This is a genomic window from Pauljensenia sp. C0170B4 (assembly GCF_056590235.1).
The window spans coordinates 1-57,671 of record NZ_JBWPVS010000007.1 but is presented as its reverse complement, the minus strand read 5'-3'; the positions used below and the strand labels follow the sequence as shown (position 1 = coordinate 57,671).

General features: G+C 58.3%; 50 protein-coding genes and 2 pseudogenes (1 of these 52 running past the window's edge). 13 read left to right on the top strand and 39 right to left on the bottom strand.

What is annotated here, in order from left to right:
* A protein-coding gene (locus tag AC1EJ1_RS09310; protein WP_480295741.1) for a YlbL family protein crosses the window boundary here: on the bottom strand, positions 1-624 show its 5' end (the start). The gene continues 705 nt to the left of window position 1, outside the view; only the first 624 of its 1,329 coding nucleotides appear in the window; it begins with the start codon at positions 622-624; its stop codon lies off the left edge, out of view.
* Positions 625-750: 126 nt separating this feature from the next.
* Between AC1EJ1_RS09310 and AC1EJ1_RS09305 the strand changes: the two genes are divergently transcribed.
* Together AC1EJ1_RS09305 and AC1EJ1_RS09300 are read left to right on the top strand one after the other, a co-directional pair.
* Positions 751-2,331 carry a zinc-dependent metalloprotease gene (locus AC1EJ1_RS09305; protein WP_480295740.1) on the top strand — a complete coding sequence of 527 codons (1,581 nt, stop codon included), beginning with the start codon at positions 751-753 and terminating at the stop codon, positions 2,329-2,331.
* 131 nt (positions 2,332-2,462) lie between these two features.
* On the top strand, positions 2,463-3,416 hold the full coding sequence (locus AC1EJ1_RS09300; protein ID WP_480295739.1) for a hypothetical protein: 954 nt from the start codon (positions 2,463-2,465) through the stop codon (positions 3,414-3,416).
* A 90-nt stretch (positions 3,417-3,506) separates the two neighbouring features.
* Here the strand turns inward: AC1EJ1_RS09300 and AC1EJ1_RS09295 are convergent, their stop codons facing one another.
* Complete coding sequence (locus AC1EJ1_RS09295) at positions 3,507-5,726, bottom strand: ATP-dependent DNA helicase UvrD2 (RefSeq protein WP_480295738.1); 2,220 nt, start codon at positions 5,724-5,726, stop codon at positions 3,507-3,509.
* Positions 5,727-5,738: 12 nt separating this feature from the next.
* Entirely contained in the window at positions 5,739-6,788 is a 1,050-nt protein-coding gene (nudC, locus tag AC1EJ1_RS09290; protein WP_480295737.1) for an NAD(+) diphosphatase, read from the bottom strand.
* Positions 6,789-6,825: 37 nt separating this feature from the next.
* Between nudC and rph the strand changes: the two genes are divergently transcribed.
* The gene (rph, locus tag AC1EJ1_RS09285) at positions 6,826-7,608 is read left to right on the top strand and encodes a ribonuclease PH (protein ID WP_480295736.1); all 783 of its coding nucleotides are present in this window, start codon (positions 6,826-6,828) and stop codon (positions 7,606-7,608) included.
* A 1-nt stretch (position 7,609) separates the two neighbouring features.
* Positions 7,610-8,245 carry an RdgB/HAM1 family non-canonical purine NTP pyrophosphatase gene (gene rdgB, locus AC1EJ1_RS09280; RefSeq protein ID WP_070725657.1) on the top strand — a complete coding sequence of 212 codons (636 nt, stop codon included), beginning with the start codon at positions 7,610-7,612 and terminating at the stop codon, positions 8,243-8,245.
* A 59-nt stretch (positions 8,246-8,304) separates the two neighbouring features.
* Here the strand turns inward: rdgB and AC1EJ1_RS09275 are convergent, their stop codons facing one another.
* From AC1EJ1_RS09275 to clpS, 4 genes are read right to left on the bottom strand one after another with little or no spacing between them, the layout of a single operon-like run.
* Positions 8,305-9,081 carry an MBL fold metallo-hydrolase gene (locus AC1EJ1_RS09275; protein ID WP_058236230.1) on the bottom strand — a complete coding sequence of 259 codons (777 nt, stop codon included), beginning with the start codon at positions 9,079-9,081 and terminating at the stop codon, positions 8,305-8,307.
* A gap of 10 nt (positions 9,082-9,091) precedes the next feature.
* Entirely contained in the window at positions 9,092-10,006 is a 915-nt protein-coding gene (gene murI / locus AC1EJ1_RS09270) for a glutamate racemase (protein WP_058236058.1), read from the bottom strand.
* Positions 10,007-10,015: 9 nt separating this feature from the next.
* Complete coding sequence (locus AC1EJ1_RS09265; RefSeq protein WP_285016139.1) at positions 10,016-10,600, bottom strand: DUF2017 family protein; 585 nt, start codon at positions 10,598-10,600, stop codon at positions 10,016-10,018.
* Entirely contained in the window at positions 10,597-10,911 is a 315-nt protein-coding gene (gene clpS, locus AC1EJ1_RS09260) for an ATP-dependent Clp protease adapter ClpS (protein WP_227469160.1), read from the bottom strand. The genes AC1EJ1_RS09265 and clpS overlap by 4 nt, the downstream gene beginning before the upstream one ends.
* 175 nt (positions 10,912-11,086) lie before the next feature.
* On the opposite strand from clpS, the gene AC1EJ1_RS09255 reads away from it, so the two are divergent.
* Entirely contained in the window at positions 11,087-12,430 is a 1,344-nt protein-coding gene (locus AC1EJ1_RS09255) for a nicotinate phosphoribosyltransferase (protein WP_070725661.1), read from the top strand.
* A gap of 2 nt (positions 12,431-12,432) precedes the next feature.
* On the opposite strand, the gene AC1EJ1_RS09250 is transcribed toward AC1EJ1_RS09255, so the two are convergent.
* The 5 genes from AC1EJ1_RS09250 to AC1EJ1_RS09230 all read right to left on the bottom strand — a co-directional run bounded on the left by AC1EJ1_RS09250 (position 12,433) and on the right by AC1EJ1_RS09230 (position 17,527).
* Positions 12,433-12,819 carry a DMT family transporter gene (locus tag AC1EJ1_RS09250; RefSeq protein ID WP_480295735.1) on the bottom strand — a complete coding sequence of 129 codons (387 nt, stop codon included), beginning with the start codon at positions 12,817-12,819 and terminating at the stop codon, positions 12,433-12,435.
* Between the two features lie 74 nt (positions 12,820-12,893).
* A complete protein-coding gene (locus AC1EJ1_RS09245; protein ID WP_480295734.1) occupies positions 12,894-14,705 on the bottom strand; it encodes a DEAD/DEAH box helicase in 1,812 nt (603 codons plus the stop codon).
* Positions 14,702-15,082 carry a DUF3039 domain-containing protein gene (locus tag AC1EJ1_RS09240; RefSeq protein ID WP_082628455.1) on the bottom strand — a complete coding sequence of 127 codons (381 nt, stop codon included), beginning with the start codon at positions 15,080-15,082 and terminating at the stop codon, positions 14,702-14,704. Before AC1EJ1_RS09240 ends, AC1EJ1_RS09245 begins: the two co-directional genes overlap by 4 nt.
* A gap of 108 nt (positions 15,083-15,190) precedes the next feature.
* A complete protein-coding gene (gene nagB, locus AC1EJ1_RS09235) occupies positions 15,191-15,964 on the bottom strand; it encodes a glucosamine-6-phosphate deaminase (protein ID WP_058236061.1) in 774 nt (257 codons plus the stop codon).
* A gap of 135 nt (positions 15,965-16,099) precedes the next feature.
* Positions 16,100-17,527, bottom strand: coding sequence for a phosphoglucomutase/phosphomannomutase family protein (locus AC1EJ1_RS09230; protein ID WP_285016134.1), 1,428 nt, complete (start codon positions 17,525-17,527; stop codon positions 16,100-16,102).
* A gap of 261 nt (positions 17,528-17,788) precedes the next feature.
* Between AC1EJ1_RS09230 and AC1EJ1_RS09225 the strand changes: the two genes are divergently transcribed.
* Both AC1EJ1_RS09225 and AC1EJ1_RS09220 read left to right on the top strand, forming a co-directional pair.
* A complete protein-coding gene (locus AC1EJ1_RS09225) occupies positions 17,789-18,604 on the top strand; it encodes a nucleotidyltransferase family protein (protein ID WP_285016133.1) in 816 nt (271 codons plus the stop codon).
* Positions 18,601-19,824 carry a GHMP family kinase ATP-binding protein gene (locus AC1EJ1_RS09220; RefSeq protein WP_285016132.1) on the top strand — a complete coding sequence of 408 codons (1,224 nt, stop codon included), beginning with the start codon at positions 18,601-18,603 and terminating at the stop codon, positions 19,822-19,824. The genes AC1EJ1_RS09225 and AC1EJ1_RS09220 overlap by 4 nt, the downstream gene beginning before the upstream one ends.
* 107 nt (positions 19,825-19,931) lie before the next feature.
* Here AC1EJ1_RS09220 and AC1EJ1_RS09215 read toward each other — a convergent pair whose 3' ends face one another.
* From AC1EJ1_RS09215 to AC1EJ1_RS09200, 4 genes are all read right to left on the bottom strand, one after another.
* Positions 19,932-20,216: an HU family DNA-binding protein gene (locus AC1EJ1_RS09215; protein WP_070725665.1), complete on the bottom strand. Its 285-nt coding sequence runs from the start codon at positions 20,214-20,216 to the stop codon at positions 19,932-19,934.
* 247 nt (positions 20,217-20,463) lie between these two features.
* Entirely contained in the window at positions 20,464-21,972 is a 1,509-nt protein-coding gene (araA, locus tag AC1EJ1_RS09210; protein ID WP_285016131.1) for an L-arabinose isomerase, read from the bottom strand.
* Between the two features lie 64 nt (positions 21,973-22,036).
* Positions 22,037-22,756 carry an L-ribulose-5-phosphate 4-epimerase gene (locus AC1EJ1_RS09205; protein WP_070725670.1) on the bottom strand — a complete coding sequence of 240 codons (720 nt, stop codon included), beginning with the start codon at positions 22,754-22,756 and terminating at the stop codon, positions 22,037-22,039.
* A gap of 239 nt (positions 22,757-22,995) precedes the next feature.
* Positions 22,996-24,030 carry a LacI family DNA-binding transcriptional regulator gene (locus tag AC1EJ1_RS09200; RefSeq protein ID WP_227469163.1) on the bottom strand — a complete coding sequence of 345 codons (1,035 nt, stop codon included), beginning with the start codon at positions 24,028-24,030 and terminating at the stop codon, positions 22,996-22,998.
* A 267-nt stretch (positions 24,031-24,297) separates the two neighbouring features.
* Between AC1EJ1_RS09200 and AC1EJ1_RS09195 the strand changes: the two genes are divergently transcribed.
* The gene (locus AC1EJ1_RS09195) at positions 24,298-24,540 is read left to right on the top strand and encodes a CsbD family protein (protein ID WP_058236068.1); all 243 of its coding nucleotides are present in this window, start codon (positions 24,298-24,300) and stop codon (positions 24,538-24,540) included.
* A 196-nt stretch (positions 24,541-24,736) separates the two neighbouring features.
* Here AC1EJ1_RS09195 and AC1EJ1_RS09190 read toward each other — a convergent pair whose 3' ends face one another.
* The 8 genes from AC1EJ1_RS09190 to lepB form a co-directional block, all read right to left on the bottom strand.
* Positions 24,737-25,279 carry a YagU family protein gene (locus AC1EJ1_RS09190; RefSeq protein ID WP_070725672.1) on the bottom strand — a complete coding sequence of 181 codons (543 nt, stop codon included), beginning with the start codon at positions 25,277-25,279 and terminating at the stop codon, positions 24,737-24,739.
* Between the two features lie 265 nt (positions 25,280-25,544).
* Positions 25,545-26,549: an adenosine deaminase gene (gene add, locus AC1EJ1_RS09185; protein ID WP_285016130.1), complete on the bottom strand. Its 1,005-nt coding sequence runs from the start codon at positions 26,547-26,549 to the stop codon at positions 25,545-25,547.
* A gap of 139 nt (positions 26,550-26,688) precedes the next feature.
* Positions 26,689-27,336, bottom strand: coding sequence for a sortase (locus AC1EJ1_RS09180; protein ID WP_480295733.1), 648 nt, complete (start codon positions 27,334-27,336; stop codon positions 26,689-26,691).
* A gap of 65 nt (positions 27,337-27,401) precedes the next feature.
* On the bottom strand, positions 27,402-34,115 hold the full coding sequence (locus tag AC1EJ1_RS09175; protein WP_480295732.1) for a SpaA isopeptide-forming pilin-related protein: 6,714 nt from the start codon (positions 34,113-34,115) through the stop codon (positions 27,402-27,404).
* Positions 34,108-35,097, bottom strand: coding sequence for a Cna B-type domain-containing protein (locus tag AC1EJ1_RS09170; RefSeq protein WP_480295731.1), 990 nt, complete (start codon positions 35,095-35,097; stop codon positions 34,108-34,110). Before AC1EJ1_RS09170 ends, AC1EJ1_RS09175 begins: the two co-directional genes overlap by 8 nt.
* Positions 35,098-35,167: 70 nt before the next feature.
* Entirely contained in the window at positions 35,168-36,145 is a 978-nt protein-coding gene (locus tag AC1EJ1_RS09165) for a class C sortase (protein ID WP_480295730.1), read from the bottom strand.
* A gap of 17 nt (positions 36,146-36,162) precedes the next feature.
* Positions 36,163-37,794, bottom strand: coding sequence for a SpaH/EbpB family LPXTG-anchored major pilin (locus AC1EJ1_RS09160; RefSeq protein ID WP_480295729.1), 1,632 nt, complete (start codon positions 37,792-37,794; stop codon positions 36,163-36,165).
* A gap of 167 nt (positions 37,795-37,961) precedes the next feature.
* Positions 37,962-38,561: a signal peptidase I gene (gene lepB / locus AC1EJ1_RS09155; RefSeq protein WP_285016124.1), complete on the bottom strand. Its 600-nt coding sequence runs from the start codon at positions 38,559-38,561 to the stop codon at positions 37,962-37,964.
* 102 nt (positions 38,562-38,663) lie between these two features.
* Between lepB and AC1EJ1_RS09150 the strand changes: the two genes are divergently transcribed.
* Positions 38,664-39,710: a YeiH family protein gene (locus AC1EJ1_RS09150; RefSeq protein ID WP_058236072.1), complete on the top strand. Its 1,047-nt coding sequence runs from the start codon at positions 38,664-38,666 to the stop codon at positions 39,708-39,710.
* Between the two features lie 296 nt (positions 39,711-40,006).
* Here the strand turns inward: AC1EJ1_RS09150 and AC1EJ1_RS09145 are convergent, their stop codons facing one another.
* The 3 genes from AC1EJ1_RS09145 to AC1EJ1_RS09135 all read right to left on the bottom strand — a co-directional run bounded on the left by AC1EJ1_RS09145 (position 40,007) and on the right by AC1EJ1_RS09135 (position 43,060).
* Positions 40,007-40,636: a CadD family cadmium resistance transporter gene (locus AC1EJ1_RS09145; RefSeq protein ID WP_058236073.1), complete on the bottom strand. Its 630-nt coding sequence runs from the start codon at positions 40,634-40,636 to the stop codon at positions 40,007-40,009.
* Positions 40,637-40,739: 103 nt separating this feature from the next.
* Positions 40,740-41,546: a type IIL restriction-modification enzyme MmeI gene (locus tag AC1EJ1_RS09140; RefSeq protein ID WP_480295728.1), complete on the bottom strand. Its 807-nt coding sequence runs from the start codon at positions 41,544-41,546 to the stop codon at positions 40,740-40,742.
* Positions 41,543-43,060, bottom strand: a complete 1,518-nt coding sequence (locus AC1EJ1_RS09135; protein ID WP_480295727.1) for a type I restriction-modification system subunit M — start codon at positions 43,058-43,060, stop codon at positions 41,543-41,545. Before AC1EJ1_RS09135 ends, AC1EJ1_RS09140 begins: the two co-directional genes overlap by 4 nt.
* Before the next feature lie 233 nt (positions 43,061-43,293).
* Here AC1EJ1_RS09135 and AC1EJ1_RS09130 point away from each other — a divergent pair, with 233 nt between their 5' ends.
* Positions 43,294-43,482: a hypothetical protein gene (locus AC1EJ1_RS09130; protein WP_058236075.1), complete on the top strand. Its 189-nt coding sequence runs from the start codon at positions 43,294-43,296 to the stop codon at positions 43,480-43,482.
* A 54-nt stretch (positions 43,483-43,536) separates the two neighbouring features.
* Positions 43,537-43,932, top strand: a pseudogene (locus tag AC1EJ1_RS09125) (DUF2254 family protein).
* A 178-nt stretch (positions 43,933-44,110) separates the two neighbouring features.
* Here AC1EJ1_RS09125 and add (AC1EJ1_RS09120) read toward each other — a convergent pair.
* The 6 genes from add (AC1EJ1_RS09120) to AC1EJ1_RS09095 all read right to left on the bottom strand — a co-directional run bounded on the left by add (AC1EJ1_RS09120) (position 44,111) and on the right by AC1EJ1_RS09095 (position 49,638).
* Complete coding sequence (gene add / locus AC1EJ1_RS09120; RefSeq protein ID WP_058236076.1) at positions 44,111-45,109, bottom strand: adenosine deaminase; 999 nt, start codon at positions 45,107-45,109, stop codon at positions 44,111-44,113.
* A gap of 8 nt (positions 45,110-45,117) precedes the next feature.
* Entirely contained in the window at positions 45,118-46,878 is a 1,761-nt protein-coding gene (locus AC1EJ1_RS09115) for an adenine deaminase C-terminal domain-containing protein (RefSeq protein ID WP_058236077.1), read from the bottom strand.
* Between the two features lie 29 nt (positions 46,879-46,907).
* Positions 46,908-48,335 (bottom strand): purine-cytosine permease family protein, encoded by a 1,428-nt coding sequence (locus AC1EJ1_RS09110; protein WP_285016120.1) that lies wholly within the window; start codon positions 48,333-48,335, stop codon positions 46,908-46,910.
* Positions 48,336-48,471: 136 nt separating this feature from the next.
* Positions 48,472-48,780, bottom strand: coding sequence for a DUF4230 domain-containing protein (locus AC1EJ1_RS09105; RefSeq protein WP_480295726.1), 309 nt, complete (start codon positions 48,778-48,780; stop codon positions 48,472-48,474).
* A 75-nt stretch (positions 48,781-48,855) separates the two neighbouring features.
* The gene (locus tag AC1EJ1_RS09100) at positions 48,856-49,452 is read right to left on the bottom strand and encodes a type IIL restriction-modification enzyme MmeI (RefSeq protein WP_480295725.1); all 597 of its coding nucleotides are present in this window, start codon (positions 49,450-49,452) and stop codon (positions 48,856-48,858) included.
* Between the two features lie 12 nt (positions 49,453-49,464).
* Entirely contained in the window at positions 49,465-49,638 is a 174-nt protein-coding gene (locus AC1EJ1_RS09095; protein WP_157843490.1) for a hypothetical protein, read from the bottom strand.
* Positions 49,639-49,678: 40 nt separating this feature from the next.
* On the opposite strand from AC1EJ1_RS09095, the gene AC1EJ1_RS09090 reads away from it, so the two are divergent.
* Positions 49,679-50,482, top strand: a complete 804-nt coding sequence (locus tag AC1EJ1_RS09090; protein ID WP_058236081.1) for an MMPL family transporter — start codon at positions 49,679-49,681, stop codon at positions 50,480-50,482.
* Positions 50,398-51,624 (top strand): bacterial Ig-like domain-containing protein, encoded by a 1,227-nt coding sequence (locus AC1EJ1_RS09085; RefSeq protein ID WP_285016180.1) that lies wholly within the window; start codon positions 50,398-50,400, stop codon positions 51,622-51,624. The genes AC1EJ1_RS09090 and AC1EJ1_RS09085 overlap by 85 nt, the downstream gene beginning before the upstream one ends.
* Before the next feature lie 104 nt (positions 51,625-51,728).
* Here AC1EJ1_RS09085 and AC1EJ1_RS09080 read toward each other — a convergent pair whose 3' ends face one another.
* From AC1EJ1_RS09080 to AC1EJ1_RS09055, 6 genes and pseudogenes are all read right to left on the bottom strand, one after another.
* The gene (locus AC1EJ1_RS09080; protein WP_285016119.1) at positions 51,729-52,766 is read right to left on the bottom strand and encodes a nucleoside hydrolase; all 1,038 of its coding nucleotides are present in this window, start codon (positions 52,764-52,766) and stop codon (positions 51,729-51,731) included.
* 43 nt (positions 52,767-52,809) lie between these two features.
* Positions 52,810-53,811: a LacI family DNA-binding transcriptional regulator gene (locus AC1EJ1_RS09075; protein ID WP_285016118.1), complete on the bottom strand. Its 1,002-nt coding sequence runs from the start codon at positions 53,809-53,811 to the stop codon at positions 52,810-52,812.
* Between the two features lie 107 nt (positions 53,812-53,918).
* A complete protein-coding gene (locus AC1EJ1_RS09070; protein ID WP_285016117.1) occupies positions 53,919-55,280 on the bottom strand; it encodes an MFS transporter in 1,362 nt (453 codons plus the stop codon).
* 535 nt (positions 55,281-55,815) lie between these two features.
* Positions 55,816-56,286 (bottom strand): hypothetical protein, encoded by a 471-nt coding sequence (locus AC1EJ1_RS09065; RefSeq protein ID WP_480295724.1) that lies wholly within the window; start codon positions 56,284-56,286, stop codon positions 55,816-55,818.
* A gap of 2 nt (positions 56,287-56,288) precedes the next feature.
* Entirely contained in the window at positions 56,289-56,492 is a 204-nt protein-coding gene (locus tag AC1EJ1_RS09060; RefSeq protein ID WP_157886315.1) for a hypothetical protein, read from the bottom strand.
* A gap of 696 nt (positions 56,493-57,188) precedes the next feature.
* Positions 57,189-57,671: pseudogene (locus AC1EJ1_RS09055) on the bottom strand (hypothetical protein); the annotation flags it as partial.

Below are 57,671 nucleotides of genomic sequence, written 5' to 3'. Positions count from 1 at the left end.
AACCACGGACGCTGCTGATTCCGATGATTTCATCTGCATCTGAGCGGCTTCCTTGGCCTCTTCGCTGGTCACGTCCGGAGGGAAAACCTCCCGGTACGGAATGATTTCGTCGTGACCGGAGAACCATGCCCGAATCAGATCGAGCGTTGCCAGACTGTTTCCCGGTCCGCCGCGTTGAAGGACCGTGACCATACGTAACTGCCCGGTCTGGTCACCGTCGTCTTGTTCAGTTTCGTGCACGGGATCCAGTTCGACAGGTTTGCCCGTTTTCGGATCATTTCCACTGATCTGAATGGTAGGGGCGCCCTCGTGAGTTCCGAGAATGTTGACTGTGGGACCAGGGGCATTGACCACATAGGGCACCGGGATCAGGGTGATGAGGGCGCACACGATCGGAAAGACGATGCCCGGCACTATCCACCACAGGTTTCGCAGCAGACCGTGGGGTTTCTTGTCGGTCGCACCCGGCTGCCGGTTCTCGTCGTTTTCAGCATCTGCAGCTGTCACTTCACGCGCAGTGTTCGCCGTCTCGGCGCTGTCTTTCAGTGCTTCTTCGGGCCGGTTTCCTGTGTCGCCCGGTGTCGTCTCAAAGTCGGCAGATGAGTCATTGCGTTGAATGTGCACGATTCAATCGTGACATATTGTCGGGCGCCCGGCATCAATCGATACGTGGCTCCCCTGCTTTTCCGCTGACAGCGCACGCATCGCGCCCGTGTTCCGCTGGGGCATCTGAACGAGTAGGCTCAGGGCATGAGCGATGAAACTGACCGCCCGGATGACTCTGCCCCCGACCCGTTGGAAGAAATTTTGCGCCGCCTGCTTGGTGAAGATGCCGGCGAGGAGGCCGCACGCGCTATGCGCGAGCAGGGGTTTGACTCATCGAAGATGCCGTCTTTCATGAGTAATCCTGGCCAGCTGCAGGCGATGATGAGTCAGTTCAACGCGCTGATGAACACGACGTCAGGCCCAGTCAATTGGTCAGTTGCCTCCGATCTGGCACGTCAGAGTACTTTTGGTCAGTCACCCAGCGTGACGGCAACTGAAGCTGCGCAGGCACGTGAAGCGATGACGGTTGCCGACTTGTGGCTTGACCCGGTGACGTCTTTTACGCACCGCGGCGGCGACCGGCAGGCGTGGACGCGTGTCGACTGGATTGATCACACGCTCGACATGTGGAAACGCATGTGCGAACCGGTCGCGTCGAATGTGTCTCGCGCACTGGTCGAGGCCATGCAGGAACAGTTCGGTGATTCGCAGATGATGGCGCAGCTCCACATGCCCGGAATGCCCGAAGGTATTGGAGAACTGGCCGGGCGTACCAGTGAGATGATGCCGAAACTGGCGGCGATGGTCTTCGCCATGCAGATCGGTCAGGCACTGGGAGGCTTGGCCGGCGAAGCACTGAGTTCAACCGATGTGGGTATTCCATTGGCGGGCCTGGATCAGACCGCACTCGTCGTTGGCAATATTCACGAATTCACCAAGGATCTGGAAATGCCGCGTGAGGAAGTCCAGCAGTTCCTCGCCGTGCGCGAATGCGCTCACCAGCGTCTTTTCGCATCCGTTCCGTGGCTTGGTTCTGATCTTGTGCGCGCGGTGGAAAAGTACTCTGCTGAGATTGCGATCGACACGGACGCGATCGCTGACGCGGCTCGCAACATCGATCCGGCGGACCCGTCATCCTTTAGCACGTCGATGACTGATCAGATTTTTGCCACAGAGCCAACTGAGCGTCAGACCGAAGCACTCGAACGCCTGGAAACGCTGCTGGCTTTGGTCGAAGGCTGGGTGGAGGTGACCACTGCCCGCGCCGTCGCTCCGTATCTGCCTCATGCGGATCGCCTGCGTGAATTGATGCGTCGCCGGCGCGCAACGGGTGGTCCCGCCGAGCAGATGTTGGGGTCGCTGATCGGCCTGACCATGCGTCCGCGTCGCGCGCGCGGTGCAGCGAAGCTGTTCACTATCGTTGAGCAGGCTCAGGGCACCGAGGCGCGCGAAGCACTGTGGCACCATCCTGACATGATTCCGACCGCTCAGGATCTTGACGAGCCGACGGAGTTCCTGGATCGGCGTGCCCGCGAGCGCGAGGAATCGGCTGACATTGATGAAGCGTTGAGCGCCATGTTGGATGGCACGCTCGGTTGGGCGGAGGGCCTGAGCCCGAGTGACGATCCGGAGATGGATTCGTTGCGCGAAGCCGGTGTGATCCCCGACGATCAGCCTGATTCAGACGGCCAGGCGGATACCGGCGCATCCGACGAGGCCGACCGCCCTGACGACGCTGACACTTCTGACCCGACGGATCCTGACGACTCCGACTCACGCGACTAGCCGCCGCCCCGCAGTTATCCACAGATCTCGCACTGCTGCTGACTTCAGGCATGCATGGGCGTCACAATCTGGACTGGCACTACCGGTGACCGTCCCGACCATGAGGACACCATGACATGCGAGGAGGCAGTATGCGCATCACCCCAGGAACAGCGGTCCTTTGGCGCGACCCGACGACCGTTCAGATCGGTTCAGATCCATCCGAGTGCGTCGTGTTCACTCAGGTCACATCCGCACAACGCGAATGGCTCGTGCAGGCCGCATCCTCCTCACCTGAGGCCCCTCCTGTCCGCATGCTGCCGCACGTGCTTCCTCTTGTCTCCCGCTTGCGCGCGGCTCATCTCATTGACGAGGGGGAGGCATCCGCCATGCGTGAAGGGATCTGCATTGACGGACTGGATGCCCTGAGCGTGCGCCTCGTTGAACTGCTGATACGCAGCGGTTTTTCACGTTTTGAGTTTCGTGATCCGCGACCATCGATCGGGAGGTTCGCTGATCTGATGCCCGCCGACACGTTCGCAACGTGCCGCGCGTACGCTGCAGGCGAGATGATCCGAGCGCGTTTTCCACACGTGTTTGTCGGTTCCCTGTCGCGCAGTGATCTGACGGTGGTGTCTCGGCCCAGAAGTTTTGACCTGGCTGCGTGCGGGTTCTTACTGGCTGATGACCAGCAGCACCTGGTGATGACGCGCCATGAACGCTCCGTAGTCATCGGACCGTTGGTGATACCTGGGCACACCCCGTGCGCGCAGTGTGCGGCACTGGCGTTGGTTGATGCTGATGCGTCGTGGCCGCTGCTGGCCACGCAGATGGAACAGTGGCCAGTTGGCCCCTTGCCACCGGCATGTGAGTGTCAGGCAGCGTTGTGTGCGGCCACGGCCGTCGCCCGAACGTTGGGGTACTCGGTACTTGGTGAGTCCGAAATGTGCGGGCCAGATGCCTTAACCGCGCATGTTGATTCCGACGGGCAGGTGAGGCTCAGTGCGATCGCACCACATGAGCGCTGCGGGTGCGGGGCTTACGGCACACCCTTTGAAGACGCCGTTCCATCCCGCGAGCCGGTCGCTATCCGCGCCTATTCGTGAATCTGCTCTGGAGCCGCGCCCGGCAAGATACGTGGTGAAGTGCCAGATCGTGTGGTCGACCAGGATCCGCGCCCACTGTCGGTTTCTTGCTTATTTCGAGGCCCCGTCAGACTCCGCGTCGTCCAGACCGCGCAGAATAGCCAGAATCTGAGGACCATAGGCATCAAGTTTGACAGGACCCACGCCTCGGATGACTCCAAGCTGACGCAGCGTCTTGGGACGAGCCGACGCAATGTCACGCAGCGTGGAATCGACAAAGACGGTAAACGCTGGTTTCGACTGGGCGTGGGCCTGTTCAAGACGCCAGTGTTTAAGCGCTTCGAATGCTGCCACTGCCTGCGGCCCGAACTCGTGTTCAAGGGCTTCCATATCGTCAGCCTTGCGGCGTGGCTGAGATGATCGCGCACGTGAACGGGAGGCGCTGCGCGCGGATTCATCTTCCCTGGGCCAGATACCATCGAGCAACGATGTGCGTGACCTGTTCTTATGGCTGCGGCCAGTGCCACGGGAACGCGCCCACGACACTTCGAGGCGATCACGCGCACGCGTCAACCCGACATAGAGCAGGCGTCGTTCTTCTTCCCGTGCCTGCGCAGTAGCGGCCAGTGAGATCGGCAGCAACCCTTCGCTGGCACCGACCAGGAACACGTTGTCCCACTCCAGTCCTTTCGCTGCATGCAGCGTGGACAGCGTGACGCCATCGACTGTGGGGGCAGCTTGAGCAACAGAGCGTTCCCCCAACTCATCGACGAATTTGGGCAACGTCAGGTGTGCGCGTTCTTCAGCCAGGCTGATCAGAGCATTGAGGTTGTCCCACCGTTCACGTTCAGCACCGGCATTTTGTGGAGCATCCGGGCTCCACCCCACCAGGGCGAGCTGTTCTTTGACCGTATCAACCAGTCCGGTGTCGCCACCTGCGTCCACAGAATCAGGGGCGTGCGCCCTGTCTGCGCCGTCATCCGCACCGTCGGTGGTGTCCCCATCCTCGTGACGGCGCAGCGCGGTTGCCTCGCGCCGAAGCACCAGCATTGCGCGCTTGATTTCCTCACGTTCGAAGAAGCGCTTGCCGCCCTGGACAACGAATGACAATCCGGCCTGCGACAAGGCCGTTTCAAGAACTTCTGACTGCGAGTTCGTGCGGTACAGGATCGCACACGAATGCAAGGAGGCATCACGGGACTTGACCAGCGCTGCGATGCGCTGCGCAACACCGGCAGCTTCCTCCATGTCGTCGCTATACGTCCGAAACGCCACTGCCGCACCGGATGGTCGCTGCGACACCAGGCGGACGGCGCCGGCCATCGCTCCTGTCGAGGGACGGGCCCCTGAGCCGTCACCCGAAGCACCACTTGCTGCGGTGCCTGCACTGAGTCGCGACCTGCCAGCCCGTTCCATCACTCGGTTCGCTATCGACACAATCTGAGGGGTTGAGCGGTAATCACGGGTCAGTTCCACTACGCGCGTCCCCGGATGGCGCTGCGCAAACCTGGCCAAATAGGATGCGTCTGCCCCGGCAAAGGAATAGATCGTCTGAGCGACATCACCGACCACGCACACGTCATGGCGCTCCCCCAGCCACAAGTCCAGGAGGCGCTGCTGCAGCGCGGACACGTCCTGGTACTCATCGACCACAAAATTGCGGTATTGAGAGCGGATATGCCGGGCAATATCCTCACGTGTTTCCATCAGGCCGCACATCAAAATCAGCACGTCCTCAAAGTCGATGACGGCGCGATCCATTTTCGCTTCCTCGTAAGCGTCAAACAGGCGAGCGAACTCTGAGTGCTCCAGGCCTGCCGGGGGGATACGTCCCTGTCTGCGCGCCACTGGCGCATAGCGTTCGGCATCTACGATGGAGACTTTTGACCATTCAATTTCTGCCGCCAGGTCACGAACCGTGGTCTTGTCCGCCCTGATCCCACAGCGCGCGGCAGCTGACGCAACCAGTGATGCCTTGTGTTCGATCAAGTCCGGGCGCCTACCGCCAAACCCTGTTTCCCAAAAATACGTCAGTTGGCGCAGCGCAGCGGAATGGAAAGTGCGCGCCTGAGCCGCAGCCACGCCCAGATCCCGCAGTCGCTGACGCATCTCGGCTGCAGCGCGCTGTGTGAAAGTTACGGCCAGGACGCTCACCGGATCGTACGCGCCGGTGGCCGCACCGTATGCGATGCGGTACGTGATTGCGCGAGTTTTCCCTGTTCCTGCCCCCGCGAGGACAGCCATCGGGCCGCGTACCTGTTGGGCAACGCGCCGCTGATCCTCATCGAGGGCGTCCAGAAGCTGCTCCGCTTCCATCATGCTGTCTGTCATAGAGGCATTGTCTCAGTGGGCACGTGCATCTGCGGACCGTGTGCCCTGCTGCAGATGCAGGTACGGGCCACCAAACCACTGTTCGATCAGCCCGTGTGCAATCGCCGTCGGCCCTGATGCGATGATCCGACCATCGCGCAGACACTGAGCGAACTCGTCGCGCGAATAGAACGCGGCATTCGTTATTTCGGAACCATCGGGACGCACGTCCGGCTCACTGTCGTGCCCGCCCGTGACATGAGCGGTGAATCCCAGCATCAGCGAGCGCGGAAATGGCCACGGCTGCGCACCCTGATATCGAACCTGCCTCACATCCAGTCCGACTTCTTCACGCACTTCACGCGCCACTGCACGTTCGGGTGCCTCACCCGCTTCCATGAAGCCGGCGATCAACGAGTAGTACCCCGCCTTCCATCCTGAATTGTGTGCCAGGAGCAATCGCTCATCGTCATCAACGATGGCGACGATCACTGCCGGATCCTGACGCGGGTATTCGATGTGATCGCACTGACTGCATGTGACGGTCCAGCCGCAGCCTGTGGGCCGCACCGCTGCACCGCATCGGGCACAAAAGCTGGTGGCGGCGCGCCAGAACAGCAGGGCGCTTGCGGCGGTTGTCATGGCACTGTCATCGTCACTCAGCAGGTGCCCGACGCGGCGCACGCTGTGCCAACTCAGATCGCCAATGCCCTCTGATTGCCCACTCTCGCCGAGCGTTTCTTCAAGAGCATCTTCCTGTCCTGTGGGCAGTGCAATGGCGATGTAGGCAACCCCGTTGCCAGTGCGTCCGATCAGGGCAGCGTCGCCCTCGTCAATGGGGAAAGAGAAGAGGGACGCGCACGAGGCAGGCACGCTGAAGACGTGAAGTCCGTCACCTGATGGGATGAGTCCGACAGATCCTGTCGAATCGAGGAAGAAGAGACGAATATTGCTGACTTCCCCGTCGACAAGGCCGTGAAATGCGGCAGGACCGTCGTTCAGAATCTGCGAGATGGTGGATTTTTCGCGCATCGTCGTCATCGCGTCAAGTGCGCCGCGCGCCAGTGGAAGATCGAGTTCCATAATGACCACAGTAACGGTTCGCACTACCGTGGTCACTATGACACTTGAAAATAATGAAGAAACTCGCGCCGACGGGCGCGCACTCGACCAGCTTCGTTCCGTTCGCATGACCCGCGGATGGTCCGGGACCGGTGAAGGCTCCGTACTGATCGAATCAGGCAACACCCGCGTCCTGTGCGTGGCATCCCTGACTGCCGGCGTCCCGCGCTGGCGGAAGGACTCCGGCCTGGGCTGGGTGACCGGCGAATACGCGATGCTGCCGCGCGCAACGTCGGACCGCAGTCAGCGTGAATCTGTCAAAGGCAAGATTTCGGGGCGCACTCAGGAGATTTCCCGGCTCATCGGTCGCTCACTGCGCGCAGTGGTGGATATGGCAGCCCTCGGTGAGAACACGATCGTGCTGGATTGCGACGTGCTGCGCGCCGATGGTGGCACCCGCACCGCATCTGTGACCGGCGCATGGGTTGCGCTGGCCGATGCTGTCAGGTGGGGAACTGAAAACGGCCTCATTCATCCACAGGCGTCCGCTCCCGTGCTGTCCGACTCAGTCAGCGCCATTTCAGTGGGAATCATCGACGGCGTTCCCATGCTGGACCTGCCGTACGAGGAAGACGTGCGCGCCCAGACTGACATGAACGTCGTGCAAACCGGTTCCGGTAACTTCGTCGAAGTTCAGGGCACCGCTGAGCACGCCCTCTTTGACCGGGAGGAGCTCGGGCAGCTGCTCAACCTGGCCACCGCCGGCAATGCGACGCTGCATAACCTGCAGCAGCGCGCACTGGAAGCCGAGGTCGGCACAGCCGTCTCGTTGGAGGATTGAGATGAACGAGGGCGACGCGCTGGCCACACCAGTCCTGGCATTTGCCACGTCGAACGCGCATAAGGTCTCAGAGCTGCGCGCAATCCTGGATCCGTTCGTGCCGGGAGTTCACGACGGATACATCGTGACGCTGGCGCAGGCCGGCGCAGATGAACCTGTCGAAGACGGCATCACCTTTGAGGACAATGCGCTGATCAAGGCGCGTCACCTGTGTGAACTGACCGGCCTGCCCACTATCGCTGACGATTCAGGAATCACGGTGGACGTGCTGGGCGGGGCGCCCGGGATTTTCTCAGCGCGCTGGAGTGGACATCACGGTGATGACGCGGCGAATCTGGACTTGCTGCTCGCTCAGATTGCGGATGTGCCCGATCGGCATCGCGGTGCCGCATTCGTGTCAGCGGCAGTGCTCGTCACACCTGATGGGCAGACTTTTGTGGAACGCGGCGAGGTGCACGGCCACCTGCTGCGCGAACGCCACGGCAGCGGCGGATTCGGCTACGACCCGATTTTTGTTCCCGACGGCTTCGACTGCACAACCGCCCAGATGAGCCCCGAGGACAAGAATGCGATCAGTCACCGCGGCATTGCGTTTCGTGCGCTTGCCCCGCACGTGGCACGCGTACTGGCGTCCTAGATTCTGAAGAAACTGGCCTCAGCCGCAGGCTCACTGCCCACAGCCGCAGGCTGGTCGCCTCAGATTTCGAACACGTCACCAGCGCGGGCGATCTGCGCCTCCCCCTGCCAGGTCTGGCGCAGTTCACTCATCACCGTGTCGACCGGGGTCCACGGCTGAATGTGAGTGAGCACCACTCGCCTGACACCGGCCTGCGTGGCGACCTCGCCCGCACGTACACCCGACATGTGGATGCCGCGCGTCGTGTCAGCCTCGGTGAATCCGGCTTCGCTGAGCAGCAGGTCGACACCGCGCGCACCCTCAATAATCGTGTCGCACTGGTCGGTGTCGCCGGTAAAGAACATGGTGGCGCCGCCCTCGTCCTCAATGCGCACGCCGAAGGCTTCGACGGTATGTTGAGCGGTGCTGGGCGTGATGGTCAGGGGGCCCACGTTGAAGGGAACGCCCGGGCGCATCCGGTAGAACTCGAATTCATCGGTGTACGTCTCCGCCGGGTCACACCCGTCAATCTGGCGCACCCGTTCAGGCAGTTGTTCTGAACCTGCCAGCAGGAGTGTGCCGCAGCCTCGTCCCGGCCCCCACCTGCGGTGCACGTGCAGGGAAATCACGTCGCCCATGTGATCGGCGTGGCAGTGCGAAAAGATCACTGCGTCCAGGTCTGCCGGGTCAATGACGCGCCAGAGCTGCCCGAAGGCACCCGGCCCCATCTCCAATGCAATATTCCACGTTCGCGTCGTGCCGTCCTCACGTGTTTCCTGCGTCTGCAGCAGGTAGCAGGACGCAGGTGAGTGCGGGCCGGACATTGAACCGGTGCATCCGATGATGGTCAGCGTCATTGACATGTCATCACTCTTTCCGTGGTGTGTCGGGTGCGGCATCCGGAGGCGTTCCGTCTCGCGCAAGCCGTGCATCGGCGGTAGATGCAGGACCGTGAATGTTATGAGCCGAGCGCACTTCCGGTCCCAGGAATCGGCGCGCGAGGTGTTCGAACGTCTCAGGAGCTCCCGTTGTCAGGAATTCGTGGGCAGGCTCGGTGAGCACCGACTGCTCTGTGCTGGCCTGTTCGGGGATGGGAGCGGTCATGTCGCGCTCCACCAGCAGTTTGTACGTGTCGTTGGCCGTTGCTTCCGACGAAGTGACGAGGGCGACGTCCTCACCCATCGTCTGGCTGATGATGCCAGTCAACAGCGGGTAGTGCGTACACCCCAGGATGACGGTGTCGACGTCGGCGTCGATCAGTGGTGCCAGGTAGTCGCGTGCGACGGCCTCGAGCTCCGGCCCGGTGGTGATGCCTGCTTCGACGAATTCCACGAAGCGGGGGCATGCGGCTGAAAAGACGGATACGTCCGGAACTGCTGCGAGCGCCTGGTTGTAAGCCTGGGATTGGATGGTTGCGGAGGTGCCGATGATGCCGATTCGGCGGTTGTGGGTGGCACGGATCGCTGAGCGCGCGGCCGGTGTGATCACTTCGATGACCGGGATTCCCTGCTGCGCCGTGTAGCGTTCACGGGCATCTGACAGCGCTGCTGCGGTCGCCGTATTGCAAGCGATGACCAGTGCTTTCACGCCGCGTTCGACCAGTTCATCCAGGCAGGTCAACGCGAGCTGGCGGACCTGTGCGATTGGGCGCGGACCGTACGGCGTGTGGGCTGTGTCCCCCAGATAGACGATGCGTTCGTGAGGGAGCTTGTCCATGACGGCGCGGGCGACCGTCAAGCCGCCTAAACCTGAGTCAAAGATCCCTATCGGAGCACTGTCCATGTTTGGAGACTAATGCGACCAGGCCTCCGCGCGCACCGCTGTCAGTAGTGAATCCTGCCACCACGTGACCATCATGTACATTCCGGCACTCATCGTTGCCTCGCTGCGCGGCTGCTCCAGGTCACATGCGTGCGCAAGCTCAGCGACTTTATTCTCCGCTTCACGTGAGTCAATACCCAGTTCACCCGCCAGAGCCAGTCGCACGTCATTGAGGGCAGCGAGCCAGTCCCACACTTCCTGGTGGGTGACCATTATCACCACCGTGTCTGTGCCGATTGCAGACGAGAGTTCGGTGTGGATCCGCCGCAGTCGCGCCGCTTTTTCCGCACGCAGGAAGTCTTCGGTCAGGGCTCGCAGATTCGCCGCCTCCGGTGGGTCGTCGCTCATGGGAGGGAGCAGGCTCCCCAGTGCCGGGTCGTGTGGCTCGTCGCGCGTGGTTTCCACTTCGGTGGCGGCGAGCACGAAGGTGGACAGTTCGCCCGGCTCGTCGAGGACGACCAGTATTTCTTCAATGAGCTGGCGCAACAGGTGCAGAAACTGCGTCGACACGTTGCAGACGTATCCGGCTTCCTGCAGTGCGAACGCAGTGATCATGTGAGTTGCTCCAGCGTGGCGTGCAGGCCGTATCCGTGCATGGCCAGCACATCAGCTTCCATGCGTTCTCTGATTCCAGTTGACACGACGGCCCGGCCGAATGTGTGGATCTGCGCAGTCAGTTCGTCGGCAGCGTGACGCGAGTATCCGAAGTGTCGAATCAGCACTTCTACCACGTAGTCGTTCAGGTTCACCACGTCATCCCACACCACGGTTTGCCACTGTGCCAATGGGCATGACGAGGCATCCTCGCGCGGCTGATCAGGAACCGCACGGTCGTGAAACGACGTTGTCATAGACCTCCCGCTCATGCTCCTAAGCGTATGGCCCCGCAGGTTTAGCCGTGCCGTTTTGACGCAGTGCATTTTCGCGCGCGCCGCTTCTGGCCATTCACACTCATTTCATGGCGCTCCCACTAGCCTTTTGAGTGGCAAGCAGATTGCCGGCGAGTGGGTCTTTCCGGTGAGAAGAGAGTAGATTGAGGGTATGCCTGCTTCACCTTCAACTGCTCTGTTAACAGACATGTATGAGCTGACCATGCTGGACGCTGCGATGAAGCGCGGAACCGCGTCCCGCAAAGTGGTCTTCGAACTGTTCGGTCGTCGCCTGCCAGCAACCCGCCGTTTCGGTGTCGTTGCGGGCACCGGCCGCATCCTCGAGGCGCTGGAGCGTTTCGAATTCACCGACCAGCAAATCGACTGGCTCCACGATCAGAAAATCGTGTCCGACGACGCGCTGGATTATCTCAGAGACTTCCGTTTCGGCGGCACGATCGACGGCTACCAGGAAGGCGAATGCTATTTCGCCGGATCGCCACTGCTGACCGTGGAGGGCTCCTTCGCAGAATGTGTGCTGCTGGAAACGCTGCTGTTGTCGGTCCTCAACCATGACTGTGCGATCGCATCTGCGGCATCCCGCATGACGATCGCAGCTCACGGCCGTCCCTGCCTGGATATGGGTGCGCGCCGCACCCATGAACGCGCCGCCGTTTCAGCTGCCCGCTCCGCAGTGATCGGCGGATTTGCCGGCACCTCGGATCTGGAAGCAGGTATCCGCTACGGCATTCCGACTATCGGCACGTCCGCTCACGCGTTCACGCTGCTCCATGACAGCGAGCGCGAAGCTTTCGACGCGCAGATCGATCTGCTTGGCGCCTCGACCACGCTGCTGGTTGACACCTATGACATTCCGCAAGGGGTCGTCAACGCTGTTGAGGCTGCCCGCGCAGTGGGTCAGGAGCTCGGGTGCGTGCGCATCGATTCCGGTGACCTGGTGGCGCAGGCGTTCACGGTGCGCGGCCAGCTTGATTCACTGGGCGCCACATCCACGAAGATCACCGTCACGTCCGACCTCGACGAGTATGCGATAGCCGCCCTGGGCGCGGCACCCGTGGACTCCTACGGCGTGGGCACTCGCCTGGTGACCGGGTCCAAGGTTCCGACCGCGGCGCTGGTGTACAAGATGGTGGCTCGTGAAGATTCAGACGGCGTCATGCAGCCCGTTGCCAAGAAATCGCAGTCCAAGAGCACGGTCGGTGGCCGCAAGTACGCCGGCCGCCTCTACGACGAGGAAGGCTACGCCTACGAGGAACTCCTGGTCACGGCTTCGACACGGAAGGCTGCCGAAGAAGAGCTGACGAAGCAGAAGGCGCGCCCTCTGCAGATCCCGCTGGTTGTCGACGGTGAGATTCGCAGTGAACTGTGGAGCATCGATGCGCTCAAGCAGGCACGCGACCATCACTTGAAATCACGCAACGAGCTGCCTTACCAGGCGTGGCGACTGTCTGAAGGTGAAGCTGCAGTCTCCACGCGCTACGTGGAGCTGGACTGATCTCAGTTGTCGCTGGCGGCGGTGGACGTCACCCGTGCACCCTCTGATGGTGCGGCAGCAGCGACACCGTCGTCACCGGACACGAGCTTGAGGCCGATGACGCACGCGATGATTCCGCACAGTAACAGGATGCGGACCACGCGCACGGGTTCTGCACCGCTGAGCATTGCCCACAGCGCAGTCGTGCCTGCACCAATCCCGACCCACACCGCGTAGCCGGTGCCCACGGGGATTTCTTTGAGCGCCCACCCCAGGCCGCCCATCGAGATCGCTGCTCCGAGGATAAACACGATGATGGGCACCACCTTGGTGAACCCTTCAGACTTGGACAGCGCGATCGCCCACACTGCCTCAAAAACGCCGGAGAGAACAAGAACGAGCCAATGCATGATGCAGCCCCTTTCAATTGGGGCCGTCCCCACGTGATCACCGCATCCGGGTCGTCCCAAAGCGCTGGGCACCTTTATGCGCGCCCTACGAACCAGCCTCTCAAAAGAGCGATACGTGCGTCAATCTGCGCGGTGGTTGCCCGCGCGACCTCCGGTCCGCCGCAACGCTGACGCAGTTGCGAATGAATCAGTGCATGTGAATCGCCTGAGCGCCGCGACCACTGGCCGACCAGACGCGACAGCTCCTTGCGTTTCGCGGCGCGTGCCCGGTGATCCGAGATCCCTGCATTTGCGTCGCGCAGGTTCTTCGCATCGCTCTGACGGCGCTGGGTCTTGATCTGCTCCGCCTGCCTGGCTTTGAGCAGCGTCGTCACCTGGTCGGCATCGAGCAGACCGGGAATCCCCAGGTATTCCTGCTCCTCGATCGATCCGACCTCAGCGCCTGATCCCCACGACGATCCTTCGAACAAGACTGCGTCGAACTCGGCATCCCCGCCGAGTGCTTCGAACGTTCCGGTCAGTTCCGAACTCGCATTTTCCACCTTGTTGGCCTGTGCCATCAGCAGGTCTTCCGCACTGGTGTCCATCACGGTCGGGTCATCAGGGCCGTGATGCGGTTTGTCGAGGGCGTGGTCGCGTTCCACTTCCATCTGCCCTGCCAGATCCAGCAGCGGCACTACGGAAGGGATAAAGACGGTGGATGTTTCGCCTCGTCGTCTGGCTCGAACAAAACGGCCGACAGCCTGCGCGAAGAACAGCGAGGTCGAGGTGTTTGTGGCGTACACGCCGACTGACAGTCGCGGCACGTCTACCCCTTCAGACACCATGCGCACAGCAACCATCCATCGGTCAGTGGATTCGCGGAAGTGATCGATACGATCGGAGGCATCCGCATCATCGGAGAGCACGACAGTGGCCGGCTTTCCTGTGATGGCGCGCAGGCGCTGCGCGTAGGCGCGTGCCGCCGACTGGTCGGAGGCGATCACCAGTCCGCCAGCGTCGGGAATTGCGCGCCGCACCTGTGACAGGCGCTGATCGGCTGCCTGCAGGACAGCGGAGATCCACTCCCCTTTCGGATCCAGGGCGGTGCGCCATGCCTGCTTCATGATGTCCTTGGTGGAATGCTCCCCCAGTCGGGCGTGGTACTCATCGCCGGCGCTGGTGCGCCATGCCATGTCACCGGAATAGGACATGAACAGGACCGGTCGCACGACACCGTCATGCAGCGCATCTCCGTACCCGTAGGTGAAGTCGGCCTGTGAGCGGCGGATACCGTCACTCCCCTCGACGTATCGCACAAACGGGATGGGAGAGGAGTCCGAGCGGAAGGGGGTGCCGGTCAGGGACAGGCGCCTGGTTGCTTCCCCGAATGCGACCCCGATGCCGTCACCCCATGACAGCGCGTCGCCGGCGTGGTGGATTTCATCCAAGATCACCAGCGTGCGAAATGCACGGGTACGTGAGGAGTGGACGTGCGGGTTTGCAGCGACCTGAGCGTAGGTCACCGCCACGCCGTCGAAATGTGAGCCTGCACGTCCCTGGGAGTTTGAGAAAGCAGGATCAATGTGGATACCGACGCGCGCCGCCGCGTCGGCCCACTGGGTTTTCAGGTGTTCGGTCGGGCAGACCACGGTGATTTTCGAGACGACACCTGCGCCCATCAGTTCGACCGCTACGCGCAGCGCGAATGTCGTTTTTCCGGCTCCGGGTGTGGCGACAGCAAGGAAGTCCCGAGGTCGGGCGTTCAGGTACTGCTCGAGTGCGGCTGCCTGCCAGGCACGCAGACTTCCAGCGGTGCCCCACGCGGCGCGAGCCGGGAAAGCAGGTGGAAGTTGGGCCGCCGCGGAAACCGATGGTGAAGCGGAGGAATGTCCCTGGTCTTTCACTTGCCGGAACCGCCCCGCCCTCCGTTTGAAAATGGCCAGTTTCCGCCGTTCTTGCCCATTTGATCGCGCAGCTTCCTGCAGGTCGGGCACACCGGGTACTGTGAGGCCTCACGCGAGGGGATCCACACTTTCCCGCACAGTGCCACCACCGGCTGTCCGGTAATCAGCGAGGAGGATACGCGGTCCTTTCGCACAAAGTGTGCGAACCGATCGCCATCACCGGGGTCTTTTTCCTTCTCTTTGACCTCGGTGCGTTCCAACAGGCCGGTGCTGGTCGACGGACCTGCACCACCGCCGGCAGGACTGCCAGGATCTGCCGGGCTTACGGGTTCGCCTGGGTCTGTCACTGTTTCGGCCACTGCTTCGACGTCACACATACCTTCATTGTAAGTGGGACGGCTCAGGCCCTCGACCTGATTCGGGCCGAGAGCCTGAGTGTGAAAAGTCTCGCCGCCGCGATCATGGTACGGCAGCTGTGAAGCAGGTCAGTGGCGCGATGCCCATTCCGCTTCGTACAGTTCCACCATCTCCAACTGAGAGGCTGCCGCTTCGTCCAGCAGCACAGTCACTGCGGGGTGGAACTGGATAATGGTGGCAGGCCAGCGCGCTGACACGCCGCCTTCGATCAGTTCCTTCACAGCCTCGGCCTTGTTTTCACCTGTGGCGATCATGAGCAGCTGACGGGCCTCCATAATCGTTCCCAGTCCCTGCGTGATGCAGTGGGTGGGCACCTGCTCCAGGTCGCCGTCGAAGAAACGTGCGTTGTCCTGACGGGTCTGGCGTGACAGTGCGCCCGAGTGAGTGCGTGATGAGAGGGATCCGCCGGGCTCGTTGAATCCGATGTGTCCGTCTGATCCGATTCCCAGGATCTGCAGGTCAACGCCTCCTGCTTCGCGGATGCGTGCATCGTATGCTGCAGCGGCTTCATCCAGGGTGTTGCCGTCGCGTTCGTCAGGTACATTGAGGCCGCCTTTGGGCAGGTCGATGTGGTCGACGATGTTCTCGCATAGGAAACGCCAGTAGGACTGCGGGTGTTCGCGCGGAACTCCGACGTACTCATCGAGCTGGAAGAACTGTCCCTTGGCGAATGAAAGTGTGCCCGTCTGGTGACGCGCGACGAGTTCGCGGTACAGCGGCACGGGTGATGATCCTGTCGCAGTGCCCAGCACTGCGGTGGGCTTGTCTGCGTACAGTTTTTCGATCAGGTCTGCACCCAGGGATCCGATTTCTTCCTCGCTCGAGGCGACGTGGATCAGCATTCCAACTCCTTCGTAGTTGTGTGTCATTGACGAGGGCGACGCAACGCCCTGACGAATGGGTCACCCCTCATTGTAGAAGTTCGCCCACGTCCCGGCCTGTGCCAATGGGCCCGGGACCGTGACGTGGTTCGAATGTCACAGGTGGAGGAATTCACGCAGCTGCTCGCACGTGGCTTCGGCTTCTTCCCTGGTCGGCATCTCGCAGAAGATACGCAGCAGCGGCTCGGTGCCGGAGAAGCGAGCGATGATCCACCCCTGGTCGAAGTAGACCTTGCAGCCGTCCTTGTAGGACACTGACTCAACTGGCCTGGTGAATTCAGGCAGTTTCTTGTCTTCCATCAGTGTCTTGAGGATTTCGAGCTTGCGTTCGGGTGCGAATGCAAAGTCGGTTTCCGCCATGTAGTGCGGCGGGAACTGTCCGGTGATTTCGTGGTAGATCTGGCTCATGGGCTTGCCGATCACGGCGATCATCTCGACCAGCAGTGCGGCCGCATAGATGCCGTCCTTGCCGTGGATGTGTCCACGCACGGTGATGCCGCCGGAGGATTCACCACCCAGGATCGCATCTGTTTCCAGCATCTTCGAGGACACCCATTTGAATCCGACGGGCACCTCGTAGCAGGTCTCACCGAACTTTGCGGCCACTTCGTCCAGCAGTGAGGTTGTGGCGACGTTACGCACCACCGGACCTTTCCATTCCTTGTATTTGAGCAGGTAGTAGTACAGCAGGACGAGCAGCTGGTTCGGGTGCAGGAATTCACCCTGGTCATCGATTACGCCGATACGGTCGGCGTCGCCGTCGGTAGCCAGTCCCAGCGCACAGTTGTTGTCCAGCACGTACTGTGTCAGAGCGTCCAGCGTGGCTTTCGTCGGCGCCGGCATGCGTCCGCCGAACAGTGTGTCGTGGCGGTCATGGATCGTGTCCACTTCGCAGCGCGCGGTCATCAGAATCGTCTGCAGCGAGGTGCGCGAGACGCCATACATAGGGTCGAGGGCGATATGCAGGTTCGCTTCACGGATCGCCTGCATATCGATCTGTTCGCAAATCGAGTCGATATATCCATTGAAGGGGTTAATTTCAGTGATGGCGCCACTGTCCAGCCCAGCCTGGTAGGTGACCGAGGGGATCTGTTCTTCCCCTGCGCCTTCAATGGCTTCCATGCGGCGTTCGATGTCAGCGGTGACATCTTCGTTGGCATCCTTGCCGCCCTCGGTAAAGACCTTGATGCCGTTGTAGATGGCGGGGTTGTGGGAGGCGGTGATCGCCATGCCGTAGGGCAGTCCCAAGTTCTTGACCGTCCACATGATCATGGGTGTGGGGGCCTGCGTGATGCGGATGACTTGGCAGGTGATTCCTTCACCGGCAAAGACTTCGGCCGCCCACGAAGCTGCCAGATCCGACAGGAATCGCCTGTCGTAGCCGATGACCAGGCCTTTTTCTGCGTTGTTTTCGTCTTTAATGCGGCTTGCCAGCGCTGCACACAGGAGGCGAACGTTTTGGCGTGTGAACTCGTCGCCGATAATCGCGCGCCAGCCACCTGTACCGAAATGAATTCGTGACATCATGTCCTCTTGAATTGAACGGACAGACACTGCAGGGACGCCCTCGTCAATTCGATGGCCGCCCCGCGGTCGTTCCATCATTGTCAGTGAGTGACACATTTTACCCTCCTCGTCTTGACACTTCAATAAATCTTGCCCACCTTCGTTTTTCCACGCATCATTGCCGAGGCAGTCCTGCGCTACCTTCTGCGATCCCACTACACTGGAACCGGCACTTTGCTGGAAGGTTTGATCACGCCTCGACGTCCACAGGAGGATGACATGGCACAGGCACATCACAAAGCGGTTATTTTGGCGCGCGGCCTCGGTTCGCGCATGCGCAAGGATTCTGGGGACACGCAGCTGTCGGCTGAGCAAAAGCGCGCAGCTGATTCCGGTGTCAAAGCCATGATTTCGGTGGGGCGCCCTTTCCTCGACCACGTCATGAGCGCCCTGGCCGACGCCGGTTTCACTGATATTTGCCTGGTGATCGGCCCTGAGCACGACATAATTCGCGACTACTACGATTCGGTGGACAAACAGCGCATCACCGTCAGCTACGCGATCCAGGACAAACCGCTCGGCACGGCGAACGCGGTGCTCTCTGCTGAGGATTTCGCGGCCGGTGAGCCGATCCTGGTGCTCAACTCGGATAACTTCTATCCCGTTGATGCTCTGCTCCAGCTCGCACAGGTCGACGGGTCGGGTCTTGCCGGTTTCACGCGCGAGGCGATGGTGGAGCGTTCGAACATTGCGGCTGACCGTATTGCGGCTTTCGCGCTGGCCACGGCCGATGCGGACGGCAACCTCGATGAGCTGGTGGAAAAGCCCGATGCCGCCACGATTGAGCGCCTGGGTGAAGGTGCGTTGATTTCGATGAACTGCTGGAAGTGCTCGCCGGCAATCTTCGAGGCAGCCCGCACGATCAAGCCGTCTGCTCGCGGTGAGTATGAGATCACCGATGCTGTACGTCAAGCCATTGCCGATGGTGATTCTTACGCGGTGATCCGCTGTGATGAGGGCGTACTGGATATGTCGAATCGCGGCGATATCGCTTCGGTGGCGGCAGCACTGGAGAATCACGAGGTCCGCCTGTGACTTCCTGGTTTGTTCCCGGCCGACTGGAAGTGTTCGGCAAGCACACGGATTACGCCGGTGGCCATTCCATCGTCGCGGCAGTCGATCGCGGCATTCGCGTCACGTTGGACGAGGGGGACTCGCCAGACGGTGGCATTTCAGCTCAGACGACCGCACTGCCGGATCGCGTTGAGGTTGGTGCAGGTGCGGCGAGCACTCTTCCTGCCGGCCACTGGGGTCACTACGTTCAGGCGGTGGTGGATCGCCTGACACTCAATTTCGGCCAGCTCAAACCTGCGCACCTGAGCTTTGATTCCGATTTGCCGTTGGCCTCCGGAATGAGTTCGTCGTCTGCGCTGGTCGTGGCGTCGGCGCTGGCTTTGATTGATCACAACGATCTGCGTGAGCGTGAAGAGTGGAAGGCGAACATTCACTCGCGCGCCGATGAGGCCGGATACTACTCGTGCTGCGAGAACGGTTTATCGTTCGGGTCGTTGGAGGGTGTGCGTGGCGTGGGCACTTTCGGTGGCTCGCAGGATCACACCGCCATGATGTGTTGCCACGACGGTCGGCTCACTGAGTTTTCGTTTTGCCCGATCCAGGAGCACCGTTCGGTGACACTCGACGACACGTGGACGTTCGTCGTGGCGGTCAGCGGTGTCCTGGCGGAAAAGACGGGCAGTGCGCGCGATTCGTACAACGCACTGTCGGCTCGGATTGCGGCAATTGTGACGCAGTGGAACAAGGCGACCAGGCGCGCAGATGCCAGCCTGGCTGATGCGTTGGCGTCCTCCGGAGATGCGGTGGAGCAGATGCGCCGCATACTTGCTGACGAGCCGGACCTGCTCACGCGACTGGATGCGTTCATCCGTGAATCGACCGTTTTGGTGCCGCAGGCACTCGATGCGCTGGATGTTGGCGATATCGATGCGTTTGGTGCTGCCGCTGATGCGTCGCATCGCAATGCGGATGAGAATCTGGGCAATCAGGTTCCTCAGACGAATGATCTGCAGCGCCGTGCTCGCGAACTGGGTGCGCCGGCTGCGTCGGCGTTCGGTGCCGGCTTTGGCGGGTCGGTGTGGGCGCTCGTGGAGCGCAGTTCGGCTGATGAGTTTGCGAGCGCCTGGATTGAGGGGTATCGCCGTGCGTTTCCTGATGCCGGGGGCCGCGCGTCGGCTCTGCCGGTTCGGCCCGGAGTGCCTGCCCGCCGGGTGGATGGCCTCAACGACGCTTCTTTCTGACGACTGGCAGACGAGTGTGGGGCAAGTATCGCGTGCGATACCTGCCCCACATCGTATGAAGTGGCAACAGTGTTGCCGATCATGCCACCGTCAACGTGGCATCATCTTCACTTGTTCGAAACAGCCTTCTTCAGGGTCGAACCGGCCGAGATCTTCACGCCGTAGCCAGCGGGGATCTGGATTTCTTCACCCGTGCGGGGGTTGCGGCCGGTGCGGGCAGCGCGCTCAACGCGCTCCACTGACATGAGGCCGGTGACCTTGACCGGCTCACCCTTGGACAGTGAGTCGATCAGAACGTCCTGGAATGCTGACAGTGCGGCATCGGCTTGGACCTTGGTGAGGTTGGCGCGCTCAGCAATGGCGGCAACCAGTTCGGTACGGTTGACAGACATGTATATATCTCCTCTTGCAGTTCATTGGGGGTCACTGGACATGACCACTGAGAAAACCCTAAACAGTCCAACGGCCTTTTGTCAGGTTCAACACCACTTTTTGGCGATTTTCGTGGCGAATCTCAGTTTTTTGCGCCGCTTTTGGCTTTTAAACGGCGCAGCGGAGGCGTTTTGGCACCCTCAAGCACTCGTCCGGGCACCCTCGTCACTCGGCGTAAACCTGCAGAGGGTGCCCCGGCAGCGCGCTTTAGAGGCCTTCCGCCAGTCGGTAATAGACCTGATTCCAGCGCACGTGATCGGCGAAGCAACGTGCCGTCGTGTCCTCGTCGATGACAAGCAACTCCATTTGAGCCATAACAGCGAACATCTGCCACGTCTCGACGTCAATCTGCGTGGACATCGCCGTGTGGTGCGCTCCGCCGGCAGTGAGCCATGCTTCAACCGAAGTGTACAGGTCAGGCTTCGGCTTCCACATTGCCCGGGCAACCGGCAACTTCGGCATGTCATGCGGCGGCTCGATGACGTCAACAGCATTGGCAGTGAGGCGGAAGCGGTCACGCATATCGGCCAGTGACACCACGACTCCTGGCCGCGCATCAGCATTGAACACGAGGCGCACAGGGTCTTCACGATCCCCGATGCTGAGTGGGTGTATTTCGAGGCGCGGGCGCGACTGAGTCAACGACGGGCACACTTCCAGCATGTGCGCACCCAGGATCATTTCTTCGCCTTGGACAAGGTTATAGGTGTAGTCCTCCATCAAGGAGGCACCGCCCGGCAGACCTTCACCCATCACTTTGGCGATGCGCACAAGAACAGCTGTTTTCCAGTCGCCCTCGGCACCGAACCCATAGCCGTCTGTTGTCAGGCGTTGCACGGCCAGGCCGGGCAGCTGCCGAAGGGCTCCAAGGTCTTCGAAGTTCGTGGTAAATGCGCTGGCTCCGCGCGCTTCAAGGAATGAGCGCATCGCAATTTCCTGACGGGCGGCATACCGCAATGAGTCGTGGCGTTCACCGTCTTTCTTCAGTTCAGGTGCGATGTCATACAGTTCGTCGTACTCGTCAAGGAGGGTGTCGATGTCAGCGTCACTGACCGCTTCCACTGCTTCGACAAGATCGTTGACTCCCCACGTGTTCACGGATACTCCCAGTCGGCGCTCAGCCTCGGTCTTATCCCCTTCGGTCACCGCGACGTTGCGCATGTTGTCACCGAAGCGCACGACGCGCAGCTCGTGAGCGGCAACCCACCCTGCTGCGGCACGGATCCAGCGTGAGACTTTTCGAGCGACGTTCGGGTTGGATGCGTGGCCCACGACGGTGGTGCGTGCGACGCCCAGGCGCGCCAGGATGTAGCCGTATTCACGGTCTCCGTGAGCTGCCTGGTTGAGGTTCATGAAGTCCATGTCGATGCTGTCCCATGGGATCTCCACGTCGGCCTGGGTGGCCAGATGCAGCATTGGCTTCGTGAGGACTTCGAGGCCGCGAATCCACATTTTTGCCGGTGAGAACGTGTGCATCCACGTGATGACACCGAGCACTGAGTCATCACCGGAGGCGTCCAGCATGGCGCGACGAATCGAGTCGGAATCCTTGAGCACCGGCTTCCACACAATTGGTGCAGGCATCAGCCCGGATTCGTTCAGCAGCGTCACGACCTGTTGCGACTGGTCGGCTACCTGCTTGAGGGTGTCTTCTCCATAAAGGTCCTGGCTTCCGGTGAAGAACCAGACTTCGCGTGAGTCATAGAAACTCGTCATGAGTATTGTTCCTTAGTTTCATGATGTTGTGGTCAGTGCCTGCGCGTGTGGCTGGCCGACCTTGCTACTTGCTGTGTTGCCCATACACGTTTTGATAGCGCGCGTAGAGACTGTCGATTTTGTCCTGAGGGATTGCGATCGGCTCGCCCAGCTGTCTGGCAATGTGGACGGTTCGCGCCACTTCTTCAACCATCGCTGCGGCTTTGACTGCGGCCCGCCCATCTTTGCCGATCGTAAAGGGCCCGTGGTTCTGCATCAGCACTGCCGGGCTGCGAGAATCCTTCAAGGTATCCACAATTCCGCGCCCGATGGAGTCATCTCCGATCAATGCGAACGGGCCAACAGGAACGGGGCCGCCGAATTCGTCGCCCATCATGGTCAGCACGCACGGTATTTCTTCGCCGCGCGCTGCCCACGCGGTCGCGTAGGTGGAATGGGTATGCACGACGCCGCCCACTTCAGGCATGTGCCGGTAGACATAGGCGTGCGCCGCCGTGTCTGAGGAGGGTGAGCCCTCCCCCAGAATCAGGTTTCCTTCCAGGTCACACACCACCATCGCGTCAGCGTCCAGCTCGTCATAGGACACTCCCGACGGCTTGATGACGAGCAGGTCCTGGGAGCCATCTTCGGCTTCTCCTCTGATTCGCTGCGACACGTTCCCTGCCGTCCATACGATCAGCCCCCATTTGGGCAGTTCCGCATGAAGTTCAGCGACGAGGGCACGCGTCCTGGCTACACGGCTGGTCAGTTCAGCGCTCCACGTGTCCGGGTTTCGCACGTCCATTGAGTCCTCCACATCAGCATTCGTCTCGGTCGTAGTGTGAGCGCCGAGGGCGACTCGCCCACCTGATCATGCGTTGATCAGACATCGGCTTCGATGTCCTCCCCAGCACGCCACCACGCCGTTTCTGCTTTGTTTGATCCGGTGAGGTTAACGTTAACACACTGTGTCCAGGGATGGAACCTTTTTCACGCAATCAATTTTCCAGATGCCACGCGACGAAGTGCGCCTCGTTCCCCTCGTCAATGCGCAGAAAGAGGCGGGGCGGCGGTGGAGGCGCGCACGACCAACTCAGGAGTGAGCAGCGTGGGCGCATCTGGGGCCCGGCCTTCCAACGCGTGCATCATGACGGTGACGACCGCCTCTCCCAGCCCGCGAAAATCCTGACGCACCGTGGTCAGCGGTGGCATGAAGTAGCGTGCGCCCGGCTCATCATCGAACCCGACCACCGACACGTCGCCCGGCACCGTTATGCCCGCACTGGTGAACGCGTTGATCAGGCCCAGCGCAAGCGGGTCATTTGCCGCAAAAACAGCGGTGGGTAAGGTGCCGTTCGCGATCGCTGTGCCAACCTCGAATCCGACAGAGGCTTCCCACCCTCGCGTGGAATAGACACAGGGCGTTAGCCCGTGGCGAGCCATCACGTCACGATAAGCCTTTTCGCGCCCCTGGGCTTCGAACCAGTCGGACGGGCCTGCCAGGTGGGTGATCGCCGTGTGCCCGTGGCTGACCAGATGCTCAACCGCCAGGCGTGCCCCCTCATACTGGTCAACCGCAACCGGTACGACGCCCAGGGATTCTGCTGTGCTGGCCGACGTCACTGCCACCACGGGGACAGACACGCGGATCGTTCCCAGATCCTCCGCAATGTCTTCGATGGGAGCCAAAATAACGATGCCTTCAACTGCCAGGCCGAGCATGTGGTCGATCGCGTCGCCCAGCGTGTCAGGTGTACACGAATCAATCGGCGCCACGGCGAGGAAATAGCCGGCCCGGCTGGCGGCGAGCTCAATGGACACCAGCATGGACGTCGGGCCGTAGTGCGTTGATGTGGTGGTGATCAGGCCGAGGGTTCCGGAGCGGCGTGTCACGAGTGCGCGAGCCACAGAATTGCGGCGGTATCCCAACTGTTCAATGGCATCGAGAACCCGCTGACGTGTATCTGGTGCGACTTTTCCACTGGCATTGAGGACTCGGGAGACGGTCTGATGCGACACCCCTGCCGCTGCCGCCACATCCATCATCGAGGGAGGTCGAGCAGAGTGATGCGCTATCACAACCACAGTCCTTTCTGTGAACAGATGACGCGACGCAATGTGCATGAAATCAGGAACGCGCGAGGCACAATACCGGATGGTGCACGGTGCAGGTCGAGCGTTCCCGTATCAGTAGTGTCTCACGAAATGGCGCAGATGTGAGCGTTCATATCGCTATTTGACTTCGAAATTACGCGCATGGGAGAATCTGCCTCTTTTCTCTTGCGCACGAGGCCTGGTAATGAGAAAGTAAACGTGTACCAATTCACATAACAAAGGAGGTTCGCTATGTCAGATCTGGAGAACACTTTCGACAAGGCTGCCGGTAAGGTCAAGGAAACTGCTGGAGATGTCAGCGGCGACAAGGATCTCGAGGCTGAAGGCAAGGTTCAGAACGCCGAAGGCAAGGCCAAGGACGTTCTGGAAAACGCCTCCGAAAAGATCAAGGGAGCTGCCGAGGATGCCGCTGCTGGCGCTCGCGCTCTGGCCGATCGCGCAAAGGACGCACTTAGCGGCGACAAGGGCGAGTGAGTTCACTTCTCACTTTCCCAATAAGGTCGCGCCGGGTGGCCCATTGAGGTTCGACCGGGCGTGTGCCTGCTGAAAGTGTCGTGGGGCCTGCAGTCAGTAGACTGCGGGCCCCACGTTTATCAGGTCACGTGCCTGTCCGGAAGCACTGCCGCTGCCGGCGCAAGCCGCGCGAGCATCACCTCGCCCCTCGCGAGCGTTATTTTGCGGCAACGGTCTCCAGTTCAGGATCCGGCTGGTGCGTGATGCGGTTACGCAGATCGCGGCGCACGATTTCAATGGACCACATCCACACGATGTGCCCGAAGAACTCTGAGAAGTGCTCAGCGAAGGGCTGCTCCCACGGGGCGGGCACAATGCCGATGGCGGGCATCAAAATGACATGGAAAACGACGTACACGACGATGCCGAATGCTGCGCCCTGCCACAGAGTGACCTGCTTGCAGACCTCAGCGAGCAGGCAGTACAGCAGTGCGAAGAAGATCGCGAACGAGAAGTGAATGATGAAGGAGTAGATCGGAAGCTCGTTGCCGTTATAGATCACCGACGTGTGGGACATGTCGGGTGACATTCCGAGCATTTCGAGTGTGGATTGCGGAGGATTGGTTGCATTGCGTTCGGGTGTGCGCGGTGGGAACGGAACTTCCCAGCCGAATTTCACGATGGCGGAAAAGAGGCCGGCAATCAGTCCGACGAGCGCCGCAACCTTGTAGTTACGCTGCTCTGGTTTTGTGGTCAACATGTACCCTCACATTTAGGCTGTTTCCAGGCGCGAAGGTTCACTGCGATCCGGTGACCACTATGCAGCGAATGCTCAGTCGCCTCCAGCCTCGCTGCGAATCTTGCGGGGCACGTGATGTCACGTGCTCAGCGATTATTATTCACCCTCACCAGCCACAATGACAAAATCTGCCCGCGCTCGGTTCAGCTTGTGCCGTGTGCTGTGGTCCGCTCGCCCTCGTTCCTCATTGACGAGGGCGGCGCCACCACTCACGAGACACGAATGTTTACTGCAGTGCGGCGTTGATCTGTGCGCGCAGCTTTTCTTTAAGACTGGGCGCAGCCCACGAAATGTCTACTGCGTTGAGGCTGAGCTGGGCGAGGAACGCGTGGTCGACCTCGGACTCGTCAGCCAGGAGCTGGAAGTTTTCCGCAATGTAGCCGCCGAAGTAGGCGGGATCATCTGAGTTGACAGTGACCTTGACGCCCCTGTCGGCCAGTTCCTTGATCAGCGGGACTTTGGAGCCGTCGGATACCCACGTATTCGACACAGGGCAGCATGTCAGGCCGATGTTGCTGTCCACCAGATACTGCACGAGTTCCGGGTCTTCGATAACGTTCGTTCCGTGATCGATGCGGTCAACCTTGATGGTGTCGATAAGCTGGCGGATGTGGTCAATGGAGTGGGCGATATCCACGTCGGCGTGCATGGTGAGCAGGAAGCCTTCGCGACGCGCGCGGGCGAACACCTCGGTGAACTTGTCTGGCGCATTTCCCGTTTCATCTGAGTCCAGCCCCACGCCGATGATCCAGTCCTTGTATGGCAGGGCTTCGAGCAGTGTTGCCATCGCGTATTCGGCCTGGAAGTCGCGCAGGAAGCACATGATGAGCGCGGATTGGATGCCCAGGGTGGACTCAGCTTCGAGCTGGGCGCGGTGCAGCCCGCTGATGACGGTGTGGAAGTCAATGCCGCGGCAGGTATGCGCCTGCGGGTCGAAGAACATTTCCACGTAACGCACGTTCTGTTCGGCGGCTCTTGTCAGGTATGCCAGGGCGAGGTCGTAGAAGTCTTCACTGGTGCGCAGCACGTTCATGCCGTCGTAGTAGGAGGCGAGGAATGAGGCTAGGTCGGTAAAGGCGTAGGACTGCCTCACTTCGTCCGGCGTGGATTCTTTCAGGGTGATTCCGTTGCGCTCGGCCAGTGCGAACTTGAGTTCGGGTTCGAGCGTCCCCTCGATATGCAGGTGCAGCTCGACTTTGGGCAGATTGCGAACAAACGGCGAAATTTCCATGGCACTCTTCCTTCGGTGAACGTGCGGGATGCTTGCAGCATGTCTGCCCGCAGAATATCTGTCCGCTCGGCGTCCTCGCAATACACGCCTCGACGATAGCAGGGCCAAATATCCGATTCGTGTCAGTTACGGAGGCATTTTAAGAATCGGCTGCGCAACGCAGAAGGGTTTTCTGCTGGCCAGAAAACGATGGCGCCGCCAGCGTGAGATCCCATTCGTCACTGCGCTCACGCAGAGCGCTGACATCGTCGTTCTCAATCGATTCCACTGTCAGGACGTGGTAGCTGTAGACCGCTCCAGTGACGTCCGTAAAGTAAAGGGCATCTCCGTCCGGAATCTGCGTGAGATCGCGGAATATTCCAGTCGTATTGGAGGCTTCGATGACGAGGTTGCCGTCTGCAGCATTTCCGTATGTGGCAATGGGTTCTTCGGCCGCTTCGTCCGCGGGACTGAGGACGGGAAGTCTCCTGTCAAGCCGTGGAATGTCAAGTATTCCAACGTAGTCGTCACGACCTACGCTGACACTTGACAGGGGTTTGGAGGGTTCTGTTCCCACGATTGCTGGGTGACGCTGCGTCGGCATCTGCTGTTCGATGGCTGACACTGTTCCGTCGAAGGAGCGGGGCTCGCGTCGTCCACTCATCAGCATTGTGAGGACAAGAGCAAGACCAACCAGACACACGACGATCCCAACGATACGCACTGAAGTGCCCAGGCGAATTCGCGGTACTGCCCTTTGCATATCTTTTCGCAGCTGAGCGTCGCCTTCCACGTTCTGATCCCCCATCATCCGTCATCTCTGCGGAGCTTTCATTGTTTCACGTGGGTCAGATGATGTTCTGCTCTCCTGCCTCATTCCTCCAGATAGCGGCGCCTCTGACGCATTGCCATTGCGGCTGCTGTTCCCACTACCAGAATCATTCCCGCCACCGTGTACATCAGAGTTCCGCTTCCACCAGTTTGTGGGATCTCATATGGCTTGTAGTTCTTCACCAGCATTTGCTCAGAGACTTGTCCAGCTCCGGGCTTGGTCACAACACGGCCGTCCCAGCTGAGGTTGTAGCCTTCCGGCGCTTTCAGCTCACTGACAAAATACTCATCGCCGGCGAGGTTGGCGAATTCCACCAAACCATTGTCGTCTGAGATTGCGCTACGCGTCAGGAAATAGGTCGTGCCATTCTTAACCGTAGTGGACGGCACATTTGCGCCGACCTGGGTCTGAAGCGCCTGGAAGTCATCTGTGCCCATCGCCTCCGACTTTTCTGGTGAGTAGAGGCCGAAGATGGCGCCTGGAAGCGGGTCTGTGCACTCAGCGTTTTCGGCGCACGTATCACCGTCAACTTTTCTGAGTGTCAACTGCCACCTGTCGAGTCTGTTGACCGCCATGAAGTGCATCGACCTGGTCGCGTCGTAGACGAATTCTTGTTGGCCGGTAGTCTCAACTGGCGTCTGCCCAGTCGTGTCTACAAATTTCGTCAGCGTAGCTCCAGCTCCGTCGTCAATCTCCGCGATGTGGTACTTGCCACCAGCGCTCCAGACCCACGGCTCACCGCTCTCGACCCATTGGCCGTTCGCGTAGCTGTATTTGTGTTGCGGAGCTATCTCAATTGGCTCTGACTCGGAAGTTCCCTTGGCAATCGGAACCGTCACCACTGCGAAGTTGCGGTTTTGTGCGGTGAGGACATCCCCGATGGTCTTTCCATCGGCCAGATCCGCATTTGTTATCGGATCTCCGCTATAGACCACGAAGCGATAGCTAGTATCGACAGCGGCAGTTGCAGGTTGTCCCTCGGCATCAACCACGGACTTTCGCAAGGTGATGCTATTGGGAACCTGGACCCCAACTTTTTTCGGGATAGCCTGCAGGACCATGTCCTGAGTGCCGGGCGCTACATAGCTGTAGCCGAAAGTGTTGTAGCCAATGGCTCCCCTGGCCGGATTCTCGCCCGCGGCGATCCTGGCATCGAACCGCACTCGAAGCTTCGTCTTCCCAGGCATGAGTTGTTCACTGCCGTCGCGGGTGTCAAAACTGATTCGCAATGCGCGTGAGCTGGGTTTTTGCAATCCCCATGCGTCGCTGGATGCTCCCGCCCAATCTGTCGCATCGAAGGAGGTCTTGTCTGAGAACTCCGCCTTATAGCGTGAAGGATCAATGAGAGTCCATTCACCTGTCTCTGTTTGTGCTTCCACCACAAGATTCGGACTACTCGCAAAGTCAACCTTGAAATCACTCAATCGATCTGGACCCACCCCGAAGGTATATTTATCTTCAGGTTGTGGCAGATTGTTGATGATCGTCATCTTCTGAAGGGCATCGTCCCTATTGTTTTCGACCTCCATGGTGTAGGTGAAGAGGCTCGACTGCTTCGGCAGCGTAATAAAGTCCGGCGATTGCCCCGAGGTCACCTTGTTCTCTGGATTGTCCTTTTCCTCAACAGATTCAACCGATGATGTGTAGGCATCCTGCGCAATCGGAATAGACGCATCCGCCTGGATTGCGGGCACGTCCGGCACTGACGCCCACTTACAGAGCCTTCCAGTGGTCGTGCTGTAGCAGTAATTGCCAGCCTTCGTCGTGTCCGGTTGAGAACGGTCGTTTTCGTTCGACTCTGTCGGCTGGGCATACTTCATATCGTGGGTTGTCGGCGAGCCGCGTTTAACGTCCGCAGGGTCGAACGTGTCCACCGGAAGAGTGACGTAGCCGCTGTTGTAGACCAGGTGATAGTTGCCGTCCTTCTTCGGGTTCGTGGAACTCACACTCATACGCAGGAACTCGCCCGGCGCAAGCGGGTACCCTTTATTTGCGTAAGAACGGCCGGGGGCGTTTAGAGTCTGTGAACTTTCGATCACTCGCACATTGAGACGTAGCTTTGTGGCAGTCCGTGGGTTTCCGTCCCCATCGTTCATCTGTTGCTCAACGGTATCAAGCCACACATGCGCAATCGCGTTACCCGAACGCAGCGCTAGTGGTTCACCATTTACTTCAATTCTCCCAACGCTTCCCCAAGCGGGAGTTTGCGCAGTTATTTGCGCCGACTGCGGGGTGCCATCGGCGGCGTAGGTCCACTCTTTGAAAGTAATAGGCGAAGTAGCGGAAGCGTCAGAGGAGTATCCCGTGGAGAACTCATTCTGTGATTTCTCCAGGACCACTGCACCCGTGAACACATAGCCCTCGTCGAGCACATCCGAAATGACGTAGTCCTCGATCACCTGGTCGGAATCATTATGCGCGGTGATCGCCCACTCGAGAGTATCCGCATATCCAGCGTAGGCAGGATTTGCAGTTCTTTGCCCGTCGGGTCCGGTCTTAGCAACCACGGACTTAGTCACTCCAGGAACTACGGATCCGCGTACAAGATTGACACCTGAAGTGAGCCACTGGGTATTGTCGTCTCCGCCTACGAATCCGGTGGAGTTGGCCGTCGCTGTATCAATGATGGAGCGGTCACCGTCGTTGAGCGGATTGTTCGCAAACGGCTTGGAGGTGATGCTCACGTCAGGATTGGTTTTCACCCCGGTACCGGCGAAATCGTCAAAAGGCATAGCCAGGCCGTTATGCGCCGTTGGCTGCGTGAGCGACTTTTCGCCCGCGATGGCATAGTACTCGAAAGCAATGGTCTCACCCGAGTTGAGATAGTACTTGCCTCGTGACTCGTCATAGTTCAGGTCCGACCCCTCAAGAGAATTATCGAAACTGAACGTGATGTGGGTTGGATCAACGGGATTGATCGTGGCGTGGACGCTGGCTCTCTTCACCGATGATTCAGTATTGGTCAGCGTCACCGGAACACTGCCCGGCGTGGTCTGCCAGTTCGTGTACTGAATAAAGTCCCCCGAAAACCACGGTCTTTCAGGCGGCTGCGTTTTCCCGCCTGGAAGCACTTTCAGTTTCACTACGGGCTGGGTGGTTTTCGGCGGACGCCAGCCAAACCCCAATGCTCCCTCGTTATCAAAAACAATCACGTCCGACGAACAGGGATGGGAACTGTCACGAGATCTGATTTCGCATCCCTCTTGGGAGACCCGAAGCCCTTCGTCACCGATTCCGGATCCGAATATGAAACCTTCGGGGAGTTTGTCCTGCACATCGTTGAGGTAGAGGCGCGATTCGCCGTCGTTGTGGATAACGCCGTAATATTGCGCGTACTTCACCTGCTTCGTCGCGGTACCTATGGTGCTGTTCTGGTAGAACACGCGTCCATTCAGCCCCGTATCTGGAACCAGAACTGGACCGGAGACGGATGCTGAGCCACTGCTGCCATCGGCATCATGCCATTCAGTCGATACCCCATTCGGTGTAATCCTGCCGGTAGCCACGGTACCCTTTTGAAGTTCTGCACGCGATTCACCTGCAAGATAGTGACTCACCTGAGACTGCGCGTCTTTCACATGCCAGGTATTGAACAGCGACTGGTTCCCGTAGGCCGAGCGATACGCATTCCACTGTTCGCCGGCAGGGAACTTCACCGTCACGTACATATAGGCTGTCTTCGTTAAGGAAATTTTGACATCTTCTGGCCACACGATGAACTGCTGGGTGGGATCCACTTCGCCGTTGGCGGGATTGGCGTTGGTGATCTGCCAGGCGTTCAGATCCCCAGACTCTACGGTCAGCCCATTGTGCTGCGGGATCTCGATACTGACCAGGTCTTTGGTCCACGGCTCTTCGACGAGGCGCTTAGGCAATGCGTCGTAAATGTCTTTTCCAGTGAGCTGGAAGGGTTCCGTTCCCAGACGGGAAAGACCTAACCGATACGTCACGCTGGTACCTGGAGCCAGAGCACTCGCCGATGCCGTTTCGTCCTGGTCCGGAGTTTCACCCCGCTTCGTCACAATACGCTTTTCCGAGGAGAGAGCAGACAGATCCATCTCCGTCTTATCGGTGACTCGAGTATCAGGGGGCATAATCCCGCCGATGTTGATCGCTCCAGGATTGCCTGGCACCGTCGGTTCGAATCCCGTGCGTTCAGGCGCCGTCAAAGTCCGATATGAGACTGTGACAGTGGACGGGCTAGCAAAGTCCTGCGAATTCATATACCAGTAGGTATTTGTCTGCAGACCCTTCTTATCGGCAAGCTGAGTGACTTCGATGCGATCAGCAACGAATGTTTTCTCCGTTACCACTCCTGCGGCGTTCTTTTCCCGGGCAGAGAACACTACTCCCGTGTAAGTTCCTGGTTTGTCGAGAACGTAGTAGGTTGAGCCGTCACGTGTGATGGTTGTGATCCCGTTGGTTCCAGCAAGATGCGAGTTGGCATTTGTAGCCGGGACGAGCAGTACTTGGGAACCGGACAGTGCGTCAACCATTGGCAAGGCGTTGTAGTCCGCTTTGCCGCCCCTTCGCTCGACAGTCAACTGGTAGTCCACGATTGTTCCCGCAGTGATGACGTGTCCGGACTGCTCGACCTTGGTGTTGTTGATATACGCGGCCTTATTGAAAGAAAAGTCCTTTTCTACAGTGACTTTATCGGGTACGTCTTTTCCTTCGATATTCACCGTGTTTGTTGTTGCCGCCTCGTCAGGGTCGGCCTTCGTCATCGACTGGTCCTTAACGGTCGCGCGGACCGCGAGCTTGTATTCCTGACCGCCGTTTACCGTCGGAATTTCCCAGGTGAGGGTGTAGAGGGTATTTTCGCCAACGACCAATTGTTTCAACGCGGCGTTGAGAGCTTCCGGAGTTCCAACCACGTCTTGCGTATTCCCACCCTCACGCATGACGGCAAACTTACCTGCCGAAGTCTTGGTGATAGTAAGGTTGGCTGGTTCTGCCTGTGTGCACTCGAGCTGGCTGTCCGGCGTAGTTCCTTTTCCAGAGGTACTCGTGTGCTGAGCAATGGTAGCTGTACACCATTTGGCGTCTGTGACCTTGATACTCGGAGCTGGTTCTGAGTTGAGCATCTGTGCCATTTGCAAGGGACTGACATAGTACCCCCTGGGCAGGGCATCGATGATTTTGCCCTGGTCCGCGCGCCCTTCATTGACTTTCCAGGGTGAGGTTCCCTCGTTCTTCACGTTGATCGTGAACTCCACCGGGTCGCCACTGCGATAGGTGGCGTTCGGTTGATCGTGGGTCTTGGTTACCGAGGGTTTCGCTCCGTCCGGTTTGACCGGCGTCTCAATAGTCTTGTTCAGTGTCACTGCCGGCGTATGGGAGTAATTCACCTTGAGATCGAAACTGTTTGTAAAATTGAAGATGACATCTTCTGGCGGTACGTATGGACCTTGAGTCGCGCGATCCCACCCCTGTGGCTCCTTGACAAGGAAGAAATCGTCGGCGAACTTGATGGCGAGGTACGTTCCGGCGGTTACCGGCGTATATGAGAACGAAATCTTTCGCCCGTCAGGGCTCACTTTGAATGTGTGGGTATTCCACGCATTTCCGCCAAACCCATTCGAGGCATCAACGCCGAATACGGGGCGTTCCACCCCGTTGACAGTGACGGTTTTGTAAAAGAAGTGGGTGTTGTTGCCTCCAGTCGCATTCCACCCCTCACGCTTGTCGTAGTCGCGAATCTTCTGCTGCCAGTAACCAGCGTTTTGCAGCTGTGGGAGTACTTCTGGATTAATCTCGATGTTTTCGGGCAAGGTCAGGGTGTCGGTGTAGACCAGCTTGCCTGATATCGGATCCTGTCCTACCTTGCTGCTACCCGCAGTAAGCGTCGCGTCTTCCACCTGGTAACGCAGTCCCCTGATGTAGAAACGGCCACTCTTCGGGTTGAAGGCGACTGACGGATCGACGGGTGCGCCCCAGGCCTCTATTTCCCTCTTCCACGTGGCGGCAGCCTTGCTCGCGTCTCGCAACTCTTTGTGAGCCTCAAGTTCGTGACGCTCGGTATCCCAGGTAGCAGAGTGGATTCCGCATGAAGGTGCAGTATCTGCACTCGGCGCAGGGGCAGTGCCTGAGGGCTGATCGATCTCTTCTGCCCAGATGCTCACTGCACCACCCGGAGAGGCAGGTGAATCGTACTTCACCTTCACTGGAAGAGAGAAGGCGTCGCCAATATTCGACCCCGCCACTTCGATGTAATAGAAATTCTCTGAGTTCGGAACCTTGTTGAAGGTATAGGGATTAGTGTTCGGAGCGGTTTGATAATAAGTGGTGCCGACCTCAAGCTTCGCTGAGGCTGCTCCTGCCAATACGTAGCCCATTTTTGGTCCATCGGCTTTAGTCGCGCTCGTTCCCTGAGATTCAGTGTTTTGGAACTGGAAGTAAACACGGTACGTCTTGTTCGGATCTGCGGCAGTGTTGGAAATACCGATGGTTTGACTGAAAGTTTCTCCTGTGAAACGTCGACTTACACCTCCGTCCAGTGCCGGATCTTTGATAGTCTCTTCGCCGTTCCCGCCGTTTTCGTAATCGGTCTTTACCTCGATATCCCCGGTTTTCAGGCTCGTCAGCACAGATGAGGCTGGATCAGCGGGGCAGCCTTCCGGAACCGCTCCTGCCAGCGGGCCGCTCAATGAAGATGCTTGAACACCCAGTCCCAGCATGGTCAGCAGCAGCGTCAATGATCCGATCACCGCCAGATAGCGGCGCCATCCTTGCAGGCTTTCCACTTTAGCCACGATTCGTAGCCTCCATCTGTGAAGAACGACGTTGGTGCTGTTTCACTCCAGCCACAGTGCCAACACCCATGAGAAGCACGGCGCCAGCTATACGCCACGTTTCGCTCGTGCTTCCTGTATGCGATAGCGGCTTATGTGGTCGCGACGGAGGTGGAGTGGGACTGGTGTTGGTCACGATATACGTTTCTCCCACTCGGGTATTGCTCGTCACGTAAGAGGTTCCTTGGAGATTCTCCACTCGCTCTGAGACTGTCCATTGATGTCCTCCTTCGTCGCTCCACGAATATACCCACCCGTTAGCAGCGGATAGTGTGACAACTTCAAACAACTCGCCGTCGCGTAACAGGTCAACGGTAATTTGCGAAGGGCGCTCAGCCTTGTTCCCACCGTCATTCCAATGCTTAGTGATCTTGTATTCGACCCCGTGCGTTGGGCGCGGTTCCTTATCAGTCTTGGCTTCAGATGTCACGTCATAGTTGATTTGCCCGCCCTCATCAACTGTCGGAACTGCGATCAGACTTGGGGCAAATGTGTATGTCCATGTTGCGGTCGTTACCGGTGTTGTGAGCACCAGGTATATCCCGACGTGCACGTCATGGAAAGCTGCAGTTCCGGATTGATCGATAGTGGAGATCGCATCGGGTTGGACATTGTTTGCCTGAAGATATGCGGCGAGGGCGTCTGCCAATCCGGCCCAGTCAGTCGGTTGTGCCGAAGTTGAGGTATGAGTAACGGCCTGGTTCCAGCCAACTGCTGCAGCGTATGGAGAAATGTCTGGGACAGCCGGGTAACCAGCAGCCATCTCCGCTATCCGGTATGCACGTACCTGAACAGATTCGGGCGCAACGTTGTCGTGAACCAAGGTTGGATAGTGCATGGAAAGCGAGCCTGGCGTATCCGGATCGACCTGTGAAAAATCAATCGCGAAAAGCGGCGCAGGATCTGCAGCTGCCGTCGCAGGAAGCATCGAGACAGCCGCCATGCACACACTGGCGAAAAGAGCGTATAACGCTCTCCGGAATTTAGCCGGATATGTCATCTGCTCACGCCTTTCACTTGCGAGATCGCTTATGTTGGTACGTGACACTTCTACGGGTGGAGTGTCTTCCAAAGCCGAATATGAATATTCCGAAAAGAATGACGAAAATCGGTACCGATACAACGGAGGAAACCAGGATCGGATCCACTGTCACGGCATCTGCTGCGACGTAGTCCTGCTCGCCTCCCTCGACTCGGTGCCCTCGTACAAGAAGTCGGTGCGTGTTGATCGCGTACGGAGTACACGTGACAAGGGTGACGTAGTCTCGGTCTGGATCGATACTGAGAGTATTGATTTCCTGTGGCTCAACAACTCTGATCTGGTCAACTTCGTATGTGAGCGAACGGTCGAGGACATGCAGGACAAACCTGTCGCCCTCCACGAGCTGATCAAGATCAGTGAAGAGTCGTGCCGTAGGAAGTCCCCTGTGCCCGGACAGTGCAACGTGCGTTCCGGGGCCACCACCTGGAAGAGATGTTCCCGGAATGTGGCCGACGCCCGCCTGCAAAACCGCATCGTCAACCGTGTGATAGATCGGAAGACTCACTCGAAGTTTCTTGATTTCCAGATGTCCCATCATTGAGTCATCAGTCACGTTCAATAGTGACTTGTAGTAGTCCAATTGTTCGCGGGAAGGATGCATTCGTGAACGGTTTTTGAGCAAATCCTTGTTGTAACTATCAACGGCCTGCCATTGAGCATCGAAATCTTCCTGGCTCATTCCTGCGACAGCTTCATCGTATTGCGCGATTGCACGGCCTTGATGAAGAGTGTTGATGTAGTTACTGATTGCCGGATACAGCAGAATGACCAATCCGGACAGGAACGCGAAAACCAGAAGTACATCTACGAGTTTGCCCCGTGCACGCTTGTTTTTCGTTGAGTTTTCCTGGTCGGGACCATTTGAATGCGTGAGTCGCTCCCCTTTTGATTTCGCACGTCGGGTGCCCGGAGTTTTCTCCGAGCACCGCGACGTACGAGATGCAGTCATCTGTCAAGAACGATGACTTAAGCCTTGCGGCGGCGGTAGATGATACCGATGCCAGCAGCGACCATCAATCCCACACCAAGAACCGTGAAGATCACGGTGCCCATGCCACCGGTGGTAGGCAGGTCTGAACCTGAGGTGTTCTCGATGTCCAGTTTGACGGTGGCGTCATTAACTGTGCCGGGGGCGGCATTTCCGCCTCCGGGCGTAATGTTCAGTTCGGTGAGCTGGCCCTGCCCCTGGTTGTCTTCAGAGTGAGTGGCGGTAATCGTGAACTGGAAGTATGCATCATCACCTGACGGCAGGTTGTATCCGGTAGGAGCTGCGGTCTCACGAAGGAAGTACGTATCGGCATCCAGGCCCTTGATCGTCCATGCTTCGCTTGCGGCTACGGTGAATTCAGTGCCACCGTCACCATCTACCCACCCAGTAATCTTATTGTCGACAATTGTTGCCGACTTCAATTTATCTGAGCTGTACAGACGGAACTTCGCACCGTCCAGCTTGATCGAGGGATCTTTCGAGTCAACCTTTGTTGTGTCCAACTTGTAGGTAAAAACCCATGTGTGATCTTCAGGCGTCTCGCCATCGCCGTCACCGTCGTTGACATTCTTCTGATAAATCACCTTCGACCTGTTGCCGTTGCCCTTATTGTCGATCCGCGCGTTCTCATTGACGGTTGCTGAATAAGTGACGACTACCTTCGAATCAGCACTCAGGGTCGCGCCTGCAGCCTTCGCTGCGGCTTTCAGATCAGCAAAAGAGATCTTGAAGGTGGTACCGCCCTGGTAGTGTCCGCTCTGGTCAGCTGCCGGGTTGGGGCCACTCACTGTATAGCTGCTTGCAGCCACATCTTTCCCGTCGATTGTGACCTTGATGTCGTCGTTGAACGTCAGTCCCTTGGACAGCGTGTCTTCGAAAGCGTAACGGTAAGTGGTGAAGTCAGCGACGTTCGATGGCATCGTACCAGTCAGCGTGAATGGAACTTTCTCTCCGATCTCGTAGTCAGCGGTCTCGCCCTTGGCTTGGGTTGAATCCTCGGTGACTTGCTTGTCGCTTGTCGGAACAGAGCTCTTGGACTGGACAGTCACGTCGTTGACGACCTGCAGAATTGGCGAGGTGAGAGCTGATGCGCTGCTATCTGTATCTTTGATCAGGTAGTAGCCCGGTGCAACTTTCACTGATGTATAGGTGAAAGGAGCTTCGTTGCCGGACTTCGTGAAGGTATCAGCTGGATCCTTTACATGGTCAGTCGCGATCTTCGAAAACTCAGTGACCTCTCCTGCCGAGGCTGTGGCAAGCATATTGGCAACTTCAGCAGCAGTACTGGTAGCTGAGATTCCCTTGGCACTAAATGTGGAGTTAGCTGCCAGCGCGGCAAGCAGGCCCTGCTGATCAACTTGAGCTCCCCACGTGATTGCGGTCAGTTCATTGCTGCCTGCCTTGGGATCACCAGCAAAAATCTGGTAGGCGCCATATGTGTGATCGCCTTCTTGAGAAGTGACTGTAATGGTGTGACCATTTTCCTGGGGCACAGCGTGAGTTGCTGTGCCCGCAAGATTCATTATGCAAAGCGCGAGTGCAAGAACGGCGACGAGTGCGAGAACAACACTCCCACCCCTAACTCGCTTACCTGACGGTAAAGTTTCCATTTTTCCTCCGAAGAACGTGAAGTAGGGACATTGACAGTGTAGCAACGAAAATCCTGAAGCATCTATCACTTCGGCTCGCTTAGCCACCAAATGTCTGCACAGTCGCCCCCCGAAAAGACGGAACTAGCACATTTCAAAGCATAAATATCTGCTCAGCAGGACTTTCGTCACTCTGCAGGTCCCCCGAAACGATGGAGCGGCCATACTGTAAACAACGCCTTCCCCAGGATCTGCTCCTGGGACACAGTGCCGATGACGTTCGAACGACTGTCCACAGAGACGCTTCGGTGGTCCCCTAAAACGAAGAACCTACCTTCCGGCACCTGGTAAGGAAAGTCGATTTCTGAACCGCTTATAGAAATTCCTTGTGTATAGTCTTCATCAAGTTTCATATCGTTAACAATCACCGTGCCGTCATCGTGAATGTCTACCCAGTCTCCCGGCAGACCTATCACACGCTTCAGCAGCACTTTATTGTTGTAATAAAACGCCATGATGTCTCCACGCTCGAAGTGGGACGAATGACTTGCCACGACAAGGTCCCCGTCACTAAACGTCGGCTCCATCGATGTGCCACGTATTTGCAGAACTGAAATAAAAAATGTCGAGATCAGCACGCACACTGCAGCTACGACAACTATCACTTCCAACGCACGTAGGACGAAGCGAGTCTTACGCGAGTAAAAAAAGTCTCGCAAGGATTTCCTGGTCTCCGGGCGACTTTGAGCAGGCTCGTCATCGTATGGCATCTGGGCCGTATTCTCCATTGCGTTCTCCGCTTCGCGTGTACTTCAATGCCCCAATGGTACGTCGCAAGGGCTCAGCGGGAAAAGCTCCGTCATTCTCTGCAGGGCGTGTGGTATACGTGGATGGTGAATTTTTGGACTCACTTCACGCGCCTGCTGCCTGGCGTGCTATACGCCTGTGCAGTCGCAGGTATTGCCTGGCTGATCAACCTGTTCGTGCCATTGCTGTCTTCGATGCTGGTGGCGATCCTCCTCGGTGTTGCCGTGCGCAACACGAAACTGATTCCATCGATCTGCGAGCCGGGCATCGCCTTTTCAGCCAAGACTGTTCTGCGCGCCGGAGTGGTGCTGCTGGGCTTCCGCCTCTCACTACCCGCCATCGCGGCTCTGGGGGCCGGAACGATTGCCACGATCATCTGTGCCGTCGCGGTGACAATGGTGGCGGGGTATCTGCTGACCTACTTCATGCATGTCAGCCATGCGACCGGCATTCTGACAACATCGGGCACCGCAATCTGTGGAGCCTCCGCAGTTGCCGGCATCTCCCCCGTTGTTTCTGCGCGCAGTCATGAGGACGCCGATGATGCCGTGGCCACCGCCATTGCATGTGTAACGGTTTTCGGAACAGTCGCCCTCGTCGCTTTGCCGACGGCTGCCCACGCGCTGAACCTGACGCCCACGCAGGCCGCCGTGTGGCTGGGGGCGTCCATTCACGAGGTCGGCCAAGTTGTCGCGGCTGCGAATATTTACGACCCTTCCGTTTCTGACCTGGCAACGGCCGCCAAGCTTGGCCGCGTGGTATGCCTGGCAGTCGTGGTCGCAGTGGTGGGCATTGTGGAGCGCCGCGTGGTGGAGGTGCGCCATGAGCATGCGCACAAGGCAAGCTCGAGTACGCGCCCGCCTCTGGTTCCAGGGTTCGTCGTCGGATTCCTCATCGCCGTCGTCGTGGCCTCCCTGTTTACAGGCGTACCCGCTGCGAGCAGCGTTTTCAGCACCCTGGGCGGCACGATGGCCACGTTGTTGCTGACAGTGGCGATGGGCGCGATGGGTGCGGGTGTGAACCTGCGGAACGTGATTCAGTCAGGCGGGCGTGCGCTTGTGCTCGGCGTGATCCTCAGTGCATTGATCGCGGCTGTTTCGCTGGGGTGTGTGATCCTTCTGGTTGACTGACGGCGGCATTCCTGCTGGAGTGCCACAGCTTGTCTGGGCAGTAACATTGCGGAACACAATCGAGAACGCTTCAGTGATACAGAAAAAGCGGCTACCGCACGTGTTCTGCGCAGCGTGAACAAAGCCACCCAAGTGGCTCCTGTAAGAAGGCAAGAGGGACTGCTGCCGTGTTCGCTGGCTGTTTCTATCGTCGCCATCCGCGCACACCTCACCGCACGGTCTCGTCTGAGAAGACGCCACTATCGAATCAATAGTGTTGTCGTCTTGCTCGCCAGGTGAAGACTTATCGGCTGAGGTCAGATCGTGCTAGGAATTATGGGGGGTAACGCGTTGAGGGTCCATAGGTACGCGAAGGTCCCGTTTTCAACGAGGATGTAGATGCCAAGTCCGATGAATACGATCGGTACAATGATTCTCTCGTATTTTTCGACGGTCTCGCCGATAGCCGGTACGGAAGCCAGGCGCTGCGACAGCACGCATAGCCCCTGAATCCCCAGAGCGAAGACTGCAACGATAATCAGAATCTGGATGACGGTTTTTCCCGTGAAATAGGGGACGTAGATTCCGACGTTGTCTCCGCCCATTGCGAGTGTGAGACCGGCGAAAGCGAGGATTGTCGAGCCTTTCTTGCTCAGTTGTTCTTCTATCTCATCCTCGTCCACGTCCTCATCGACCAGAACCGCTCGTATGCCAAGTGCGATCGGAATGAGGCCCAGCAGACCGATCATCCATTCTTGTGGGATGAAGTTGAGAAACCAAGCCGCAACAAGGCTGACTGCCACGAGGATTCCGGTGCCAAGGTACTGCCCGAAATAAACTGATTTGCGGTGCTGTTTTCCCTGGGTGGCGAACAGGATAGTCAAAATGAACAGGTAGTCGATTGATGTCGACACGAATACCAGTGCGGCTGAAAGGATAATGTCCACAGCTTGCTCCTTCCATCTCGGGTTCGCTTGCAGCTGATGATGTGTTCGGATGGCCTACGGATAACGGAGCGAGCGCTGGGCCAGTGCGTGGGCCCGCGATCACCTACGCAGTCGCCTGTGCGTACAGGTCGAACAAGTGCGCGACGATCTTCCGCTCGTCACCGTCAAAGTCCACACCATACGCAGCTTCAACCGCTGCATCAAGTTCGTGATGGGCGCGGGTCAGCGCCGGGTACAGCCACGCATTGTCTGGATCGTACAGGTCAGCCAATGCTGCGCCCTGGTATTGATCCCGCGCATCAAGAACCGCCTGCGCCTTTTGCTCAACGAGTGCACGCTGCGCATCATTAGCCTGCGGCCACACAAAATTGTTGTACACGATGGTATTGGCGTAGCGGTAGCGCATTTCAAGACGACCTGCCACTGTTCGCATCCAGGCATTGTGGAATTGAGAGGTAAAAATGCCGAAATCATAGATTGATGCATCGGCGACAAAGTACAGCTGATTCCCGGGAATCATTCCATTGCTCACGAATCCGACCGGTATATACTTTCGACGCTCCGACGAAACCGGAGGCACACCAATGAATCGGTCTCCCTTCGGCGGTCTCACTTCATCAAAGAGCCACGGAGTTTCCGCCTTCTTCCGAGTGGCGGCCTTTGTCGAATTTTCTCTAAATTCTTTTACTTTGCGTACTCGTTCAAGAACATGCGGCATTGAGCGCAATTCCTGCGGCGTGCAATCAACAAGCCACAAACAATATCGTTTCTTACCTTTGATGAATTCTTCACCCATCGAGAAGCGGCGTATCCATTTTTCAGCCGCCGGTTCAACTTTCAGCAGCTTGTCTTTTTCATGCTCCCACATCAGGAGGTTTCCATTCTCAGTGGGTTTTCCTCCAGCACTCATGGGAGGCACGTCGCACAGCGGCTTGCTACGTCGTCCGATAAAGACATTCGCAGCGTCAACAAGATACCCATTGATATTGTCAACCGATCGTGAGACGCCCTCATCAATTTCCTGAACGTCAAAAAGCACCTTTTTTTTCGCGCAACATAGCTGAAGCCGACGATGACGACATGGACGTGCGCCTGATCACTCGCCTCGTTACCCCACACAAATGATCGATGCGCAAAGTTGATGGTGATTCCGCGTTCGAAGAGCGGTCGCCACAATGGCGCCACCTGCTGACCCTGACAGATCGAATTCGTGGAGACAAACGCAGCTTCGATAGACGTCCCCTCCATGTAGTCCGCCGCTTTGCGGTACCAACCAGCGACATAATCCAGCAAACCGTGCTGCTTCATGCCGTCAAAGACCAGCTCCATATCTGCTCGCTGCTGAGCAGATTTATTCGAGTAGCCGATGAAAGGCGGATTCCCCATCACAAAGCTGCATCGCTGAGCAGGCAGAACGCTCTGCCAGTCCATCGTCAGCGCATTGCCTTCGTGAATGGAAGCCGAATCTCGCAACGGGAGGTCGTCGATCTCACGCAAAATGATCGTCTCGGATTCAATGTTTGCCTGCAGCTCCGCAATCCACAGGGCCGTGCGCGCAACAGACACCGCGAAGTCGTTGATCTCAATCCCGTAAAACTGGTGCAGCGACACTTTGACCGGACTGTCTCCAACCTCCTCGAAGTCGAGCATCGTCTGGTTACGAAGCAGCTCGCCTATAACGACGTTCTCCAAGCGCCGCAGCTCAATGTAGGTTTCCGTCAGAAAGTTGCCGCTGCCGCACGCTGGATCATACACGCCGTTCACCTTGGTTTTACCCACCAAAGTTAGGCGCGCAAGCAGTTCAGAAACGTCCTGCGGGGTGAAGAACTCGCCACCCGACTTGCCTGCTGAAGATGCGTACATTGTCATCAAGAACTCGTAAGCATCCCCAAACATGTCAATCGAGTGAGAGCTGAAATCACCAAGTGGTAGATTCCCAATCTCATTCAAAATCCGCACCAGCTTCGCATTACGAGCCGCCACGGTATTACCAAGCTTCGCGCTGTTCACATCCAAGTCATCGAACAAGCCTTTAATGTCGCCCTCTGACTGGGAGCCAACAGCTGAACCCTCAATATTGCGAAAAACCTGCTCAAGCCGCTCATTCAAATCCGGGTCAGAAGCCGCGTTCTTGCGCACGTTCTCAAAAAGTTCGGAAGGGCGAATAAAAAAGCCTAGTTCTGCAACCGAACTATCGCGACCATACTCGGCTAGATCATCGGGAAGTTGAACGTAGTCAAAATCGGGATCCGTCTCGCGCTCCAGCCGGTTCACGTGTTGAACAAAACGTTCGGAAATGAAGCGGTAAAACAGCATGCCGAGCACGTACTGTTTGAAATCCCAGCCATCTACCGACCCGCGTAGATCATTAGCAATACGCCAGGTAGTCCGATGTAGCTCTTGTCTTTGAGCCTCACTACCCACAATAAACTCCCGATACCACTAACCAGTTTAAACGCCGCAACGGGCCACTTTCATAAGGATATCGAGAGAGTAGGACAAAGATTGCGCGCAACATGCACTAAAGCAGTTTGGCCGGCCACACCCCCTTGAATACTCCTTAAAGTCAACGCGCAGAAGCGGGCGGTCGGGCACGCGGCCTCATCCAGTTCTACGGCGCGGGGCACGCCGGTAGGTTCGCCGGACGCCTCGTCCAGGTGCAGAACCTACCGCGTAACTATCTGCCTGACCTCGACGCGCTCGAACTGCTCTACGACTCCGTGCCAGACACCCTGAGCCAGTTGATCCGTGCCACGTTCATCCCCAACGCCGGATGCCGGTTCATCGTCGCTGACTACTTCGCGATTGAAGCCCGTGTCATCGCCTGGCTCGCCGGAGAAGCATGAACCCTGGCAGCGTTTGAACAAGGCAAGGATCTGTACTGCGAGACCGCGTCGCGCATGTTCGGCGTCCCCGTCGAAAAACATGGCATCAACGCTGAGCTGCGCCAGGTGCTCGATATCGGCGTACGAGCCTTGAGTTCCGGCGTCAACGATCCGACTACGGTCTTCCGCACCACCGGGCAGTGCTAAACCAGCCTTCGAGACCTGGTTGAGAACCCGATCTACCCGCAGGTTAAGCGCGACGAGAACGGCAGGCTACTGGTCTGGGCGGTCGCGAGGGAACTCGAGGAGATAATTGACGACTTCTGCGGCGAGATACGTCGCAATGGTTCCGACGAACCCCTAGTAGTGATCTCGCTGCTGCAGGTTCTCGAATCGGTTTATAGCGTCGCCGACCAAAAACATCAAGCGCTTCGTTGTCAAGCAGCAGAAGCGAATCATTGCGGCTGCTGAGAAACATATCGAGGACCCGGTCGACCTAGAAAGTGTGAAGAAGGCAGCCTGGGAGAAGGATCTGCTGAAGGATCCCTCGCCAGAAAGCGGCGTCTAAAGATAAAAGCTGCCCCTCCGAGTCGAAGTGCGGAGGAGCAGCTTCATGGAGCCAAGGCTCCAATTATGTTGCTGGAAAGGTTTAGCAGGCGGCAATCTCTTCCCGCAGCTGATGCTTGAGCGTCGGGGTGGCCCACGAAATATCCACCGCATTCAGGCAGAGTTGCTTGAGGAAGTCCTCGTCTGCGTCCAACTCATCGGCAACTAGCTGCAGATTCTCGCCGATGTAGCCGCCGAAATATGCAGGGTCGTCGGAATTGATGCAGATCTTAATTCCCTTGTCAGATAACTGCTTGATCAGCTGAGTCTTGGAGCCGTCCGAAACCCAGGTGTTGGAAATCGGGCAGCTGGTCAGGCCGATCTTGTTGTCCACCAGATACTGCACATAGTCGGGGTTCTCGCTGACGTTAGTGCCGTGGTCGATGCGGTCAACCTTGATCTCCTCGATCAGCTGGCGGATGTGCTCGATCGAGTTCTTAATGTCGACGTCGGCGTGCATAGTCAGCAGGAAGCCCTCCTCACGAGCGCGAGCGAAGACCTCGGCGAACTTCTCAGGCGCGTTGCCAGTCTCGTCGGAGTCCAGCCCGACGCCGATGATCCAGTGCTTGTAATCCAGGGCCTGGGTCAGCGTGGCCATCGCGTACTCGGCCTGGAAGTCGCGCAGGAAGCACATGATCAGAGCCGACTTGATGCCCAACTTCTTCTCGGCCTCGACCTGAGCGCGGTGCAGGCCATGGATGACGGTGTGGAACGAGACGCCACGGCAGGTGTGCGCCTGGGGGTCGAAGAACATTTCCACGTAGCGCACGTTCTGCTCGGCTGCCTTGCTCAGGTATGCCATGGCTAGGTCGTAAAAATCCTCGGCGGTCAGCAGCACGTTCATGCCGTCGTAGTACGCAGCCAGGAAGGACGCCAGATCGTCGAAATCGTATGATTCGCGAACCTGCTCGGGGGTTTCCTCGGCGAGCTTGATGCCATTGCGCTCGGCGAGCTTGAACTTCAGCTCCGGCTCGAGCGTGCCCTCGATGTGTAGGTGCAGCTCTACCTTGGGCAGTTTCTGAACGAAGGGTGAAATCTTCACTTTGACTCCTAGTTGCTGGAAATTACGGGATCGGTGACGACGAACTTGACGCAGTCGATCAGGCCCAGATCGGTGATCGCCCACTCCGGGATTGCGGTGATCGACAGGAACAACAGCTGGCCGAATGGCGACGGCAGGTCGCTGCCCAACTCATCGCGGGCGATGCGATCCATCTCCTGTTCGGCAGCGGCCATCTCCTCAGCTGGAATGTCAGCTACGATGCCGGCTACCGGCAGTGGCAGCCTGCCGATGACGTCGCCATCGGCAACAGCCACCTGGCCACCTCCAAGCCTAGTCACCTCGTTGATGGCGAGGGCCATGTCTGCCGCATTGGTTCCGGCCACCACGACGTTGTTGTCATCTGGCGAGTTGGAGGTCGCGATCGCACCCTTCTTGATACCGAAACCGTTGATGAAGGCAACCGGCAGGTTGTCGGTCTTGCCGTAGCGCTCGGCGACGGCAACCATGATTGCGTCCTTTTCGATGCAGGGCTGAACCACGCCGTCGACGATGTCCAGCTCGATCTCCGCGCCGGGACGGCGGAAGGCCACGTCCTTGCTGAGCACTATCGCCTGAACGACTGCCTTGGAGCCCTCGGCCTCGACCTTGATGCGGCTTGCGTCCACTTCCTTCAGCTTGAAGGTGTCGGCGACAACCGAGGTGCGCTCGGGCGCCACCGGAGCTACGACCGACTTGCCGTTCTCGGCGACGATGCGGCCAGCGGTCATCACGCGTGCGGGTCGGAAGTCATTCAGGTCGTCCACGAACAGGATGTCGGCGAAGCGGCCGGGTGCGATCGAGCCGATCTTGTGATCGAGCTTGTACATGCGGGCGGTGTTGATCGAGCCCATCTGAATTGCCTGCATCGGGGTCACGCCGCACTCGATGGCCAGGCGAACCACGTAGTCGAGATGGCCACGGCCAAGCACATCGCTCGAGGTTATGTCGTCGGTGCAGAAACCGACACGGTCGCTCGGGGCGCCCATCTCGGTGACCAGCTTGATGTTCTCGCGCAGCATCGGGGCCGCGGTAGACTCCCTGATGATGATGTCGATGCCGTTGCGCATCTTCTCCAGCTCTTCCTCAGGCGAGTATGACTCGTGACATAGGACAACCCCGGAAGAGGCGTATCCAGCCACCCTGCGGGCGTCCACCAGAGGCGCGCAGCCGAAGGCGTGCAGTCGGTTCTTCTCCGCAATGTCCATCGCGGCCAGAACGTCCTCGTCACCGTCCTCAACCATCTCCTGAACCGTCTCCCACAGGCCGACGCACTCGGGCATCTCCTGGGCTATCTTGTGGTCCTCGGCCTTGAACGCATAACCGACGTTGGACTCGGGGATGGTGTAGGGCGCCTTAGCCGGTGCTCCCCACCAGACGTGTACCGACGAGTCGGCGGCCTCCGCCAGGAACTCCTTCACGCCGTCAATGCCTGCGGCGACCAACACCTGATCGAGTCCGGAGATGACCGAGGTGGTGCCATAACGTGCGACCATGTCGGCGAGCATCGTCACAGAGAGCTTCGAGCACTCGATGTGCATGTGGCCGTCGATCAGACCCGGGGTCAGGTAGCGGCCCTCGGCGTCGATGATCTCGGTATCGGGGCCCTTCTGCGCAGACACGTCGCCGACGGCAGCCACACGGCCGTCCGCGATGGCCACGTCTGCTGGATAGATTTCGCCAGTTAGGACATTAACCAGCTTGCCGTTTTCGATGATTTTGTCAGCATGTGCCCTGCCGTAGGCCACATCCATTACGTGCCGGTTAGGCATTTCTACTCCTTAGCTTTGCGGGCGCGCGGTCACGCGATCCCTAAATTCTTCTTCTTATTGGTGATTGTGAGTGCTATGAACAGGAGGCCGCTGACCACTATCCCGGCGGGAATCGCCAAGTCAGGGGCATATTCCGGGTGTTGCGGCGAGATCGCAGCTGCAATCGGGCCGATGAAATATCCGGTGTTGGCAAATAGCGCGGAACCGATCATTCCGGCAATCAGCGAGACGAATCCGGGCAGCTTCACGCCCCCGACACCCCAGTAGACCCCGCCCTTGTCGTTCATCAAGCCAGCCAGATCGTAATTGCCGCGTCTCATAACCCAATCGACGAGATAGATCGTGATCCAAGGTGCTAGCCAGACGCTCAGCGAACCGACGAAGGCGCTCAGCAGCGCGTAGAACGACGACTGGGCGACCGCGAAGATAGTGATCAAGATGCAAATTATCGAGTCAGTGACGACAACCATCGGGCGCTTTGCCGGGATGCCGGCGGTCTGCAGGTTAAGTGACGACGAATAAAGGTTGGTGCCGTTTTGTACCATCAGGCCGAAGCCCACTAGAAGCAGAAACGGCACAGAGAACCCCGCAGGCAAGATCGCGGGAACGGCTAGCGGGTCGGAGAGGTCAACGTCGGGGCCGACTGCGACCGTAGCCATGGCGGCGCCTAGGCTCTGCAGCAAGAGGTACGGCACGAAACCGCCCAGCGCGGCCCAGGTGCTAACCGATAACGGGCTGGTTTCTTCGGGCAAATATCGTGAGAAGTTCGAGCCGGAGCATGCCCAACTCAGGCCGCCGGAGACCACTACTAGACTGATCGCGCTGATCATCGCGTTGATGTCGGCGCCTACCTCGCCCGTCGCAATGTTTACCTTGGGCAGGATCAGCACTGCCAGGATTACGAACGCGCAGGCGAAAATGATTGTGGCGAATTTCTGCGCTGCCATCAGGAAGTTGTAGCCGATCAGCGGCAGCAGCATTTGGATAAGGCCGAGCACCACGATGAGCACGACCTGCGTAACGCCCGAGATATCGACGCCGAAAATGCCTAGTAGCGCGGCAATCGCGTAATAAACGAGCACCAGACCGGCAGCTTCGAAGCCGAGCAGCATCAGCCACGAGAACAGGCCATTTGCTCGTCCGCCTCGAGGACCCAGGCTAGAGCGGCTGATCGTCATGTTGGTCGTGCCGGTCTTGGGGCCCTGCAACGAGGCCAGCGCCAGCAACGGGTAGGCGATTAGGTTGCCGATGACGATCGCCGCGATAGCCTGCCAGAAACTGAGGCCGAAAAGAATCACCAGCAGCGCGCCGTAAGAGACGGTGAAGATGTTCGTGGTTGTACCGGCCCAGAGGAAGAATAAGTCGATGGCTTTTCCGTGCCGACGATTTGGTGGGACGAGATCAATGCCCTGTTGATCGATACCTGAAGAGGTTTCAAGAGCCGCTGGATCTGACAAATCGTCTCCTTAGTTTTCAAGGTGCCCAGCCGAACTGGGTTAGGATCCGATCCAGAGTTTATAGAACTGACTAGGCCGATTCAACTTGCTGTTAAGCGATTTCTGGTTTAACGCCGTCCCTAAAGAAATAGAGCTGTCACACGTTCCCGCCGGCGAACTTAACCTCTACCTCGTAGTCGGCCTTGTCCGTGCCCACGAGCACCGCCTTAACGTGGGACTTCAGCAGCCTCGCGGTGTGCTCCTCTGATTTCTGCAGCGGACCTCCCTTGATCGCTTCGTCCCTGTTCTTATCAGTCTCGGCGCTGAGAAAATCTGTCACGTCGTCCACCGAGACCTGGTTTAGCGGGTTGAACGACTGGTCATAAATCTCGACACTGGCCAGGTCTATCGACTCGCCCAGAACGTCGGCCGCGTGCGCGTCGTAAACGCTCCTGGTTGGCCGCACCCTTCCACACAGCAAATCTTCAACCTAATACTTCATTCTCTCGGAACTGAACCAACGACCTCCCATTTGAACCACTCACGCCCCCAGCGCGACTGTGCTGCGATTTTGTATCCAAGTCGGGTTGAAACCTTCAAAGAAAGTTAACGAACCCAGTTTCTCGTGGAACATGCGCAGCCGGTTGTCTTGTTGACGCTCAGTAAGCCCATCTGCAGTCAGAAACGTGTCGAGCTCGCTGCGAAGATCGTCAAGGAACAGAGGATCAATGACCTCGTGGATGTTTTCCGGACTGGTATAGTGCATACTGCCGAAACGACGAGTTTCAGGGTTCAAGGTCGATTCCAAAACCCCACCGAAAATGGTCGGTGAAATCTGCGACCAATCTGTATCCTGCGCCACCTCGTTCAGCAGAAGGGAGCGGATCGATTCAGTGAAATTCGGTATTTCCACGTTCCCCTTGAACAGACCACCGTTGACATAGGGGAAAGCCCGCAGACGATCCGACAGGTACGGATCGCGGTCAGGAACCGGCGTATCGAGCACCTTAAACAACTCGAGGAGAGCCGAACGCAGCTGCTGTGCATCGAAAGAGGACAGATACCGGTAGAACGCGTCCTTCTCGAACAGTCCCGCATCCTCAGCGAACAGGCAGAACACGATTCGAACACACAGCACGTTGAGCGCGTGTTAAGCCTGCGTGGTTTTCGGATCGATATATTGCTCCAGCAACGCAGCACGGAGCTTTCCAACCAACGCCCCCGCATCAATCGAGGCAGCTTTCTCGCGGCTGGAGCGAAGCGAATCCGGGTCAGTAAGGCCAAAGACTTCTTGACGAACACTTCGATGCAGGGGCTGGATCACCTGCGCAGATTATTCTTCCCAGGAAAACATCGACGATGCCATGGCCGTCCTCGACGGCCGCGTCTACATCCACGCCACCCTCAGCGACGCTTCAGATTCGAGGGAAGCCGAGTCGACTGTTGCAAAGATTCGTGACGAACTGCATGCGCTCTTAGACTCCGTGCTCGTCGGCGGCATTACCGCCACGGACATCGACACCAACCTGACTGGCGAACGTGACCTGCGCGTCATCATCCCCCTCGCGCTCGTCGTTGTGTGGGTGATTCTGGCCATCCTGCTGCGCGCATTGTTGCTCCCCACCATCCTCATCGCCGCAACAGTGATCTCCTTCGGCACTGCCCTGGGTACAGCCTCGCTTGCGTGCAACCACGTGCTGAAGTTCCCCGGCGCCGACCCATCCGTAGCACTGTGTGGCTTCTTATTCCTGGTTGCGCTTGGCATCGACTACACAATCTTCCTCATGACGCGTGCCCGCGAGGAGGCCCATCACATCGGAACACGCCCAGGAATCCTCAAGGCGCTGACGGTGACAGGCGGCGCCATTACGTCGGCAGGCACCGTGCTCGCCGCGACGTTCTCCGCGCTCGTCGTCATCCCGTTGATGTTCATGATCCAGCTGGCGTTCATCGTCGCGTACGGCGTGCTCAAAGACACGCTCATCGTCCGAACGCTGCTGATCCCAGGCTTGGTGCTCAACATCGGCCCTCAGATCTGGTGGCCATGGCAGAAGCTGGCCGAGGCTGGTCCGGAACGAGCAAGCTGGATCCCACGCTCAATCTCAATAATGAGGACAAGACATTCACCAGACAAAACCCTTATCAGTTCGACGAAGTCGATACTTTAACCACTGACACCAAAAACCTCCACATCACAGGTGGAATCGTCAGGCTAAGGGCGCAGTGGGCCATCGCTCCGAAGGTCGTAGCGAAAGACCTGGCGATTACCGTCGGTGACACGCTCGATCCCCAGTCGTTGCTCGTGTCTGCCACCGACTACAAGGGCCGCGACCTGAAAGATGACGTCAAGATTGAGGGCGCCCCGGCTAACTCCAGCAAGGCTGGTACTTTCCCGCTGACCTTCACGGTCACCGATGAATTTGGTGTGAAGAGCAATACTGCTACGGCAAACCTGGTCATTAACCCGACTCTTGAGGTTGCTGATAAGACCATTGAGTTCGGTGGGGACTTCGACACCCTCGTCACGAACTCCGCTGGCGGGAACGTTACGCTCGACCCGAATTCGAAGTACGACGTGAACAAGCCTGGAACCTACGACCTGACCTACACGGTCACCAGCGAGGATGGGACTACCAGCGTCACGAAGACTGCTCGCCTGACAGTGAAGAATCCCCCGGCGAAGCTTGCCGTTAAGGACGTTACGATTTGGGAGGGTGAGCCCTTCAAACTTGCGGACATGATCACCAAAGAGGGGACCGACAGTACCCCGGTTCCTGATTTGAACGCCGAGTTCAATTCAGCTGTCGCTGGCACATATCCGGTTGAAGTCACCGTTACCAATGCCGACGGCGTTGAGACCAAAGAGACCGCGAACTTGATCGTCAAGAAGCGCATCGCGGAAGTGAAGCCCGCGCCGACACTGGAGCTGAAGGATCTGGAGATCTGGGAAGGCGACCAGATCGACCTGTCCTCCATGGTTTCCAAGGCAACCGGAGGTAAGACACTGGCCAATCCAGACTCGAAGTTTGACGCCAACAAGGCTGGCGAGTATCAGATTGAGTTCACGGCTACCGACCAAAATGGTGCCACGGTCACCAAGACTGCGAAACTCATGGTGAAGCCACGACCGGAAGAGCCGAAGGTCGAATGCGCCATCCCCGACGCTGAGGGTGCTAACGGTAAGTACTCGATCAGCTCGACTGGCAAGCCCGGACTGGCAGCCACTGGTTCGAACGCAACAGGAGCCGGAATTGCGGCACTGTTCGCACTGGCTGGTGGTGCGGCGCTCGTACGCCGCAGGAAGCACTAACCGGAGGTAACACGAAAGTGGGGTCCGATTCGTCGGGCCCCACTTTTGTTACGCCTGAAAATATCATACCGAGTTGTGCCAGTGAGAAGCCACGCGCAATGGCTCTACACGCCGAGGACGACGTTCGTCCACAGCGTCAACAGCCTGTCGTTATCAACAGCGGTCACCATGTTAACCTGTCTTGGCTTGGCAAGGAATTCCTCGTCGCCGCGGGTGCCCTCGCTCAATCCCCCATCGCAGGCCTCCAGCAGTTTGCCCCTGGGGTCGCGTGCCAGCATAAAGCGGCCTGCCTCCTCCTCGACAACCTCCGGGCACAGCATCTGGGCGATGACCACCATGTCGTGTACCCACATGCCGTCCACCGGCCGCGTGCGCGTGCTGTATTCGATCCACGGACTCAGCCATGCATCAATGGCTTCGGCCCGCTCACGCTGCTCGGGCAGGTCGCCGGCACGTTGCCTGACCTGTTCCCACCGCTCGCGCGAAAGGTGCGTCGTGCGCGTGACATCGAGTGGCACAACTGTCAGGTCGATTCCAGAGGCGAACACGATGGAGGCCGCCAGCGGGTCGATCGCAAAGTTCGTGTCGACAAGGTCGTCGTACCCCTGGCATCCGCCCATCATGCGGATCTCTGCCACATGTCGGGCAGCTTCCGGCTCGAACCGGATCAGTGCTCCAATGTCGGTCAGCGGCCCGAGGGCAGCGATTGTGACCGGGCCGCCGTGTACGTGCGACATGACATCGTGAGCCAGCCGTGCCGCCACTTCCTGCGCGGACTCGCACGGATCAGACGCATCCTGCTGTGCCGACTCCCCTTGCGCGGAGTGCTCCTCCCCTTGCCACAGGCGCTCAACGTCAGGCGCGCGACGGGGCGTTTCCATCTTGTCCCGCCAGGCTCCGCGTGACACATATGTGTCGAGGGGAGCGTCGCATCCTGTGAGGATCGGGGTGCTCACCCCGAATGTCTGCGCCAACCGATGCGCCGCCTGCGCGCCTTCCGCGGCGCTGACGTTTCCAAAGACCGTCCACACCGACGCCAGATCCAGCTGGGGGCTGGACCACGCTAAGCACAGTGCCAGCGCGTCGTCGACGTTCGCACCTGGAATGCCGTTGCCGGGGTCGCAGTCAATGATGAGTGGCATCAATAAAACCTGAAACTTTCGTGAAGTGAGAGTGAGGAGCGGGCTAACAGCTGGCCCGCTCTACGAAGTATGTTGTCGGAACGATGGTGGCGGCCGCGCCTGACCCCAGCAGCGAGGTGGCGATCTGAGCTGACAGATCAGCCATATCCACGTGGATTCCCGACAGTGCCGGCACACAGTATTCGGCATGCGCAGTGATGTGCATGGCCACCACACTGATGTCGTCGGGGATACGCACGCCCAGTGATGCCAGGCGCGCCATGAGCCCTACTGCCTGCATCTCATTGGACACGACCACCCCGTCACAGCCCAGGTTCACAAAGTGTTCGGCCATCTGCCAGCCGCCCTCGTACGTGTAGGGGGCACTCAGGTGGTGGGGGTGATCTTCGGGATTGCCGTCTGAACCGTCGTCGAGGGCATCGAACCAGCCTCGGCTGCGTTCGGCAGAGTTGATGCGTCCGCGCGGCCCGCCCAGGTGCCCGATGGTCCTGCAGCCGCGTTTCTTGAGTTCGCGTGTCAGCTTTGCGGCGCTTCCTCGTTCGTCTTCCAGGACGCTGATGCGTTGCCCTGCGGCTTCGCCAGTGTCTGTCGGAGTGCACGCATTAGCGAATACCACCGGCCGCGCAAGGTCTTTCAGCAGGTGAGAAGGCGGCGGCTGGTCAACCGAGTACCACACCAAGCCGGCGACCTGCTGGCTCATCATAGTCTCGATGATGTCTTCTTCTCGCTTGAGGCAGTCGTGTGAATCAGCGACCAGCAGCGAATACCCATGATCGTAGAACTCGTCTTCGATGCTTTGGAGCATGTGTGCCAGGAACGGGTTCGCCAGGTCAGGGACGACCACTCCGAAGGTCGTGCCTTTGCCTGTCAGCAGTGCCCTGGCCGCGTTGTTCGGACGGTAGCCGGTCTGCTTAATCGCTTCCAGCACACGTTTGCGGGTTTCGGGAGCGACGGGGCGCGAACCGTTGTTGATCACGTAGCTCACGACGGCTGTTGACGTGCCCGCCAGCTTGGCAACGTCGTTCTGAGTAGCTCTTTTCGCCATATCGATGTCTGCTTGGGGTCAGGGCGTCCTCGTCGCGCTAAAGCAAAGACAGAAAACCGGCATCGTGCATGAAGCCGATTTCCCGTCTTTCACTTTAGCATCGTGGCCTAGATGGCATCTTCGATCAGTGTGAGGTCGCGGCCTCGAGTCTCCGGTGCGAAGAACGTGGTGATGAAGCCGATTCCAGCGGTGACCATGAAGTAGATGGCCAGCGGGATCCACGAGCCGGTCGCAGCCAGCAGTGCTGACGCGACCATCGGAGCGGTTCCGCCTGACAGGATGGATCCCAGTTCCTTGGCAACCGCCATTGTTGAGTAGCGGTGGCCGACGCCGAACAGTTCGACGCCGTAGGCAGCCTGCACGCCGAAGATTCCGAGGGAACCCAGACACATGCCGACCACGATGACTGCTCCGACAACGAGGGCGTCACGCGATTCCATGAGGAAGAATGCGGGCACGCCGTAGATGACGAGCAGGGCGCAGAAGACGCGATAGGTGATGCGTCGTCCGAACCTGTCGGACAACCAGCCGGACAGTGGGATGACAGCAAAACCGAGGATTGACGCAATCAGCACTGCGGTCGTGGGGACGGACTTGTTCATGCCCAGCGCGTTGACGGTGTAGCCGACCAGGAATCCCTGAGCCATGTAGGACGGGCCGTTTTCACCGATGCGCAGACCCAGCATGACCAGGAAGGCTTTCCACCCGAAGGTCGACTTGGCGGGCTCGTTTTCCGCCTTGTCGAGGTCGGCCAGTTCGCGTGTTTTCTTCTCCTGATAGGTCTTGAAGACGGGGCTTTCATCCATCGAGCGGCGAAGGAACAGTGCGAATGCTGCGACCAGCACAGAGCACAGGAACGGGATTCGCCATCCCCAGGAAATGACCTGTTCGTGCGGCAGCAGCAGGACCAGCAGCCACACGATCGAGGCGAGCAGCGTGCCGCTGTTGGAGCCGACACCGATCAGCGAGGCGACCAGGCCGCGGTGGCGGGTGGGTGCATATTCGGCCAGCATGACTGCGCCGCCGGAAAGTTCGGCACCTGCACCGAATCCCTGGCAGATGCGCAGCAGGGCGAGCAGGATCGGCGCCCAGATTCCGATGGTGGCGTATGTGGGCAGAAGGCCGATTCCCGAGGTTGCGATACCCATGAGGGCGACGGTGAAGACAAGGATTTTCTTCCTGCCGACGCGATCACCGAGCCGTCCCAGCACGAATGCGCCCACGGGGCGGGCCAGGAAGCCGACCGCGTAGGTGATGAACGCGGAGAGCAATGCGATGATCTTGGTTTGTTCAGGGAAGAAGACATCGCTGAAGACCAGGCCCGCTGCCATTCCATACAGTGCGAAGTCGACGTATTCCATCGTCGTGCCCAGCCAGATTGACACGATTGCGGACCAGAAAGATTTGCGTCCGTGGGTACTTTCGAAGTGTTGATCGGCTATTTGATTGCGATGCTTGATGTGCGGCATCTGCCCTCCCCTGTTTCACAGGTTCACCATTGAATTATGCGTGACGCATTCTATACGTATAGATACGAGGGTGCAAAACACTCTGGTCACTCGAAACGCCTCACTAAACGGAGGGAATCCAGGCGCATACTGAATTGGCCTGAGTTTTGAGAGCGGCGTGTGAGGCAGCCTTGAAGGCTGCGTGTTGAAAATGGTTGGTGTATCTCTCACTGGGTGGGATGTCCCCAATCGATGAATACAACCTGCCGGTATTGCACCGGTGGCCCCATCCGATAGTCGCGGTCTCCCTTCTTGCCTGTTGGCCCAGGCAGCAACTTCAACGTCAATCAGCTCGGACTTGTGCAGCCCAATGGCTGACTCCATCAGCCCATCGTCGTAGGCATCCCCAACGGTACCGATTGAGCCAACTATCCCGTGCGTTGCAGCAGGTCGCGCAGATCAGTCAAGGTATACAGACTACCCGCATCGGAGTGATGTATGACCCCAGCAGACTTAAAGAACGAGTCCTGACACTTCCGTGTGGCCAACGCCTGCCTCAAGGCACATGCGACCAGACTGTTATCCGTCTGGGTGTCGACGACTGCAAGGATTTCTCTGGTGCACACGTCCTCAACAGAACTGACGCATATCCCCCCTGCAAGGTAGAAACGTAGGTGAAATCCGCCGCCCGCCACTGATCGGGGTGCGTTGCGACTTCTTCCGGCGCACGCTTGATTCCCAGGATGTTCATCAGTCGTTGTACCTGGTCACGGACAATCCGCCATCCAGCGCGCAGGGCTGCTTTCCAGCAGTTTGCGCCTGCCACATAGATGCGCCTCGCCTTCACCCACAGCGTGTACAGCTTGTGGGCAGCATACGCTTCCTCGAGTTCGGCCTGTGTGGGGGTCAACCCGGCTGATGTAACGGTATAGTAGGTTGCTGGCGAAATGTCGTATTCGTGCTCGTTGAACACGTGGCACATCCGCTCGATGGAATACAAGTGCCGGTGAATATGCAGAAAATTCACAATCACTTGAGTGCGGTCACGCTCCGTCTGGGCAAAAAAGCTGACGTCAGCTTCAAGATCTCGTCGGCTTCCTCAAGCCGGGCATTTTCCTCGCGTAGCTTGTTAAGTTCGGCATCTTTATCCGCCTCACTGGCTGCTACTTCCAGCGCCTCGGCCTGTTCAGCCTTTCTCATCCAGTTGCGCAACGTGGATGCTTCGATTCCCATCTTTGCTTCCACAACACGAATAGCTGCCGGCTTCGACGAGGCACCGCCATTAAGGATATCAAAGCATATCCTCACCGACCGCTCCCTGGCCTCCTGGTCATAAGCACTGATAGCTATAGAAAAACCTTGCTAGGTATATCATGCCCTCTCACAAACCCAGTCTGATTTACACCAGTTATAGGGAATGCAGATCCCATCGATAACGATCTGCCCCATATATCACGCCGGTAACTTGCGCGTTAGGCACTCCAACTTTCCAGCATCAGGCCGTTTTAGTGACAAAAGAGGTTTTAATTATCACGAGTTCCTTAATAAAATATCCTTCTAGCAGTAGTTTTATAAACAAGTCAGCTTGCGTTTTAGAGGTAATGTCAGTACGTGATTTAACTGCCAGGCACCCCAAACCGGTCGATCACAAGTGTTCGTCGAACAATAATTCAAAGCTTCATACCCCCTCATCAAACCCCAATAACAACGCATTAATACTCATAATTCGGGTATGATCCCCAAACCACGAGTGACGGTGGTTAATTAAGCTCACGAAGCAATCTCCTGCTGCAAGAACCTTAGGAAATTTTGCTTTGCAGAGAGCAGAAGCAGTTCCTTACTTCGATATTTACAAGTTCCTTGAAAATAGCGAAGCCGCCCATATTCACTGCTCATATGGGCGGCTTACGCTACTTTAACTTCTCAGTTTTAGTCCTTTCTGACTTTCTTCCTACCAGCAGCAATCAGTAATCCGCCGGCTGCAAGAATCATCGCTGCGACTTGATACGGCATCCCAGCATATCCAGTTTTCGAGAGCTTTCCAGACTTGCGGGATTCAGACGCTTTAACGGCGTCATCGCCGTTCTTGTTGCTCCCACCATTCGGGTTATCAACTTGGACCTTCTTCCACACAGCCTTCACGACCGTGTCACCATTAACAGTAATCTCGGTACCCGGCGCCACTTCCTGACCATCAACTTCCCAAGCCTTAAATTCCTGGGAGTCATCCGGAGCAGTAAAACCATTAGGCAACACCGTGTACTTACTGCCCTTATCCACAGTCGCACCATCCATACTGCCGCTACCACCATTACCGTCGTAGCTAACAGAAACCTGGACCTTCTTCCACACAGCCTTCACGACCGTGTCACCATTAACAGTAATCTCGGTACCCGGCGCCACTTCCTGACC

What these genes read in the sequence shown, in the direction of transcription:
- rph (WP_480295736.1), top strand. Translation starts at nt 6,826, where the DNA reads ATGACACTTGAAAATAATGAAGAAACTCGCGCCGACGGGCGCGCACTC.
- AC1EJ1_RS09190 (WP_070725672.1), bottom strand. Translation starts at nt 25,279, where the DNA reads ATGTTGACCACAAAACCAGAGCAGCGTAACTACAAGGTTGCGGCGCTC.
- AC1EJ1_RS09060 (WP_157886315.1), bottom strand. Translation starts at nt 56,492, where the DNA reads ATGGGAATCGAAGCATCCACGTTGCGCAACTGGATGAGAAAGGCTGAA.
- AC1EJ1_RS09140 (WP_480295728.1), bottom strand. Translation starts at nt 41,546, where the DNA reads ATGAGTGCTGGAGGAAAACCCACTGAGAATGGAAACCTCCTGATGTGG.
- murI (WP_058236058.1), bottom strand. Translation starts at nt 10,006, where the DNA reads ATGGACAGTGCTCCGATAGGGATCTTTGACTCAGGTTTAGGCGGCTTG.
- AC1EJ1_RS09275 (WP_058236230.1), bottom strand. Translation starts at nt 9,081, where the DNA reads ATGACGCTGACCATCATCGGATGCACCGGTTCAATGTCCGGCCCGCAC.
- nudC (WP_480295737.1), bottom strand. Translation starts at nt 6,788, where the DNA reads ATGGAACTCGATCTTCCACTGGCGCGCGGCGCACTTGACGCGATGACG.
- AC1EJ1_RS09265 (WP_285016139.1), bottom strand. Translation starts at nt 10,600, where the DNA reads ATGATCACTGCGTTCGCACTGCAGGAAGCCGGATACGTCTGCAACGTG.
- AC1EJ1_RS09115 (WP_058236077.1), bottom strand. Translation starts at nt 46,878, where the DNA reads ATGCCTAACCGGCACGTAATGGATGTGGCCTACGGCAGGGCACATGCT.
- AC1EJ1_RS09230 (WP_285016134.1), bottom strand. Translation starts at nt 17,527, where the DNA reads ATGTCACGAATTCATTTCGGTACAGGTGGCTGGCGCGCGATTATCGGC.
- rdgB (WP_070725657.1), top strand. Translation starts at nt 7,610, where the DNA reads ATGAACGAGGGCGACGCGCTGGCCACACCAGTCCTGGCATTTGCCACG.
- AC1EJ1_RS09170 (WP_480295731.1), bottom strand. Translation starts at nt 35,097, where the DNA reads ATGGCGGCTGTCTCGATGCTTCCTGCGACGGCAGCTGCAGATCCTGCG.
- AC1EJ1_RS09180 (WP_480295733.1), bottom strand. Translation starts at nt 27,336, where the DNA reads ATGGGGGATCAGAACGTGGAAGGCGACGCTCAGCTGCGAAAAGATATG.
- AC1EJ1_RS09225 (WP_285016133.1), top strand. Translation starts at nt 17,789, where the DNA reads ATGGCACAGGCACATCACAAAGCGGTTATTTTGGCGCGCGGCCTCGGT.
- clpS (WP_227469160.1), bottom strand. Translation starts at nt 10,911, where the DNA reads ATGAGCGGGAGGTCTATGACAACGTCGTTTCACGACCGTGCGGTTCCT.
- AC1EJ1_RS09255 (WP_070725661.1), top strand. Translation starts at nt 11,087, where the DNA reads ATGCCTGCTTCACCTTCAACTGCTCTGTTAACAGACATGTATGAGCTG.
- AC1EJ1_RS09205 (WP_070725670.1), bottom strand. Translation starts at nt 22,756, where the DNA reads ATGGACGTGCGAAACCCGGACACGTGGAGCGCTGAACTGACCAGCCGT.
- AC1EJ1_RS09080 (WP_285016119.1), bottom strand. Translation starts at nt 52,766, where the DNA reads ATGCCACTCATCATTGACTGCGACCCCGGCAACGGCATTCCAGGTGCG.
- AC1EJ1_RS09070 (WP_285016117.1), bottom strand. Translation starts at nt 55,280, where the DNA reads ATGCCGCACATCAAGCATCGCAATCAAATAGCCGATCAACACTTCGAA.
- AC1EJ1_RS09165 (WP_480295730.1), bottom strand. Translation starts at nt 36,145, where the DNA reads ATGACTGCATCTCGTACGTCGCGGTGCTCGGAGAAAACTCCGGGCACC.
- nagB (WP_058236061.1), bottom strand. Translation starts at nt 15,964, where the DNA reads ATGCTGATCCACGTCGCCTCGAGCGAGGAAGAAATCGGATCCCTGGGT.
- AC1EJ1_RS09240 (WP_082628455.1), bottom strand. Translation starts at nt 15,082, where the DNA reads ATGTGTGACGTCGAAGCAGTGGCCGAAACAGTGACAGACCCAGGCGAA.
- AC1EJ1_RS09160 (WP_480295729.1), bottom strand. Translation starts at nt 37,794, where the DNA reads ATGGAAACTTTACCGTCAGGTAAGCGAGTTAGGGGTGGGAGTGTTGTT.
- AC1EJ1_RS09305 (WP_480295740.1), top strand. Translation starts at nt 751, where the DNA reads ATGAGCGATGAAACTGACCGCCCGGATGACTCTGCCCCCGACCCGTTG.
- AC1EJ1_RS09090 (WP_058236081.1), top strand. Translation starts at nt 49,679, where the DNA reads ATGGCCGTCCTCGACGGCCGCGTCTACATCCACGCCACCCTCAGCGAC.
- AC1EJ1_RS09150 (WP_058236072.1), top strand. Translation starts at nt 38,664, where the DNA reads ATGGTGAATTTTTGGACTCACTTCACGCGCCTGCTGCCTGGCGTGCTA.
- add (WP_285016130.1), bottom strand. Translation starts at nt 26,549, where the DNA reads ATGGAAATTTCGCCGTTTGTTCGCAATCTGCCCAAAGTCGAGCTGCAC.
- araA (WP_285016131.1), bottom strand. Translation starts at nt 21,972, where the DNA reads ATGACGAGTTTCTATGACTCACGCGAAGTCTGGTTCTTCACCGGAAGC.
- AC1EJ1_RS09295 (WP_480295738.1), bottom strand. Translation starts at nt 5,726, where the DNA reads ATGACAGACAGCATGATGGAAGCGGAGCAGCTTCTGGACGCCCTCGAT.
- AC1EJ1_RS09250 (WP_480295735.1), bottom strand. Translation starts at nt 12,819, where the DNA reads ATGCATTGGCTCGTTCTTGTTCTCTCCGGCGTTTTTGAGGCAGTGTGG.
- AC1EJ1_RS09075 (WP_285016118.1), bottom strand. Translation starts at nt 53,811, where the DNA reads ATGGCGAAAAGAGCTACTCAGAACGACGTTGCCAAGCTGGCGGGCACG.
- AC1EJ1_RS09195 (WP_058236068.1), top strand. Translation starts at nt 24,298, where the DNA reads ATGTCAGATCTGGAGAACACTTTCGACAAGGCTGCCGGTAAGGTCAAG.
- AC1EJ1_RS09300 (WP_480295739.1), top strand. Translation starts at nt 2,463, where the DNA reads ATGCGCATCACCCCAGGAACAGCGGTCCTTTGGCGCGACCCGACGACC.
- lepB (WP_285016124.1), bottom strand. Translation starts at nt 38,561, where the DNA reads ATGGAGAATACGGCCCAGATGCCATACGATGACGAGCCTGCTCAAAGT.
- AC1EJ1_RS09215 (WP_070725665.1), bottom strand. Translation starts at nt 20,216, where the DNA reads ATGTCTGTCAACCGTACCGAACTGGTTGCCGCCATTGCTGAGCGCGCC.